The sequence below is a fragment of the uncultured Paracoccus sp. genome, from assembly GCF_947496875.1.
In the GTDB taxonomy this organism is placed as follows: domain Bacteria; phylum Pseudomonadota; class Alphaproteobacteria; order Rhodobacterales; family Rhodobacteraceae; genus Paracoccus.
Genome location: NZ_CANMEH010000009.1, coordinates 112,961 through 159,514 on the forward strand (window position 1 = coordinate 112,961; position 46,554 = coordinate 159,514).

Below are 46,554 nucleotides of genomic sequence, written 5' to 3' on the forward strand. Positions count from 1 at the left end.
TCGGCCGCGCAGATCCTGAGGCTCTCCGCCATGGCTTCGTCCTGGGACTCTCCGACGATCCGGACCTCGGCGCCTAGCGCGCGGACGCCCTCGACCTTGGCCTGCGGCACCAGCCGCGACATGCAGATCACGGCCCTGATCCCCCGCCGCGCAGCCGCGTAGGCGACGCCGCGACCGTGGTTTCCCGTCGAACAACAGGTGACGCCCGCGACGTCGCGGGGAAGGGCGGCCACCGCGTTGACCGCGCCGCGGAGCTTGAAGGCGCCGATCGGCTGCATCGTCTCCAGCTTCAGGAAGAACTCCTGCCCCGCCAGCGTCGACATGAAGGGCGAAGGCACGAAGGGCGTCCCATCGGCGATGCCCCGGATCACCGCCCGTGCCCCGAGGATATCGGCCAGCGTGACGCCCATTCAGCCGGCATCCTTCACCGCCGACAGGAATTGCTGCGTCCGCTCCTTCTGCGGCGCCTCGAACAGCTGGTCGGGCGGGCCCTGCTCTTCGATCCGCCCCTGGTAGAAAAAGCAGATGCGGTCCGAAATGTCGCGCGCGAAGCCCATCTGGTGGGTCACCATCAGCATGGTCAAGTTGTGCTTTTCCACCAGGCTGCGGATGACGTTCGTCACCTCTCCGATCACCTCGGGGTCGAGCGCCGAGGTCACCTCGTCGAAGAGCATCACCTTGGGCCGCATCGCAAGGGCCCGGGCAATGGCCACCCGCTGCTGCTGGCCGCCCGACAGGCGCGACGGATGCTGGTCCTTCTTCTCGATCATGCCGACCATCTCGAGCAGTTCCTCGGACCGGGCCCGCGCCGCCTGCTTCGACATTCCCAGGACCTGTACAGGCCCTTCCATGCAGTTCTGAAGCGCCGTCATGTGCGGGAACAGGTTGAAGTGCTGAAAGCACATGCCGATCGAGGACCTTGCCTTCCTGAGATACCGTTCGTCCGCCGGGACGAGCTTTCCGTTCCTTTCCATGTGGGTCAGCGGCTTGCCATCGACATAGATCACGCCGCCGTTGATCGTCTCGAGCGTCATCAGCATCCGCAGCACGGTGGTCTTGCCCGAGCCCGACGGGCCGATGACCGTCACCATCTCGCCCTCGGCCACGTCGAGGTTGAGGTTGTCCAGCACTGTCAGCGACCCGTAGCGCTTGGTCACGTTCATGAACCGCACCATCGGGCGGTCACCCTCGGGCAGTTCCAGCGGATAGGCGGAGAGGTCCATGCTCAAAGTCCCAGCTTTCGGCGCACCCGCGCCTCGAACAGCCGCACGAAGCCGGCCGCCGGCAGCGAGATGGCGAGGAAGATGACGCCCACGAGGGTGTAGGGTTCGAGAAAGCGGTAGTTCTCGGATCCTATCGCGTTGGCGGTGTGGAGCAGTTCGGCCACCCCGATCACGCTCAGCATCGGCGTGTCCTTGAAGATGCCGACCAGGTAGTTCCCCATCCCGGCGATCGACGGCGGCAGCGCCTGCGGAATGACGATCCGCACATAGGTGTCGCGGGTGGACATGTTGAGCGCGCGGCAGGCCTCCCACTGGCCCTTGGGCACGGATTCGATCCCGCCGCGGTACACCTCGGAGAGATAGGCCGAATAATGCAGTCCGATGGCGATCATCCCTGCGGTCCAGGGCGACAGGCGAATACCGAACTGCGGGCCCACGTAGAACACGAAGAAGATCTGCAGGACCAGCGGGGTAGACCGGATGAATTCGACGATTTCTCGCACCACGACGGTCAGCACTCTCCACGGCGTCCGCTGCGCAAGCGCGAAGACGAGGCCGAGAACCACGGCGATGGCATAGCCGGTGCCCGCGGCAAGGAGCGTGTTGCCTGTCGCCACCAGCAGGCGCGGCAGGATCTCGAGGGTGAAGTCCCAGTCCCACTCGAACCTCATGCGCGTCCGAGCCTCCGGGCCATGACCCGTTCCAGCCAGCGCATGACCGGCGTGATGATGAAGCGCGCGAGGATGTAATAGACGATCAGCGCCGTCCCGAAGGCCTGCGCGGACAGGAAGGTCGAGGCATTGATCTGCCTTGTCTGGAACATCAGGTCCGTCACCGAGATCAGCGCCACCAGCGCCGTCCCCTTCAACAGTTCGATCAGCAGGTTTCCCCAGGGCGGCAGCATCAGGACGAGCGCCTGCGGCAGGATGATCCGCCGCATCCGCTTGGCCGGCGACATGGAAAGGGCATAGGCGGCCTCCCACTGGCCCTTGGGCACCGCCTGGATTGCGCCGCGCACGATCTCGGCCCCGTAGGAACCGACATTGAGCCCGACCGAGACGAAGCCCGCCGTGAACTTGTCCAGCGAGATGCCGAAGAGCGGCAGCACGTAGAAGATCCAGAAGAGCTGAACGAGAAGCGACGTGCCCCGGAAGACCTCTATATAGACGACCGCGAGGCCGCGGATCAGGGGATTACGCGACCGCTTGCCCAGCCCCGCGGCCAGTGCGACCACCACGGCAACCGCGGCGGCCAGCAGGAACTGGACGATCGTGACATAGGTGCCGCTGGCAATCAGCGGCCCGTAGGTCTCAAGGAATTCCCAGAGGGACATAGGCTTCTACGCCGTCACGCCGCGGAAAGGGGGCGGACCGGCCGCCCCTGATCCGTCAGCGGTTGGCGCAGACCCATTCGGTCGTCACGTCGCCCGGCAGCGTGGCTTCGCCATAGCCGTACTCCGCGACCGCGGCCAGCATCTCCTCCGATCCCAGGTAGTCCGCCTGCGTCGCATTGAAGGCGTCGACGAAGTCCTGATCGTCCTTCCGGAAACCGATCCCGGCCCAGTTGAAGGACTCTTCGGGCATCGCGTCAGGATCCGACACCTCGAGTTCACCGTTGGCGCTGTCCGCCAGCTGGCGCATCGTGAAATAGGTCCCGGCACCCGCGTCGGCGCGGCCCGCGCGGACGGCTGCGAGGATCTCGGTCGGTCCCGGGACCTGCATGATGTTCCCGTCCTCGACCCCTGCATCGCGCGCCGCCTGGATGTTCGAATAACCCGCGCCCGTCACCATGACGGCGCCGGTCTCGCGGATGTCCTCGTAATTGCCGAGTCCCTTCGGATTGCCCTCGGGAACGAGAAACCCGTCGCCGATGCGGGCCATCGGCTCGGAAAAGGCAACGTTCTCGCATCGAGCGGCGAGGATGTTCATCCCGCCCGTGATGATGTCGAAACGCCCCGCCTGAAGCCCCGGGATCAGCCCGCCCCAATCGGTCTGCACGGGTTCGATGTTGGTGTGCCCCATCGATTCGAGCACACCCAGCGTATGGGCATTGACGAAGCCGCGCGGCTCGCCGTTCTCGCCGGGATAGGCGAAGGGAAGCTCGTTGGCAAAGCCGATGCGGATCGGATCCCCGGCCTCGATGCGCTCCGTCAGCGGTCCCGCTTCTGCCGCGACCGTCGCCGCGCCGACCGTGATCAGGGCTGCGAGCGTTGTCTTGAGAGATTTGTTCATGGGACCCTCCGTTGGTGAACGATGTACTGTCGTTGAAACCGATCTTTCGTGTGCCGCTCACATCATTAACCCCTGACCTCTGCTGTCAACAAAATATCCCTTTCAAGAATCCGACCTTCGGGACAATGATTTGTCGTGTGCCCATCCTTTTGGCGCATGTTCCGAAAAACCTTCTGCCCATTTCCACGTCAGGCATCTCATGGGAAACGCGAACCCCGCCTTCAGCACCGCCGAATACGAACGCCGCCTGAACAAGACGCGCCGCGAGATGGAGCGCAGGGGTGTCGATGTCATCTTCATCACCGACCCGTCCAACCAGGCCTGGCTGACCGGCTATGATGGCTGGTCGTTCTATGTCCACCAGGGGGTGATCGTCCCGGGCGATGCCGATCCGGTCTGGTGGGGCCGCATGCAGGACACCAATGGCGCGCGCCGGACCGTCTGGATGGAGAGCGACCGGATCGCCGGATATGCCGACATTTTCGTGCAGTCGACGACCTGCCACCCGATGGAAGACCTCGCCGCGCTGCTGCGGGCGATGGGGTTCGGGTCGGCCCGGATCGGGGTCGAGATGGAGAACTACTACTACTCGGCACGCGCGCACGCGGTGCTCGAGTCCGAACTCCCCCAAGCGACGTTCGTGGATGCAACCGCGCTGGTGAACTGGCAGCGGCTCGTGAAGTCCGGTGAAGAGATCGCCTTCATGCGCAAGGCAGCGGCCATTTCGGAGGCGATCATCCGGGTGGGGACCGAACTCGCCCGCCCGGGCCTCCGGAAGAACGAGCTCGTCGCCGAGATCAGCCGCGCCGCGATCATCGGGGTCGGCGACGACTGGGGCGATTACCCGGCCATCGTGCCGCTCACGCCGTCGGGGATGGACGCGACCGCACCCCATCTTACCTGGAACGGCGACGTGATGCGGGCGGGCGAGGCGACCTTCTTCGAACTCTCGGGATGCTATCGTCGCTACCACGCGCCGCTGTGCCGGACGGTCTTTCTGGGCACCCCGCCCGACGACATGCTCCGGGCCGCGGCCGCACTCACCGAGGGGCTGGAGGCCGGCCTTGAGGCCGCCCGCCCCGGGAACCGCGCGTGCGACGTCGCCAATGCGCTTGGTACGGCGCTCGCAAGGTCGGGGATCGAGCGTGCCAACCGCTGCGGCTATCCGATCGGGATCTCCTATCCGCCCGACTGGGGCGAGCGTACTGTCTCGCTTCGCCCGACGGACGATACCGTGCTGGAGGCGGGGATGACCTTCCATTTCATGCCCGGGCTCTGGCTCGACCAGTGGGGGCTCGAGACCACCGAGCCGATCCTGATCCGCGACGACGGACCGGCCGAGACCTTCTGCGGCATCGAACGCAAGCTCTTCGTGAAGAACTGATGACGACGCTGGACGAGACGAAGGCACTGCTCGCGGAACTTGTCGCCTTCCCGACGGTATCGTCGGACAGCAACCTGGCGATGATCGCACATCTCGCCGGGCGGCTTGAATCATCGGGGGCGCGCGTCGACATCCACCTCGATCCGTCGGGGCAGAAAGCGAACCTGTTCGCCACGCTGGGCCCCGACGCGAATGGCGGGATCGTCCTGTCGGGGCACACCGACGTGGTGCCGACGACGGACCAGAGCTGGACCAGCGACCCGTTCGAACTGCGCGAGGACGGCGGCCGACTCTACGGCCGCGGGACGTGCGACATGAAGGGATTCATCGCCGCCGCGGTCATCATGGCGCCGCGCCTTGCCGAGGCTGTCCGCGACCGGCCCCTGCACTTCGCCTTCACCTATGACGAGGAGACCGGGTGCATCGGCGCGCAGGCGCTTGCCGCCACGCTGCGCGACCGGGGGCTGTGCCCGTCCGTTGCCATCGTCGGGGAGCCGACCTCGATGCGGGTCGTCGAGGGTCACAAGGGATGCCACGAATACACCACGCATTTCACCGGCCTCGAAGGCCACGGCTCCGCCCCTGATCGGGGCGTGAACGCGGTGGAATACGCTGTCCGCTACGTCGGCCGGCTTCTCGAACTGCAGGAGGCGCTGAAGGATCGCGCCCCCGCCCGCACCCGGTTCCAGCCGCCGTGGACGACGATCAACACCGGCGCGCTCACCGGCGGCCACGCGCACAACGTCATCCCGGGCCTCGCACGGGTCGACTGGGAGATGCGGCCCGTTCAGGCGGGCGATGCGGACTTCGTCAAGGCCGACCTGACCCGCTATTGCGCCGAGAGGCTGCTGCCCGCCATGCGCGCGGTCTCGCCCGAGGCCGACATCGTGACCGAGACGGTCGGCGAGGTCGCGGGCCTCATGCCGGCAGACGAGAACGAGGCCAAGGCCATCGTCATGGAACTGACCGGGGCGAGCGCCGCTGATGTCGTCCCGTTCGGCACCGAAGCCGCAATCTTCCAGGCCCTGGGCCTGTCCGCGGTAATCTGCGGCCCCGGCTCGATCGAACAGGCGCACAAGCCCGACGAATTCGTGTCGCTCGCCCAACTCGCCGAGTGCCTCGGGATGCTGGAGCGGCTTGGGGGCAAGCTCGAAGGGTGAGGTCCACAGCGTCGCATCCGCTCTGACGGCGCTTGGAAGACTTCGCGTGTCAGGCCTCGGAACCCGCTCAGTCGATCCGGATCTCGGTGCGATCCTTGCGGCGAAGCCAGGCGAGGTAACCCGGCGCCACCCGCCGGGCGATGGCGCTGAAGGGCAGCGGCGCAGGGTCAGACAGCGGCAGGGCGAGCTGGCTTTCGGGCGTACCCGTCACGGCCCCGGCCATCTCGCGTCCGAGCGAGACGGCCAGTGCCACACCGCGGCCATTGCAGCCCGTCCAGGTCCAGCCATCGGGGCCCAGCTTGTGGATGCGCGGAAAGCGGTCCCACGTCATGCCGATGTAGCCGCTCCACACATGTGTCATCTCGGGCACCCCCATCTCCGGGAACGCCTCGGCCAGCCGTAGCGCGGCCTTTTCCCGCACCCGGTCCGCAGCGCGGCGGCTGCCGATCACGGCACCGCCGGTGATCATCCGGTTGCGCGCGTCGTAGCGGAAGAAGCGCAAATCGCCGCTGGTGTCCGACACCGCCTGCCGCCCCGGCAGGAGCCGGGCCCGCAAATTGTCGCCCATTGGCACGGTCGCCATCTGCCACGACAGGACCGGGACCACGCCGCGCGAGATGCGCGAGGCGAGCGACCGTTCGACGAGATCCGTATAGGCGTTCGTGGCGAGGATCAGCGCCCGCGCCCTGACCGAACCCTGCCTGGTGCGGACCCTCCAGCCGTCGCCTTCCCGCGTCCAGCTGGTCACCGGGCTGGCCTCGTGGATCACGGCGCCAAGGCGTTCTGCCGCTTGCGCCAACCCGCGGGCAAGCCCGAGCGGGTTCACGTGGCCGCCTGTCGGGTTGAACATGCCACCGTGCCAGAAGTCGGTGCCGAGCATCGCCTCGGAGGCAGCGCTGTCCAGCAGTTCCGCCGGAAAGCCGAAGCGCCGCCACGCTTCGACCCGCTTCTCGCTGATCCGCAGGCGCCCGGGCGAGTGTGCCGGCTGGAACCAGCCGGTCTGTTCGGCCTCTGCCGCGGCGGCGATGCCTTCCTGCCGGATCGTGTCGAAGAGATATGCCGCGCTGCCGCCGACGAGGCGGGCAAACCGCTCGCCCGCCTCGCCCCAGCGGGCGACCATCGCGTCAGGCTCGGCGGCCGTCAGCGTGGGGATGACCTGGCCGTTGTTGCGCCCCGACGCGCCCCATCCCACCGCGTTGGCCTCGATCACCCGCGATGCGATGCCCCGCCGCGCCAGGTGCAGCGCCGCGGAGAGTCCCGTGAACCCGGCCCCCACGATCACGACCTCGGCCTCGACATCACCCCCCAGTGGCGGGCCGGCCTGCCGCGGGACCGACACGCTTGCCCAGAGCGACGGCGGGAACGCCGCGGTCTTGTCCGGATCAGCCCCGCTCATGCGGCGTCCTCCCGAATCTGGGGCGGCGTCCAGTCCCGTCCGGGGACCGACGCGAGCAGCTTGCGCGTATAGGCGTGCTGGGGATTGGCAAACAGCTCCGCCGTCACGCCGGTCTCGACCACCCTGCCCTTTTCCATCACCGCCACGCGATCGCAGAGTTGCGCCGCAACCCGCAGGTCGTGGGTCACGAACAGCAGTGACAGTTCCAGCCGTTTTCGCAGATCCGCAAGCAACCGCAGCACCTGCGCCTGCACGCTGACGTCCAGCGCCGACACGGGCTCGTCCGCAACGATCACCTTCGGCTCGAGCGCCAGCGCCCGGGCGATGCCGATCCGTTGCCGCTGCCCGCCCGAGAACTCGTGCGGGTAGCGATCCGCGGCGGCGGGCGACAGCTCGACGAGCCGCAGCAGTTCACGCGCCTGCTCACGGGCCGCGCGCGGCGGGGTGCCGTGGACGATCGGGCCTTGCGCGATCAGGTCGACGACGCGCTTGCGCGGGTTGAGCGAGGCCATCGGATCCTGGAACACCATCTGGATATCGGCGCGCATCGCACGCAGATCACCACCCGACGCGCTCAGGATGTCACGCCCATCCAGCGTGACACGGCCCCCGTCCGCGTCGAGCAGCCGGGTGATGCAGCGGGCAACGGTGGTCTTGCCCGACCCGCTTTCCCCGACGATCCCGAGGGTTTCGCCGCGGCGCAGGTCGAACGACACCTGATCGACGGCTACCACGGCCTTGCGCCGGCCGCCGAAAATCCCGCCACGCGCCCTGAAGGTCTTGCGCATCCCTTCAGCCTTCAGGACCGTCGGTGCGCCGTCGAAACTGCGCGGCGCGGGCGGCGTCAGGTCGGGCACGGCCGCGATCAGCGCGCGGGTATAGGGGTGCTGCGGCCGGTTCAGGATCTCGTCCGCCGTGCCCTGTTCCACAAGCTCTCCCCGGCGCAGGACCGCGACCCGGTCGGCGATCTCGGCTACCACCCCGAAATCATGAGTGATGAAGAGCACGCCCGAGCCGTGACTTTCCTGCAACTCGCGGATCAGACGTAGGATCTGCAACTGGGTGGTCACGTCCAGCGCCGTCGTCGGCTCGTCCGCGATGATCAGGCGCGGGTCCATCGCCAGCGCCATCGCGATCATCACCCGCTGCCGCTGCCCGCCCGAGACCTGGTGCGGATAGGCGTTCATCGCCGAACGCGGGTCGGGGATATGCACCTGCTCGAGCATCTCCAGCGTCCTCGCCGCCCGCGCCTTGCGACCGAGACTGGTATGGAGCCTCAGCACCTCGTCGATCTGCCAGCCGACCGTCTTCTGCGGGTTCAGCGCCGTCATCGGCTCCTGGAAAATCATCGCCATGCGGTTGCCGCGCAACTGACGGATCTCGCGCTCGGACAGTGTTGCAAGGTCCTGCCCTTCCAGCCGGATCCGGCCATCGGTCATGCGCACCGACGGCTCGGGCAGCAGGCGCATCACGGCTCCGGCCGCCAGGCTCTTGCCGGACCCGCTCTCGCCCACAAGACACAGGATCTCCCCGCGGTTCACCGTCAGCGACAGCCCGTCCAGCGCCAGCGGCCGGTCCGACCCCTCGGGCAGCGCGACCCGCAGATCCTCGATCTCGAGTATAGGTGCCTCGCTCATGTCTTCTTCTGCCTCGGGTTCAGCACCTCGTTCAGCCCTTCGCCCAGAAGCGAGAAGGACAGGACCGTCAGCACGATGGCAAATCCCGGAATGGCGGACACAAACCATGCGGTGCGCAGCACGGCCCGGCCCTGGCCGATCATGTTGCCCCAACTCGCGTAATTCGGATCGCCGAGCCCGAGAAAGGCAAGGGCACTTTCAAGCAGGATCGCCAGCGCCATGATGACGGAGGCGTAAATGACGATCGGCGGCAGCGCGTTCGGCAGGATCTCGCGGAAGATGATGGCCGTGTGACCCACGCCGAGGTTTCGCACCGCCTCCACGAACTCGCGTCTGCGCAGCGACATGAACTCGGCCCGTGAGAGTCTGGCCGGGGCCGTCCACGAGACGATGCCGATGGCCAGCACGATGTTCTCGATCGAGGATCCGAGGATCGCGACCAGCGCCAGCAGCAGCACGAAGCTGGGGACCGTCTGGAATGCCTCGGTGACGCGCATCAGCACGTCGTCCACCCAGCCGCCAAAATAGCCGGCAAGCGCCCCGATGACGACGCCGATCGCGATCGAGATGACGGTTGCGACGACGCCGATCAGCAGCGAGATGCGCGCCCCGTGCAGGATGCCTGCAAGGATATCCCGGCCAAGCTGGTCCGTGCCGAGCGGGGTGTCCCAGGTCTGGAACGGCCATGTCAGCGGCGGCCCCGCGCGCCGCAGCGGATCGACGGGTTCGTAGAGTCCGGCCACCGCAGCCAGCAGAACCACGCAGCCGAGCAGGACCAGCCCCAGCACCGCCGCCTTGTTGCGCCGGTAGCGTCGCCAGAACACCCGCCAGCGCGGCTCCTCAGGGGGAAGATCGATCGGATCGGCGAGGCTCATGCCAGCTCGATCCGACTGTCGAGCCGGGCATAGAGGAGGTCGGTCAGGAAATTGACGACGATCACGACCACCGAGCTGAGAAAGATGATGCCCATCAAGGTGTTCATGTCGCGCTGGATGACGGACTGGTACGCAAGCTGGCCAAGCCCCGGCAGCGAGAAGATCGTCTCCACCACCACCGAGCCCCCGAGCAGCGTCGAGAACTGCAGGCCCAGCAGCGTGACCACCGGCAGCAGCGCGTTGCGCATGATGTGATGGACCATCAGCCGCGTCTCGCCTGCGCCCTTGGCGCGGGCGGTGCGGACATAGTCGAGCTCGGCCACCTCCAGCACGCTGGCGCGCATCAGCCGAAGGTAGAAGGCCAGATAGATCAGGGACAGCGCTGCGGTCGGCATGACGAGGTGCCTTGCGACGTCCAGCACGTGGTCCCACCCGGTATGGAACGCGGCGATGGTCCGGATTCCCCCGACTGGAAGCCAGCCGAGCTTGACCGAGAAGATGACGATCATCATCAGCGACAGGAAGAAGCTGGGCGTGGCGTAGAAGATCAGCCCGAGCGTCGAGATGACGTTGTCGGTTGCCGAATACGCTCGCCGAGCGGCGATTGCACCCAGCAGGATGCCGATCGTGAACGCGAAGAACAGCGAGGCGCACATCAGCATCAAGGTCGTGCCGAGCCGGTCGAGCAGCACGGTGGCGACCGGCTGCTCATAGACGTAGGACCAGCCGAAATCGAACTGCGCCATCTTGGCAAGATAGCGCCACAGCTGCACCCAGACGGGCTGATCCAGTCCGTACTCCGCGCGCAGGCGGGCGATGAACTGCGCGTCGGCGCCGCCCATGTCACCGACCAGCGCATCGACCGTGTCGCCCGGCGCAAGCTTCAGCAGCAGAAACGCCCCGACCATGATCATCAGGATCACCGGCACCGCCTGCAGCGCACGCCTGAGGGCATAGATCAGATACGCCATCGTCTACTCCATCGCGGGCGGCGCACCGCCCCGGTCCGCGCCCGCGTCAGATCACCCGCCAGCTCACTCGTCGAGCCAGAGATCGTACCAGCTGGAGGAGTTCCACCGGGGTGTGTTGTGGTGGTTGCGCAGCTTCTTCGACGTGACCGAGATGAACGGATGCTCGATCGCGAAGATGACCGGCAGCTCCTCCATCGCGCGGCGCTGGATCTGGTGGTACATCTCGGCCCGCGTGGCCGGGTCCAGCTCGCTTGCCGCCGCATCAATCAGCTGATCCATTTCGGGGGACTGCCACCCGAACTGATTGGTCCACGGCGTTCCCACTGGCGAACCCGAGCGCAGCCAGACCATCGTCGAGACCGCGGGGTCGGCGCGGAACTGGTGCCAGCCATTCGCGGTGTCGAAGTCGTGGTCGCGGTAGACGCCGCTCAGGAAACCCGGCGCGTCGTTCTGAACCAGCGTCACCTCGATCCCGATCTCGGCCATGGCCTGCGCGAAATACTCGGCCCACAGCTGCGTGTACTCACCCCATGGGGCCGGCCGGTGCCGCAGGCGCAGCCGAATGCCGTCGGCGTCCGGCGTGTAGCCGGCCTCGTCAAGCAGCGCCTTCGCCTTCTCCGGGTCGTAGGGATAGGTCGGCACGTCATCAGTGTAGTTCGCGCCGCCTGTGGAGGGGACCGGTCCGCGACCGGGCTTGGCATAGCCGCGCATGATGGTCTCGATCGCGTAGTCGATGTCCAGCCCGTGATAGATCGCCTGGCGCACGCGCAGATCGGCGAGTGCCTCGTTCCTGTGATTGAACTCGATGGTCGAGTGGGCGACGTTGTTCTCGTAGCCTTCGGGTCCGACGTCAAAGCGCGGATCATCGGCCAGCCGCTCGACATCGGCCATGGAAACGCCGATGAAGCCCGACTCGTGAATTTCGCCCGCCTCGAGTGCCGCCGCGGCGGCGGACCGGTCGGTGATGAAGCGCCAGACGACGCGGTCGAGATAGGGATACTCCTCGCCGCGCCAGTAATCGTCATTGCGCTCGGCGATCACGTACTGACCGCGCTGGTACTCGGCGAACTTGAACGGGCCCGTGCCGATGGGCGCGGTGTTGTATTCGTTCTGCAGCGGATCGGTGCCCTCGAAGATGTGCGCGGGGACCGGATGGCCGAGGTCCGGCATCGCCGCCAGCATCAGCTCCAGCGGCATCGGCTGGGAATACCGGAAGACCGCCGTGTGCGGGTCCGGGCAGTCCACCGCCTCCAGGTACTGCTGCAGCGTGGTGGAATAGTTCAGAAGTTCCTTCCACAGGTTCATCGCACTGTAGGAGACGTCCTCGCAGGTGAAATCCTCGCCGTCGTGCCAGCGTACGCCCTCGCGCAGCTTGAACGTGATCTCCAGCCCGTCCTCGGACGACGACCAGTCGGTTGCCAGGACCGGTTCATAGCCGTCGTAGCTCTTGTCGATGAGCGGCTCGACGATCTTGCCGGATATCTCGTAGACGCCGGTGGAGGCGCGCAGCGCCGGGTTCAGGATCCGCTGCTCCGACACCATGTGGATGATCGCGGTTCCGCCACGCTTCGGCTCGTCATCCTGCGCCGCGACAGGGGTGCCGGTCGCCATCAGCGCACCCGCCGCCACAGCTGCAAACATCATCCTGTCGATCATCGCGCCTTTCCCCCTGTTGCGCCCGGTGCACGTGCGACAAGCAGCCGCCGCGTCGGGACGATTGCGCGCCGCCCATCCGTGGTTGTCAACCCGCCACTTGGGTTGCTTCTGCGAAATTGCCGGGGCATCAATCGTGTATCGCCTCAACTTCAGAACATCTGTCCGGCGCGAGGATCAATTGCACAACGACATTTCCGGTTCAACCGTATGGATCACCGGCGCTGGCTCGGGGATCGGCGCCGCGATGGCCCGGGCCTTTGCCGCGGCGGGCGCCACCGTGGCCCTGACCGCGCGCAGCGACGGTCCCCTGCAGCAGATCGCGGACGAGCTTGTCGCCGACGGCTGCCGCGTGCTGGTGGCGCCCGGGGACGTCCTCAGTCGCACGGGGCTGGTCGCGATCGCCGAGCGGATCGTGGCCGAAACGGGGCGTCTGGACATCCTGTGCAACAACGCCGGCATGAACATCCCGCAGCGCCGGTGGGCCGACCTCGACTGGGGGGCGTGGGACCAGGTGCTGGATGTCAATATTAAGGGCGCGCTCAACGCCATCGCTGCGGTACTGCCGCAGATGCGCCGGCAGGGTGCGGGCATCGTGATCAACACCTCGTCCTGGGCAGGACGGTTCCATTCGCCCACCGCCGGCGTCGCCTACGGCGCGTCCAAGCACGCGCTGACCGACATCAGCGCCAGCATCAACTCCGAAGAAGGGGCGCACGGCATCCGCTCGACCGCGCTTTGCCCGGCAGAGGTCGCGACGCCGCTTCTTGCCCGGCGCCCCGGCTTCGAACACGCGACCATGGGGGCGATGATCCAGCCCGAAGACATGGCCGAGGCCGCCCTGTTTGTCGCCCGCATGAACCCCGGGGTTGCCGTGCACGAGATCACTCTCGCCCCGATCCACCGCTGAAAGGAGCACCGCATGTCCCATCCCGACTCGCATCCCGTCGAGGGCATCGACCACGTCTACCTGCTCGTCCGAGATCTGGACGCGGCGCGCGATGCCTACGCGCGGATGGGCTTCACGGTGTCGCCGCGCGGTCATCACAGCGCCCATATGGGCAGCGCCAACCACACGATGATGTTCGCCGACAACTACATAGAACTGCTGGGCCTGACGGCCGAGACCAAGGGGAACGCTGACCGTCGTGCGACGCTCGCCCGCGACGGCGAGGGGCTGCATGCCGTCGCCTGCCGGATCGGTGATGCGGACAGCGCGAAGGCCGCCCTCGACGCGCTTGGCATCGCGACGGGCGACGTGCGCGCATTCTCGCGGCCGGTGCCGTTACCGGGCGGCGGCGAGGGTGAGGCGAGTTTCCGCACGCTGGAATTCGCGGACAGCGAGGTCCCGCTGGGCACCTGCTTCATGTGCCAGCACCTGACCCGCGACACTGTCTGGATCCCCGAGCTGATGAACCATCCGAACGGCGCCGTAGCGCTGGCGGGCATCCTGGCGGCGACGGAGGATCCCGTTGTCACCGCCGATGGGTTTGCGCGGCTGTTCGCCGCCGGCGCGGCGCGCCAGATCGACGACGGCATCAGGGTCTCGACGGGCGCACACTCGGCGCCGATGACGTTCATAACGGCGAAGGCCCTGGCCGAGCGCTTTCCCGGGCTGGACATGGGCGCGACCCCGTCCGGTGCCTTTGCGGCGATGCAGGTCGTCGTCGCGGACCTCGCGAAGACCCGGTCGATCCTGGACGCGGCTGGATTCTCGGTGTGCGAGACTGCAACCGGCATCGCCGTCGGCCCCGCCGAGGCCGCGGGCTGCGCCGTCGAGTTCGTCGCCCGCTGATCGGGTCGCGGCCGGCCGCCGATCACGCCTCGACCAGGTGGCCGCCGCCCACGTCCCGGAGCCGCACCTGCGCGGGACCCGCGCCGAGCGGGTGGACAGGCGAAGGGATCTCGCCGGACAGCCGCGGCATCGCCGGACGGACATGCCCCGGCTCGGGCACAGGCACGGCCGCCATCAGCCGCTGCGTATAGGGGTGCTGCGGGTCGCCGAAGATCTGCGCGCGGGTTCCCATCTCCACGATCTGACCCAGATACATGACGGCGATCCGGTCCGAGATGTTCTCGACCACCGCCATGTCATGGCTGATGAACAGGTACGACACGCCCATGTCCTGCTTCAGCTCTGCCAGCAGGTTCAGCACCCGCGCCTGGACCGACACGTCCAGCGCCGACACGCTTTCGTCGGCGATGATCAGGCGGGGGCTCAGCGCCAACGCCCGGGCGATGCAGATGCGCTGACGCTGACCGCCTGAAAACTCGTGCGGGTGCCGGTCCAGATGGCTGCGGTCCAGCCCCACCCGCTCGAACAGCGCGGCGACGCGGTCGCGCCGTTCGCCGGGTGTGCCGACGCCGTGGATGACCAGCGGTTCGGCCACCAGCTGGCCGACCGTCATGCGCGGATTCAGCGCCGCCATCGGATCCTGGAAGATCATCTGCACATCGCGATGCAGCGCCATGCGCCCCGCGCCATCCAGCGATCCGACCCGGCGGCCGGCGATGCTGATCGTCCCGGCATGGGGCACCAGCCCCACCATCGCGCGGGCAATGGTGGACTTGCCGCAACCGGACTCGCCCACCAGCGCGAAGGTCTCGCCCTCCGCGATGTCGAAGCTGACATGTTCGACCGCATGGACCTGCTGGACCACACGCTGCAGCAACCCGCCATGAATATCGAAGCGCACCGAAAGGTCCTTCACCTGCACCAGTGGCGCCTGCGGTACGGCTGTCTGGCCGCTGCCATCGCCCATCCGCGGCACCGCGGCCAGCAGTGCCCGGGTGTAATCCTCCCGGGGATGCTCGAATATCTCGGCGGCGAGTCCCTCTTCGACCATTCGCCCGTTCTGCAGGATCAGCACCTGGTCGGCCATCTCCGCCACGACACCCATGTCGTGCGTGATCAGAACGATCGCGGTTCCCGTCTCGCGCTGCAGGTCCCGCAGCAGGTCGAGCACTTCGCGCTGCACGGTGACGTCCAGTGCCGTCGTGGGCTCGTCGGCGATCAGCACGTCGGGTCGCAGGGGCAGGGCCATCGCGATCATGACCCGCTGACGCATTCCCCCGGACAGCTCGTGCGGATACTGCCGCAGCCGCCGTTCCGGCTGGCTGATGCGGACCGCCTGCAGCGCGGCCAGGGCCTGGGCCCGGGCCGCGGCCGCGGTCAGTGGCGCATGGGCGCGCAAAGCCTCGGCCAGCTGGGTGCCGATCGTCATGACCGGGTTCAGCGACGTCATCGGTTCCTGGAAGATCATCGCGATGCGGTTGCCGCGGATGCGCCGCATCTGCCCCTCGGCCAGGGCGGACAGGTCCCGTCCGCCGAACAGGATCTGCCCGCCGGTCACGCGCACCGCGGGTTTCGGCAGCAGGCCCATGATCGCCAGCGAGGTGATCGACTTGCCCGACCCCGATTCACCCGCGATGCACAGGGTGCGGCCCCGGTGCAGGTCGAAACTGAGACCGTCCACCAGCGGGTGCAGCCCGCCCGGGGTGTTGACCGAAACCTGCAGGTTCCGGACCGACAGGACCGGCGGTCCGTCCGCTGAGGGCGGAGGGTGCGGGTCCGCCCGGTCCAATGCCAGGGACGAGGGGGCGGCGACCGCCCCCCCGACATCGTCGGCCTGGATCATTCAAAGACCGCGCGCGGGAAGTAGAAGCTGACGACCCAGTTCGGCATGTCCACGATCTCAGAGATCCGCAGGTCGCCGCAGGTCGACACGAGCATGTAGGCGTCGACGGCCGACATGCCCCGCTGCGCGCAGAGCAGATCGACCATGCCGGCGACCGCGTCACGCGCCCCGGTCATCAGATCGGGCCCGATTCCGGTCGTCACCTCGTACCCCTTGGTGTCCAGATGCCGGGTGACCGGCCCGCTCGTGGTAAAGCGCGGGAACCGCAGGTTGGCATCCTTGACCAGATCGACGGTGACGATCGCGTCCATCGGCGATTCGATGGCGGTGCCGCAGACCTCGCCGTCACCCTGCGCGGCGTGGGTGTCGCCGATCGACAGCAATCCGCCCTCGACCTCGACCGGGAGGTACAGCACCGAACCGGCGGCCAGATCGCGGATGTCCAGGTTGCCGCCGACCCGCCGGGGCGGCACGATGCTGTGGTCGCCCGGTTCGGCCGGCGCGCAGCCGACCGTGCCGGCGAACGGCTTCAGGGGCACCCGCCCCTCGGAGCCGAACATTGCGTGGTCGCAGCCTTCCGGATCGAAGCTCCACAAGGTGAGGGCCGGATCGGGGAACTGGTCGGCCAGCAGGCCGAAGCCGGGGATGTTGGCGGTCCACCCCCAGCCGCGCCCGCCCTGCGCCTGCGGACGAAAGCCCTCGATGGTGATCTTCAGCGCGTCGCCGGGCCGGGCACCCTCGACAAAGATCGGACCGTTGACCGGATTGATCTTGCCGAAATCCAGATCGACGACGTCCTGCAGGACGGAGTGTGGACCCAGCTGGCCGGCGGAGCTGTCCAGGCATTCCAGACAGACCGTCGCCCCGGGTGCGATCCGCAGCGCCGGCTCGCGCTGGTTGTTCCAGCCGAAATGGTGCTGCGCCCCATGGATCGTATAGTCGCAGTTACTGCACATCGGTCACATACACATAGTCATAGTTGACGGGAATCGAGACGGGGTCCGTATAAAGCGCGTCGGCGCCCCCCATCCGCGGCGACTTGATGGTAAAGCGCTGTTCGTTGAACACCGGCACCCACGGCGCCTGCTCCATCACCTGCATGTAGACGTCCGACCACGCCTCCAGCCGCGCCTCGGCCTCGTCGGGCCGGGCCATCGCGTCGGCCGCGGCGGCGGCCTGGTCCAGTTCCTCGTCGCAGAACTTGGCCCAGTTCCAGCCGCCCTCGCCTGCCCCGGCGCAACCGAGGATCGGACCGTAGAAGTTGGAGGGATCGGGGAAATCCGCGATCCACGCCATACCGCCGGACCACACCATCGGGGCATTCCCCGCGCCGCCGGCCTCGATGACGTTGGCCTGTGCCAGGCTCTGGATCTAGGCGTCGATTCCGATCGCCTTCAGATCCTGCTGGATGGCTTGGGCGATGCGCGGGTTCGGATCCGTGTTCATCACGTAAAGCTCGGTCTGGAATCCGTCGGCCAGACCGGCCTCGGCCAGCAGTTCCTTCGCGGCCTCCGGGTCGTACGCATACCCGTCGTAGTCCTCGGTATATCCGGGCATGCTGGGCGGCAGCGGCTGGTTGGCCGGAATCGCCCGGTTGTTGATCATCTGGACGATGCGATTCTTGTTGATCGCCATGTTCACGGCGCGGCGCACCTCGACATTGTCAAAGGGCGGCTGGGTGACATTCATCGTGATGTAGCCGGTCTGCAGCTGCCCGCCCTCGACCACCCGCGCCTTCTGCTCGGGGTCGTTCATCACCTCCTGGAACTTGGCCGGGGGGATGCCGTCGCCCGGCACGTCGACCTCGCCGTTCTGCAGGCGCAGCAGCGCCACGACCGGCTCCTGCCCGATCTCGAAGGTGATCTGGTCCAGATAGGGCAGCCCCTCGCGCCAGTAATCGGGGTTCCTGACCAGGGTCAGCTTCTGCCCGGTGACCCATTCGCCCAGCTTGAAGGCGCCGGTGCCGACCGGCTGATGGCCGAAATCGCCGTCCGCGGCCTCGACCGCCTCTTTCGGGACGACCGAGGCGAAGTTCAGCGCCAGCACGTGCAGGAAGGTCGCGTCCGGCCGGGACAGCTCGAACCTGACGGTTTGCGGATCCACGACCGTCAGCCCTTCCAGCGTGGTGGCCGAACCGTCAGCCATCTTGTCGGCACCCTTGATCGAACCGAAAAAGCCCGCGCCGGGCGACTGGGTCGCCGGGGTCAGCACCCGGTCGATCGAATACTTGACGTCATCCGCCGTCATCTCGCGGCCGTTGTGGAACTTGACCCCCGGACGCAACTTGAAGGTGTAGGTGAGCAGATCGTCGCTGATCTCGTAGCTTTCGGCCAGGCCGGGGCGCAGGTCGGTCGTGCCGGGCGCGTAGTCCATCAGCCCGTCGAACACCGACTTGATCATCGACCAGTTCTGCCAGTCATAGCCGATGGCAGGATCCAGCGTCGCCACGTCGTCCTTGTAGGTGATGACGATGGCCCCGCCCTGCCGCGCGTCGGGGTCCGGCGTCTCGTCCTGTGCCAGGGCTGGGCCAGCCAGCAGGGCTGTCATCGCGGTCGCGGCCAGAAGCTGCCTCAGGGTCATCTTTTCGCTCTCCTGTTGGTCATCTCAGTTTTATGCGGGGATCGATCAGCGGCGCGATCATGTCGGCGAGCAGGTTGCCCAGAACGATCGCGAAGGCCGAGACGAGTGTGACCCCCATGATGATGGGGATGTCCACGCGCTGGATTGCCTGCCACGCGAGCTGACCGATCCCCGGCCAGCCGAACACGCTCTCGACGATCACCGCGCCCCCCATGAAGATGCCGACATCGATCCCTATCATCGCGATGATCGGCAGGATTGCATTCGGCACGGCGTGGTTCAACAGGACGCGGCGGCGGGTCAGCCCCTTGGCACGGGCCGTGCGCACATAGTCGGTGTGCAGCACATCGATCATCGAGGACTGCATCATCCGCGCGTACCAGCCCGACCCGGTGATCGCCAGCGTCAGCGCCGGCAGCACCGCATGGGACAGCGTCCCGTAGCCGCTGATCGGAAACCAGCCCAGCTTGACCGCAAACAGGTACAGCAGCAGCGGACCGACGACGAACTGCGGCGCCGAGACGGCGGCAAAGCTGGTCATCATCAGCACGCTGTCCACGGCCCGGCCGCGATACAGCGCCGCGGCGATGCCCAGGGTGAGGCCGATCACCAGCTCGAAAACGATGGCCAGCCCCATCAGCTGCAGCGTGGCCGGCAGGCGCGCGGCGATCAGCGTCGCGACGTCGGCCCTTTGCAGATAGCTGCGGCCCATGTCGCCCTGCACCAGACCCGTCAGATAGGTCCAGTACTGCACCAGGAACGGCTGATCGAGGCCGAGTTCCCTGCGGATGCTTTCCACCACCTGCGGGGTGGCGGAACGTCCGGCGATCTGCCGCACCGGATCGGCGGGCAGCACATACAGCAGCACGAACGTGACCAGGCTGACTCCCAGCAGGATCAGCACGGACTGGATCAGGCGCCGGGCAACATAGGACCACATGGCTAGCCCCTGCCCTTCTGCGTCGGGTCCATCTCCTCACGCAGGGCGTCGCCGACCAGGTTGAAGGCCAGGGCCAGCAGCAGGATCGCGGCGCCCGGAATGAACACCAGCCAGGGCGCCGACTGGAAATAGGTCTGGTTCTCGAAGATGATGTTGCCCCAACTCGGCGTGGGCGGCTGCACCCCGACGCCCAGATAGCTGAGAGTCGCCTCCAGCAGCACGGTGATGGAGATGCCCAGCGTGCCCCAGACCAGCAGCGTCGGCACCAGGTGCGGCAGGATATGGTGCCACAGGATGCGGGCGTCGCTGGCGCCCAGGGTGCGCTCGGCGGCGACGAAGTCGCGCTCGGCCAGCGAGATCGTCTGGGTGTAGACGATCCGCGCGGTCTGCACCCAGTTCACCAGCGCGATGACCAGCGCGACGATCCACAGCGAGGGCTGGAAGATCGCGGCCAGGCAGATCGCCAGCAGCAGCGCGGGAAACGCCATCATCAGATCCGTCAGGCGCATCAGCAGACTGCCGATCCAGCCGCGCCACCAGCCGGCAACCAGTCCCACCGTTGTGCCGATCAGCAGTGCCATGCCGTTCGCGACGATGCCGATGATCAGTGACGTGCGGGCCCCATAGAGCAAGCGGGAGAAAAGGTCGCGGCCCAGCAGGTCGGTGCCGACCCAGTAGGTCGCGTTGGGGGGCATCGGCGCGCCCTCCAGCGTCAGCCCGTCGAAGTTCTGCTGATCGGGCGGGAAGGTCGCGATCTGCGGCGCGAAAATGGCCGCAGTGATGATGATGAGGATGACGGCGATGCCGAATGCCGCCATTGGCCGCCGCAGCAGCCGACCGGGAAGTCTGCGGGTCGGCAACTCGGCGACTGCAGCAGCGGGCTCGGTCCGGCTCACCACGTTGCGGGCACCGCCCGGGCGCGACGGGCGCCGGTCCTGACTGCCCTGGTGACGCGAGGCAGTCTTTCGATGCTGACCTCCCGCGGCCTCATCTTCATCGGACAACCTGCAGGTGGCTGCGCCGCGCGGCGGGACCGGGCGTCGGAGGGCGGCTCAGATACGGATCCGCCTCGATCATGGGCAGGCTCAGGATGGGGTTGAACCGCCCGCGTTGAACGCGCGCGATATGCACCGGGTGCGCCCTGTGATGCGTCGCCGGGTCCAGCGGTTCGTACCCGCCGGACAGGAGTTGCGGCAGGGTCATGTCGTCGGAAGACCCGGGCTGCCCGAGCAGGTCGACGAGTGTCATGACCGACAGAAAGGCGGCACGCTGGAAGCTGTTGGCAAAGATCGGCGCCGGGCCGACGCCGGCGAAATAGGGGCCGACCGAGATCAGGCCCTCGGCCGCGTCTCCGACGGCCAAGACCTCGGCTTCCGTGAAGTTGCAGGACAGCACCGGAATCCGGCATCCGTGCTGACGCAACGCCCGAAGGAACGCGTATTGCGACTCCCCCACCAACGAATTCAGCACGAAATCCGGCGCGGCATTCCGTACCTCATCCGCCAGCGCGGCGACATCAGTGTCGCCGAGCGCAACGGTCCGGTCGCCCAGGATCTCACCGCCTGCCGCGGTGACCTGCATGCGTGCGACGCGTGCGATCTCCCAACCCCAGACATAGTTCGAACCGGCCAGGAAAGCCCGGCGCCCCAGTGCGGGCAAGGCCCAGTCCAGCAGCGGAAGCACGTTCTGGTTCACCGTCGAGTGCATGTACGCAACCGAGTCAGCGGTTTCGAACCCCTCGCATGGGGCACCATACCAGAGTGTCGCGCCATGCCGTTCCAGGACGGGGATCACTTCCTTGCGGCTGGCCGAGGTGATCGCGCCAAACAGGTGTCGCAGCCCCGTCGTGCGGCACAGCCGGTCGACGCACGGCCCGTAGCAATCAGCGCGACCGGCAGGATCCGCCTCGTGGATGCGGATGGTCACCGGTGCATCGGGATCGGCGTTGATCAGCTGGACCGCTGCCCGCACCCCGGAGCGGGCGGTCTCGGCCAGCCACCGATAGCTGCCGGACCGCGACGAGATCAGCCCGATATCCAGTAGCCTGCGCCCCATCCCGCCCCCGCACAACGTTCAAGAAAACGCCCGCAGCCTGGATATGCCGGGCGTACGGGCCATGTAGCCATGCGATTGTCGCTATGCCGGGCGCTACCATAAAGGGCAGCGGAACCTGACGCAACAACCCTGCCGCAGATTTGCGCCTGCCGTCGGCTGCGATGACGTGACGGTAGAGTATGCCGGCCGCCGTTGCGGCCGTCATCTGTTCATGGACGAGCTTCCCGGTGCCCAAGAGCCAACGAGTGACCTGTGGCCAGACCGATCAGGTGCAGGCCAACAGCGGCGTGGAGCACGCCGGCACAGAGTCAGATCTACCCGTTCCGGCGGGATCAGGCCAGGGTCAGTCAACGCCCGGGGGCGTGCCGGGTTGGGGCTCAGGACCGGTGGTCCCCACCGGTTCACCGTCGGTGTTGGTCGCAGCGGGCGAGTCGGGCGTCGGCACCGGATCCTCGACGTCGACGCCCATGAAGAACCAGACGGCGAGCAGAATCACCACTGCAGCTGCAATCACAGTTGGCCACACCGCCATGTTGCGGGACCTGTTCGGGGCCATGATGTCCTCATCGATGTTCCGCGGCCGGGCTTGGTCGCTGCCGCCTGTCTGCGGTCGTTTCGCAAAGCCCGCCTTGACATTGGTCAGGCCGGAACCCATCCGTGGCGGGGTGCGTGACCATGATTTTCACCTTGCGGCCGCCCGGCGATCCGCCTTTCTCGCCCCGCTGCCGGCCGCGCTGCAGGATCTGGTTCTGGAACGGGCTGTCGTCCGGACCGTCGATCCGGGCGAGACCCTGTTCCTGCAGGGCGAGACCGCCGAGTCCGTTCACATCGTGCTGGATGGCTGGGTGAAGCTCTACCGCGTCGCCCCGTCCGGGGCCGAGGCGGTGGTCAGCGTCATGACCAAGGGCCGCAGCTTCGGTGAAGCCGTGGCGCTGCGGCAGGTCCCCTATCCGGTATCGGCGGAATCGATCACCGAAGCGACGCTGATCCAGATCAAGGGGGCGCAGCTGCGCTCTCAGATCCAGAACGATCCCAAGCTGGCGATCGCCGTGGTCTCGTCCACCTACATGCACCTGCAGTCGCTGATCACCCAGGTCGAACAACTCAAGGCCCGGTCCGGGGTCCAGCGGGTGGCAGAGTTCCTGGCCGATCTCGCCGATTGTGACGAGGGCGGGTGCAAGGTCACCCTGCCCTACAACAAGACTCTGATCGCGGGGCGGCTGGGGATGAAACCCGAAAGCCTGTCGCGCGCCTTTGCGCGCCTGCGCGATCACGGGGTCCGGATCGACGGCAACATCGTCAGGATCGAGGATCTGGGCGAACTGCGCAATCTTGCCGCGGACCTGCATGGAAAACCCTGACCGGTTCGGCGCATGCGGTGATCGGCCGTAAGGACCCGGCCGGTTACGCGACCAGGAACAGCACGGCCGCCAGCGACATCACCAGCGCGAGGACCAGGCCGAAACCGCGCCCGATCTGGGGAGCACGGTCCAGGTGCAGATACCGGCCTAAAATCACGCGCGCCTTGAGCCAGGCCAGCACCAGGATCAGGATCCCGGCGATCCGGACCCAGTCCGGGCCCAGCGTCGGCAATGCCAGCGCCACGGCCGTGGACACCGCACTGAACAGCAGCAGGGCCAGCCAAGCGCGGGTCAGGTGACGCGCCTCGGCGCGCTCCTGCGGTCCGCGGCCGGTCGTCGGCCCGGCGTGAGGCTGCGATCCCCCCGTCATCGCAGCAGATATATGATCGGGAACAGCACCACCCAGACCAGATCGACCATGTGCCAGAACTGCGCCCCTGCCTCGACATGATCAGGCCGCAACCGGACGGCAACCAGCCCCAGGATCAGCACGCCGGCGACCACATGCGCGGCGTGAAACCCCGTGAGCAGCCAGTAGAAGGTGAAAAACGCGTGCGCCTCGGTCCCCAGCCCCTTGCCGGCCGCGTCCATGTATTCCACGCCCTTGAGGATCGTGAACACCACTCCGAGCAGGGCCGCCGCAGCCAGCATCCAGCGTGCGGCGCTGCGGGAACCGGCATTCACAGCGGTCACCGCCCGCGCGGCGAACCAGCCCGAGGTGACCAGCACCGCCGTGTTGATCCCGGCGGAGGCGCGGTGCAGCTGGTCCTGCGCGTCGGCGAATCCTGCGGGATCGGTCAGGCGCACTGCCAGGAAGGCCAGCAGCCCGGCGGCGAACACGGCAAGTTCGCTGACGATCAGCACCCACATCATCAGGTCGCCGGGCAGATCGTCCAGCAGGGATGGAGCTGATGCGTCCGGGTTGCTGGCGTGGTCCGATCCGCTCACGACGCCACCAGCCGGCGATAGATCCCGGGCAGCGCGGCAGGCAGATGATCCGGGTGCGGCACCAGCGCGTAACCGCCGCGGCCGAACAGTCGCGGGAACCACGCCTTTCCATCGCGGTCGACAGTGATGCCGAAGACGGAATTGCCGGCGCGCTCGGCCTCGCGCACTGCCATGCGGCTGTCCTCGATTCCATGCCGCCCCTCGTAATGGTCCAGATCGTTGGGCTTGCCGTCGGTGATGACCAGCAGCAGCCGACGACGCCGGGCCTGCGCGGCAAGTCCCGCCGTGGCATGCCGGATCCCGGCGCCGAGGCGCGTGTAGAAATGCGGACGCAGGGCTGCAATCCTGGCCTCGATTGCAGGGCTCATTCGTTCGTCGAAGCGTTTGCAGGTGGTAACGAACACCCGGTCGCGCTTGAGCGAGCTGAACGCCTGGACCGATACCGCGTCGCCGAGCGCATCGATTCCCCAGGCCAGCGCCGCCAGCGCCTCGCGTTCGATGTCGATCACGCTGCGTCCCGCGACGGCGCTTTCCGTGGACCGCGACACGTCCAGCAGGATCGAGACCGCGAGGTCCCGGGTCTCGGTCCGGGTCTGCCGCCAGACCCGGTCGCTGCCTTCTCCGGACACGCGCAGACCGACCTGCGACCGCACCGTCGCCTCCAGGTCCAGTTCGTCCCCGTCACGATGCCCCGAGGTGGTGATCCGCCCTGGGCGCAGCGCCTCGAACCGGCGGCGGACGGCGTTGATGCGACGCCGCGCCGCTTGGTCGAACCCCGGCGCCGCGGCTTCGGTCGGCTGGGCCTCGCTGTCCAGCACCCGCACATGGGCCGGCAGATAGCAGCCACGACGGGCCTCCCACTCGGGATAGGTGAACACGCCCGACAGCGCCTCGCGGTCGACATCCTCGGGTGCCAGGTCCAGGTGCAGCTTGAGCCGGGTTGCGGGCGCCTTGCTGACCTGCCCCAGACCCAGCTCGTCCTGATCGTCGGCGGCCTTCTTGGCGCTGTCGTCGTCGTCGTCCTCGATCCGCCGGTTCAGGTTCAGGAACTCGGCCCAGCTCAGGATCGCCTCGAACTTGTGCAGGATCAGGCTGTCCTTGCGGTTGGCCTGGTCGGTACGCTGCCGGCGGGCGCGGATGGTGCGCTCTGCCGTGCTTTCTTCCGGCGTGCCGTCGGTGTCGCGCGTCTCGACCTCGCTCGGGGCGGACTGGCCGGGGGCCATCTTCCGCGGCCACATGGAAACTGGCCGCATCGGGCGGTAGCCGCGCGGTGCGGTGACCGGTCCATCCAGCAGCGCCCGGGCCGCATCGGGCAGCGGCGTCGGGTCGCCCAGCTCGGCCCGGATCAGCGCCTCGACCGCGGCTTCGACGGAGTGACGCGCTGGTGGCGGGCGGAATTGCAGCGTCAGCGCCGCGAGTTCGGCGTGCAGCGGCGCCAGCCCGGGTGCGTTGTCCAGCGTCGCGGCGACGGTCGCCCGCGCCGCGGCGATCACGGCCAGATCGTTCTGCAGCGGATCGGTCGCCGGCTCGGGTGGAACCGCCTGGGCTGCCGCGGCGACCAGCCACAGATACATGGCCGCGTTCGCCTCGATGCTCGGCATCAGGTCCAGCCGCACCGGCAGGCGCAGGATCTCGCCATCAAAGCTAGCCTGCGGCACGGCCTCGACTTCCGCCCCCAAGCGCCGGCGCAGGGACAGGCGGTGGTGGCTGATCCGGTCGGCATCGGCCCGGATGTCCACCGCCGGATCGCCGCCAAGCCCGCGGAACACCACCGCCAGCCGGTTGCGGAAATCGGCGAGATCGACGCTGGCGTCGTCATGGCGTGCGGGGCTGTCCAGCCGGCTGGCCCAGCCATGCCAGATCTTGCCGACGGTCTCTTCCGGCTCCCACGGCTCCAGCTCAAGCTCGCTCATCGACCTCTGCGCTCCGTGCTCAGCCGAAGACGGCGACGGTCAGATCCCGCAGCCCCTGCTTGACCTCGTCATCGTCACTCAGCGGCTCGATCATCGCGGACTCGACGGCACGGTTCAGGTCCATGCCGTTCGCCAGCAGCGTCGCGGCATAGACGACCAGCCGGGTCGACACGCCTTCTTCCAGGTCCTGTCCCTTGAGTCCGCGCAGCTTGCCGGCCAGCCGGACCAGGCCGGCCGCCCGGCGTTCGTCCAGGCCGCTTTCCCGCGCCACGATCGCGGTTTCCGCGGCAGGCTCGGGAAAGTCGAAGTCCAGCGCCAGGAACCGCTGCCGCGTGGAGGGCTTCAGCGTCTTGAGGATGTTCTGGTAGCCGGGGTTGTAGGACGCCACCAGCATGAAGCCCGGGGCGGCGTGCAGTTCCTCGCCGGTGCGGTCGATCGGCAGAACGCGCCGGTCATCCGTCAGCGGGTGCAGCACGACGGTCACGTCCTTGCGGGCCTCGACGACCTCGTCGAGATAGCAGATCGCCCCCTCGCGCACGGCCCGGGTCAGCGGCCCGTCCACCCAGACCGTCTCCCCGCCCTTGAGCAGGTAGCGCCCGATCAGGTCGGCAGCCGACAGGTCGTCGTGACAGGCGACCGTATAGAGATCGCGCCCGAGGCGCGCCGCCATGTGGGCGACGAACCGTGTCTTGCCACAGCCGGTCGGCCCCTTCAGCAGCAGCGGCAGGTCATGCGCCGCCGCTGCCTCGAACACCGCGATCTCGTCACCCTGCGGAAGGTAGAAGGGGGCCGGAGCCCCCTGCTGTGTTTGCGTCTGTGCGTTCATCGGGTTCACTCCGCCGGCGTGGTATAGGCGACCTGGTCCTTGGCGCGCTGCGCGGGCCCGGGCAACACGACCTCACGTCGCGGCATCATCACCGAGTAGATGAACAGCAGCGCCCCCAGAACAACCGCCACGCCGGATCCGAAGCGCATCCAGTAGAAGATGGCCAGTTGCGCCTGCACATCCATGTAGGCCTCGCCGTTCACGCGCTGCAGGTGGGTCTGCACGGTGCCGGCAAAGGTCAGGGTGAAGGTCATGAACAGCATCCCGCCCGACATCAGCCAGAAGGATCCCATGTTCAGCACCTGGTTGTAGGGCTCACGGTTGCGCAGAATCGGCATGGCATAGGTGATCATCGCCAGCACCAGGCAGACATACGCGCCATAGAAGGCCAGGTGGCCATGCGCCGCGGTGATCTGCGTGCCGTGGGTGTAATAGTTCACCCCGTGCAGCGTGTGCAGGAAGCCCCACACCCCGGCCCCGAAGAAGGCCAGCACCGAACAGCCCAGCGACCACAGCAGCGCCGCCTTGTTCGGATGGTCGCGGCGGCCCTTCCAGACCATCACGAAGGCAAAGGACATCATGGCGAAGAAGGGCACGATCTCGAGGCTCGAGAAGATCGAGCCGATCCACTGCCAGTAGGCCGGCAGGCCGATCCAGTAGTAGTGGTGCCCGGTTCCCAGGATGCCCGAGAACAGCGCCGTGGCGACGATGACGTACAGCCACTTCTCGACCACTTCACGGTCGACCCCGGTCAGCTTCAGCATCAGGAAGGCCAGGATCGAGGCCATGATCAGTTCCCAGACGCCTTCCACCCACAGGTGGATCACGTACCACCAGTACTGCTTGTCGAGCACCAGGTTCGCCGGGTTGTAGAAGGCGAACAGCCACAGCAGCACCAGCCCCCAGAGGCCGAGCAGCAGGACGTTGGTGATCGCGGTCTTGCGGCCCTTCAGCGACGTCATGGTCACGTTGTACATGAACAGCACGGCGGCGACGGCGATGCCGATCTTGACCCAGGTCGGCTGCTCCAGGAACTCGCGGCCCTGGGTGCCGAACAGATAGCTGCCGTGGGCGAAGTCGAAGATGTAGGTGACGACCGCGCCCAGCGTCCCGACCACCATGATGGCCAGCTGCAGCCAGGCAAGCAGCGGCGAATGGATCTCGCGCTCCGCCTCCTCGGGCAGCAGGAAGTAGGTGGTGCCGAAGAACCCGAGCAGTAGCCAGACGACCAGGCTGTTCGAATGCAGCATCCGAACCACGTTGAACGGCAGTGTCTCGCTGAGGAAGTTCGGATCGACGTAGATGTAGCCGATCGTCAGGCCAAAGATCACCTGCAGCGCGAACAGCGCCATGGCAACCGCGTAATAGGCGAACGCGATCCGTTGCGTTTCGTATTTCATTTCTGTGTCCCTCTCAGCCGGCGTCGTTCGGCGGCCAGTTCTGGGTGTTGATAAAGCTGGTCCAGCGCAGGAATTCCGACAGCTCGCGGTACTCGGCGTCGGTCAGGTCAAAATAGGGCATCTGGCGACGGCCCTCGATGCCGGTGGGCATCGCCTGCATCCAGCCCTTCAGCGCCTCGAAGGCGCCGTCCGGATCGTCCTGGACGCCCCAGCGGACCATCACGTTGCCCAACTCGGGGGCGAAGTAAGCCCCCTCGCCCAGCAGCGAGTGACAGTTCACGCAGGTGTTGCGTTCCCAGACGTGCTTGCCGGCCACGACCTCGGGGGTCAGTTCGGCCTGGGCCGTGGATACGTTCACGGCGTAGATGTGGCTGTGCACGGACAGCCCCAGGAAAATAGCAATAAAGAACAATGACCCGCCGTAGAACACGTTTCGGGCCATGCTCTTGGTCATGACGTCGCGCATGGCGGCTGTCCTTCCGAGCGGTTTCTCGATAGCCAACCCCATCGCCCGGGGCCGGCAGGACTACCTTAACGAAAGTCAAAGCCTCGTGAAAATCTCGGAGGCAGCGATGCGGGCGTCAGGGGTGCTGCCGGGCAACACAGGCCGCTCTGCCAAGACGCTGCCCTCTGGGTCCCTCAGGCCGCCTCGATCGCCTCGATCCGGGCATCGGGAAATGCCGCGAGGGCAGCATCCAGTTCGCCGCGGTCCATGACGCAGGCGGCCGTCGACAGCGCGTCGGCAACCGCCGCCGAATCGGCGCTGACCGAAACGAGCGACCAGCGTGCCTGACCGCCCCGCGGGTCTAGGATGTGGCTCGAATCGAACGCTGGCCCGATCCGCGTTCCCATCGGCGCAGAGGTTGCCAGCGCCCGGCCGTTCAGGCGGATCTGCCTGACCAGGCGGCCGTCCGCCGCCGCGATGCCCGCCTGCCAGTCGCGGCCGGTGCCGACGATCTCGCCCGTATCGATCAGCACCGATGTCAGGCCGTGGCCGGCCGCCACGTCCGCCAGCCGGTCCGCCGCCCAGCCCTGGGCAATCCCGTTCAGGGTCAGCGCCATCCCCGGGCGCGGCAGGCGGATCTCGTCGGGCGCGATCGTCATCTCAGCAAAGCCCAGCAGCGCGGGATCGGGGGGCAGCCCGGTCCGGACGGCCTGCCACAGCGGCTGCAGGCTGGGATCGAAGGCGCCGCCGGTCACGCCATGAACCCGCCGCGCCAGCGCCAGCAGCGCCTGCATGTCGTCGGACGGGTGGGCAAGCCGCCCCCGAGCATTCAGTTGGGTCAACTCGGACGGGCGGTACAGGGAATAGCGCTCCTCGATGCCCTTCAGCCCACGCTCCGCCGCGCGGAAGAAGTCGTGCGCCTGACCGTAGTCGGCACCGTCCACGCGCAGGGTGACGTCCGCACCCATTGCCGCGCCCCGCCAGTGCTGCGGCGGTGCCGATGCCGCGGATCGCGGTGCGCCGATGGCGCAGGCACTCAGGGCCAAGAACCGACGTCGGGGCATCCGCATGCCTGCTGGAGGAGACATCATGCCGCCCTTTCTGCCGATGGTCGCGGCCGCATCCAGACCGGCCACAGGGACACCAGATAGAACGTGAAGGCCAGCACCCACAGCAGCCCGGCGGCCAGCGAGCCGGCGACGTGAAAGCTGCCCGGCCATGTGGACGCGGTCCAGCGCAGCAGCACGGCCACCGGGATCAACGCATAGGCGACGGCCACCAGTCCGGGAGCGACCAGCGGGCGGCCCGAATGGCCCAGCGACGCACGGCTCATCACCGCCAGCGTCATGCCCCCGACCGCGCCGATGCCGAGGATGTGCAAGGCCCCGAATTCGGACCCGATCCCCAGCAGGGCCAGTCCCCAGGCAAACAGCCCCAGCGCCAGCATGGCATAGCCGGAATGCAGCGCCCACACGATCGGGTCGCCGAGCGTATGGCGGGTCTGCCATCCTGCCAGCCGCGCCGCGGCGACGATCCCCGCCGCCAGCGCCAGGGTCCCGACCACAGCCGCTGGCAGTTCCAGCAGGGCGGCGACCGCGGTGAGGATCGGCAGCGCGACACCGGCACGGTCCAGCGGCGCCCGCGATACCGGCATCGCCGCCGCCGGATCGGCGCGCAGCAACGCATTGCGGGTGAAGGACGGCGTGACCCGCCCCCCGAGCACCGCGATCATCGCACAGACGGACAGCAGCCCGCCGCGCAATCCCTGCGAACCGGTAGCAGCGACCCCCATCCAGTCCAGGTGCACCAGCAGGTTCCCGATCCACAGCAGGCTCAGCAGCAGCAGGAACATCATGTTCTGCGGCTTCGGCCGCTTCAGCAGCTGCGTCAGGATCTTGGCAGCCAGCACCGGCAGGAACGCCAGATCAACAAGTGCCACCAGCCCGGCGGGCAACGCACCCGAAAACCAGACCGCGATGCGGCCGGCCAGCCACAGCGCCGCGACGCCCGCTATGAACCGCTCGGGCGCGGCCTTGGCGCCCGTCCAGTTCGGCACGGCGGTCAGAAAGAACCCGCCCAAGGCCGCGGTGGCAAAGCCGAAGACCATCTCGTGCGCGTGCCAGGCGTTCGGCCCCGGCCCGAGTGGCAGCCCGACCAGGTCTGCAATCCAGAGCATCCAGACCGTGATCGCGGCGACGGCATAAAGGCCCGCTGCCACGAAGAACACGCGCCATCCGTCGCGGAAGAAAATCGGCAGGGACCGGGGCGTGCGCGAAGAAACGGTTGTGGTCATGGTGTCACCTGCTGGGACCGGAAGGCCGGCGGCTGCGCGTCCGAGGCGGCGCCGGCATGGGCGCCTGCGGGCACCTGCGTGGGGTGGAGTGGCGGCGGCACCGGTCCGCTTTCGGGTGCGGTCCGAACCGGCGGCGCGGCGTGGCCGCCGCCTGCGCCGCGGGCGCGGCGCTTGAGGACGGGGCACGTGTTCTCGTCGTCCATGATCACCTGGCAGCGCAGGCACATGACGCATTCATTCGGATTGATGCGCCCCAGCGGGTCGATGGCGCCCATCGGGCATTTCGTCTCGCACAGCCGGCACTCGCGCCCACATTGCGGCCGGCGCTTGAGCCAGTCGAAGATCTTCAGCTTGGCCGGGATCGCCAGCCCCGCGCCGAGCGGGCAGACATAGCGGCAGAAGAAGCGTTCGATGAACAATCCCGCCCCGAGCAGTGCAACGGCATAAAGCACGAAAGGCCACTGCCGCAGGAAATACATCGAGATCGCGGTCTTGAACGGCTCGACCTCGGCCAGGATCAGCGCCTGTTCCATGCTGTAGAAGGACAGCGCCACGATGGCCACGAACAGCGAATACTTGATGACCCACAGCCGTTCGTGCAGCGCCTGCGGCACCGCGATCTGGCGCACCCCCAGCTTTTGCGCCGCGGCATTCGTCAGTTCCTGCAGCGCCCCGAAGGGACACAGCCAGCCGCAGAACACGCCACGTCCCCAGAACAGCATGCCAAGCGCCACGGCGGACCAGAGCATGAAGATCAGCGGCGCAACCAGGAAGGTTTCCCAGCGAAAGCCCGACAGCAGCGCGTGAAGGAATGCGACCACCTGAACGATCGACAGCTGCGCGTTCAACCCCCAGCCAAGCACGACCAGCGTGGCGGCCAGATAGGTCAGCCGCAGCCGCCGCCACAGGACCGGGCGCCGCACCAGCCATTCCTGTCCGAACAGGACCAGCGCCAGAACCCCCAGCATGGCGGCAACGACGATCAGTTGCGGTTGCTTGCTGTACCAGGATTCGACCCACAGCGGCTCCTCGGGCGCCGGTGGCGCCAGCTGGAACTGTTCGGGCAGGCTGACGGTGGCGCTGATCGGCAGCGCGATCTCGTTGCCGTCCGGGTCGGGACGCGATGTGGTGACCGTCACGGTGAATGGCTGGCGCGGGTCGATGCCGCCCTGTTCCGGATCGGCGTTGATTCGAAAGACGCTGCGCTCCTTCAGTTCCGGGTCGCCTTCGATCGGCAGGCCGGAGATGGCGGTATAGCCGTCGGCCTCGGGAACGAGGGTCACGTCGCCCTGCGTCACCGCGATTCGATCGAAGACCCCCGATGACCGCCAGCCGGTGCCCCGGTGCGAGGCCAGCCCCCGCGACAGGACGGCCAGCAGGGCCTCGTTCGGGCCAAGGGCGCCCGCCACCGTGTTCATCTCCTGCTGCCCCAGCAGATTGCGCCCCACCGTGGGGGTGTCGATCAGCCCCGTCCACATCTCCAGATAGGGCTGGTCCGAGGGCGTCGGCACGCGGCTGGCACCCGCCAGCGCCTCGGCCGCCTCGGCCATTGTCACGCGCACATGGCTCAGCGCGCCCATCTCGACCAGCGCGGTCCAGTCCGCCGGCTGATAGGCCACCCGGTCGATTGCCCCGCCGCCAAGCCCCTGCGCCCCGGCAAGGATGCGCGCGGTGCGCAGGATCCCGTCCCGGATCACCCCGGTGGACACGGTCGCCCGCGAGATGACGTCGGGCAGCCCCTCGGTATGTTCCAGCGTGCCGGTCCGCGCCGCGGTGATATCGTAGCCCGCGTAGGCATCCACATAGGCGGCGATGTCGGCGTCGGAGATGCCGAGCGTCAGCACCGGCTCTGCGTGCCGCATCAACTGCGCGCCCGCGATTCGCCCGTCGGGTGTGACGGCGACCAGGACATCCAATGGCCGGCCGGAGTAACCCGTCGATCCGGCCAGCTCCCAGGTGGATCCGATCAGCCCGACCGCGTCCGCCTCGCCCCCGGCGCGGACCCGCCAGCCCGGCACCGGCTCCTCCAGCCGCTCCAGCCGGGGGGCTGCGCCCAGCCCGAACAGGTCGGCGGCAATCGCGGGTGTCGGCGAGGCCGGCGCGACCTGTTCACCGGTGCCGCCGGCGTCACCGCCGCGCGGTGCCGCCGAGACGGCGGACGAGAACGCGGCGAACGCAACCAGTGCGACAGCCACGAGGCGCCGGCATGCTGCGCGCCGGTCCGAGCCTCTGGCGCGGTCAGCCGCTGTCCGGCCCAACCCGACCATGGCTGCCCCGAGTGACGCGACAGCCCAGCGGGAATCACGAAGACGATTGCGGGCAGATGTCGCGGGTAATGCCAAGGGAAAGCCGTCCATCACCGTTCGAGACGTCGCAGCGGGGAAGGCCGCCGCCACGAGGATCCGCAAGCCGCCCGTGTGCGACCGCTCGTTCCGTCCTCCATCCTTTTCTTGTCGTGCGCGCCGCACCTTAACCGAAGTCAAGGAAGCGTGACGGCCAACCGATCACGATCCCGGCAGACCTTGTAGCGAACGGAGACAAGTCGCAATGAAACTCCCAGCCCAAAGAGCCAGGACGACGCTGCTCGCGTCGGCGGCACTGGCACTGGTATTCGGCACCGGCACGGCCTGGGCCCAGGCCGCTGCCACGCCAGCCGACCAAGGCGCCGCTGCAGAGGCACAGACCGCGCCCGCACCCGCGGCGGACGCCGCAACTTCGGCAAACACCAACGCCGCCCCCGCCGACGCACCGGCTGCGGATGCTGCCGCCACCGATGCAGCCGCCGGCGCGGCGACCGACACCCCCGCTGCCGAACCCGCCGCGGCCGACGCTGCGGACGCAGGGGCAGCGGACGCCACTGTCCCCGAGGGTGCGGGCGAGATTTCCGACACGACCACCACAGCGGGTGATCCCGACCCGAACGCCGTCTCCGGCCCCAAGGCCGGCCCGGAAACCCCGGTCGAGATCGCACCCCGCTCGGAGGGCGCATCGCTGACGACGGAAGAGCAGAAAGCGATGGAGTCCGAGGTCGTCGATCACACCTCGAAGCCGCAGGACCAGTACGAGCCTTCGCTGAACGTGCTGGCGCAGGAACAGCTGCAGGCGCCGGGCGCGGTCGAAGGGGTCGAGGCGCTTAGCCAGGCCGAGTTCGACGAGGCGAACAAGATCTATTTCGAACGCTGCGCCGGTTGCCACGGCGTGCTGCGCAAGGGCGCGACGGGCAAGCCGCTGACCCCGGACATCACCCGGGAACTGGGCTACGACTATCTGCACAGCTTTATTACCTACGGCTCCCCCGCGGGGATGCCGAACTGGGGCACCTCGGGCGACCTGACCGAAGAGCAGGTGGCCCTGATGACCAAGTACATCCTGCTCGACCCGGCCAGCCCGCCCGAGTTCGGGATGCCCGAGATGCGCGAGACCTGGCAGGTCTTGGTTCCGCCGGAGGACCGGCCGACTGAGAAGATGAACGACTGGGACATCGAGAACCTGTTCAGCGTCACGTTGCGCGACGCCGGGCAGATCGCGCTGATCGACGGCGCGACCTACGAGATCAAGTCCGTCATCGACACCGGCTACGCCGTCCACATCAGCCGCATGTCCGCCTCGGGCCGCTATCTGCTGGTCATCGGGCGGGACGCCAAGATCGATATGATCGACCTGTGGATGGAGGAACCGGCGGTCGTTGCCACCATCAAGATCGGCGCCGAGGCCCGCTCGGTCGAGACCTCGAAGATGGAAGGCTGGGAGGACAAGTACGCCATCGCCGGCGCCTACTGGCCGCCGCAATACGTCATCATGGACGGGGCCACGCTCGAGCCGCTGAAGATCGTCTCGACCCGCGGCAACATCTATGACGAGCAGACCTACCACCCCGAACCCCGCGTGGCCGCGATCCTGTCGTCGCACTACCGCCCGGAATTCCTGGTCAACATCAAGGAAACCGGGAAGATCCACCTGGTCGACTATACCGACCTGAAGAACCTGAAGATCACCGAGATCGAGGCCGAGCGCTTCCTGCATGACGGCGGGCTGGACTCGACCAAGCGGTACTTCATCACGGCGGCGAACGCCCGTGGCAAGCTGGTGGTCATCGACACCAAGGACGGCGAACTGGAGGCGATCACCGACACCGGGGGCGAGACCCCGCATCCGGGTCGCGGCGCGAACTTCACCCACCCGACCTACGGGCCGGTCTGGGCGACCTCGCACCTCGGCGACGAATCGGTGGCGCTGATCGGGACCGACCCGGAAGAAAACGCCGACAACGCGTGGAAGATCGTCGACAGCTTCCCGGCGCTTGGCGGCGGCTCGCTGTTCGTCAAGACCTATCCGGGCTCGAACCACCTCTACGTGGACGCGACGCTGAACCCCGATCCGGAAATCGCGGGCTCGGTCGCCGTGTTCAAGATCGACGAGATGGGCGGAGACGACGACGACAACGGAGAGAACGGCGAGAACGGGGATGACGACAACGGGTCCGATCCCGAGTTCACGACCCTGCCGATCACCGAATGGGCCGAGATCACCGACGGCCAGCCCCGCGTTGTCCAGGGCGAATTCAACAAGGACGGAACCGAAGTGTGGTTCTCCGTCTGGAACGCCAAGGACAAGGAATCGGCCATCGTCGTGGTCGATGACGCCACGCTGGAGCTGAAGCACGTGATCAAGGACCCGCGCCTGATCACCCCCACCGGCAAGTTCAACGTCACGAACACCCAGAACGACGTCTACTGATCACCGGATCAGCCAAGCATCGGGGGCGCGGCATCGCGCCCCCTCACCTACCCTCCCGGCAGGCAAGGATTTCCGACATGGCTGGTAAAGTCTTCCTCATCGGCGCAGGCCCGGGCGACCCCGACCTGCTGACCGTCAGGGCGCTGAACGTGATCCAGAGCGCTGATGTGGTGGTCTTTGACAGGCTGGTCAGCCCCGAGATCATGGCCCTGATCCCCGCCGCAACCCGCCGCATCTCGGTGGGCAAGTCGGCGGGGTTCCACTCCGTACCGCAGGACCGGATCAACGTGCTGCTGGTCGAACTGGCGCAGGCCGGGCTGACGGTCGCCCGGCTGAAGGGCGGCGACCCGCTGATCTTCGGCCGGGGCAGCGAAGAGGCGGAAGAGCTAGCAGCGGCCGGCGTCGCCTACAGCTACGTGCCGGGGATCACGGCCGCGCAGGGCGCGGCCTCGTCCACCGGGGTTCCCCTGACCCATCGGGGCCTCGCGACCGGGGTCCGCTATGTCACCGGGCACCGGGCCAGCGACGGGGTTCTGGACCTCGACTGGGCCTCGCTGGCTGATCCCGACACCACGCTGGTCGTCTATATGGGCGCGGGGAACATGGCCGATATCGCCGCGCAGCTGATCGCCCACGGCCTGCCTGTCGATCTGCCGGTGCTGGCCGTCGGCCATGCGACCACGCCGCGCGAAGTGCGGCTGGCGTCGAGCCTGGCGCGGATCGGCGCGGATCTTGCCGGCCACCCCATCGATGCCCCGGTCCTGTTCATCATCGGCCGCGTCGCGGGGCTTTATGCTACCGCGCAACTGCCCGTGCCTGGGACCCAGCGCCACCCGCAGTTGCGGGTGGTGGGTACAGGCTGAGGAAACGACCCTTGAGTAAGGCAGGAACAGGGAAGAGGACCCGGACGGCGGCGGCGATCTGCGCAGCGTTGATGCTGACGGCCGCCGGCGTCTGGGTTGCCCCGGTCGCCCACGGCACCGAACGGTGGGTCGAGCCCGCCACAAGCCGGGCGGACCAGCCGACCGCTGCGCGCCTGACGGCTCCGGCGGCGCCATCCCCTTCTGCCTCTGCCGTGCTGCAATCTGACCCGCCTGGATCCCAGATATCGGAACGTCGGGCAGCCGAGCTGGAACATATGGTCGTGCAGGACTGCGGATCCTGTCACGGGCTGACCATGAAGGGCGGGCTGGGCGCGCCCATAACCCCGGCCGCACTGGCGGGCCGCGACCCCGAAGGGCTCGCCGCCATCATTCTGGATGGCATTCCGGGCACGGCGATGCCACCGTGGCGCCCGCTGATTTCCGAGGACGAAGCGCTGTGGATTGCCGAATACCTGTTGAAGGAAAAGACCGAATGATCCGAACGGGCCTGCTGGCGATCCTTGCGGCGCCCCTGCTTGCGGGGGTCGCGCTGGCCCAGCCGGCGCAGCAGGCTGCACCGGACCGCCCGGCGGCGGCGGCGGACGCGCCCCCGGTCGATGCAGCAACGGACGGCGATCCTGCCCCTACCCTGCGCGGCACCGGCGATCTGGGGGTCGTCATCGAACGCGCCAGCGGATCGGTGCTGGTCGTCGATCAGTCCGACCGCGCCGCAGTCTGCCGGGTCGAGGGCCTGGGCGACCTGTCCCACGCCAGCGTGGTGTTTTCGCCCGATGCCCGGTTCGCTTTCGTGTTCGGTCGCGACGGCGGGCTCAGCAAGGTCGACATCCTCGGCTGTGCGCTGGACAGCCGCATCATCCAGGGCGGCAATTCCATCGGCGGCGCCATCTCCGACGACGGCAGGCTGGTCGCGATGTCGAACTACGAGCCCGGCGGGGTAAAGGTATTCGATGCAGAGACGCTGGCCCTGGTTGCCGACGTGCCGATGGGATCCAAGACCGTTGGCCTGGCTGATGCCCCGGGATCGCGCTTCGTGGTCGCCACCTGGGACAGTGGCGAGGTTTGGGTGCTGGATCATTCGGCCGACCCCGCGGATCCGGATATCCACAGGATCGAGAACGTCGGAGCCAATCCCTATGACGCGCTGATTACCGGCGACGGCCGCACCTATGTGGTCGGGCTGTTCGGCGAGAAGGGGCTGACCACGATCGACTTGTGGCAGGACCCGCCCCAGCCGCGCCGCATCCTGCCGGACTATGGCCGGAACGAGCCCGACCTGCCGGTCTACAAGATGCCGCATCTGCAGGGCTGGACGCTGGCTGGCCAGACCTACGCGCTGCCTGCCGTCGGGCTGCACCAGGTGCTGTGGGCCGACGCCGCCACGGGCGACGAACTCGGCCGGACGGAGGTCGCGGGGCAGCCGGTGTTCGTGACCGCCCGCCCCGACGGACGCGAGTTGTGGGTGAACTTTGCCCCGCCCGACAACGGCACCGTGCAGGTGATCGACAGCATGACCCATGAGGTCAAGCAGACCCTGCAGCCCGGCAATGGCATCCTGCACATGGAATTCACGCCGCGCGGCCGCGAGGTCTGGCTGTCGGCGCGCGACGATGATCGCGTCGTCATCTACGACACCCGGACTTACCAGAAGATCGCGGAACTGCCGGCGCGCGCGCCCTCCGGCATCTTCTTCACCGACCGTGCGCATCGGACCGGCCTATGACGATGCTGTCGCCGCATTGCCCCGACACCCGCCTGCTGGACGAATTCCAGCGCGACCTGCCGCTGCTGCCGCGGCCCTTTGCGGCGATGGGCGAGCGGATCGGCATCGACGAGAACCAGGTGATCGCCCGCCTGACCCGGCTGCGCGACCAGGGCCGGATCACCCGGGTCGGCGCCACCTGCCGACCCAACACCGCGGGGGCCTCGACGCTGGCGGCACTGGCGATCCCCACGGCGCGGATCGACGAGGTCGCGGCGCTGGTGGGGGCCGAGCCGGGGGTGAACCACAGCTATCTGCGCGAGGATGAGTGGAACCTGTGGTTTGTCGCGACCGCCCCCACGCCCGACGATCTGGCGGCGACGCTGGCGCGGATCGAGGCGGCGACCGGCCTGCAGGTGCTATCGCTGCCGCTGGTGCGGCCCTTCAACATCGACCTGGGCTTTCGCCTGAACGGCCCACGGCAGGCTCTGGGGCTGGACCGCCCGGCCGACCTGTCGGTGCTCCGCGACGACGACCGCCCGCTGCTGCAGGCGCTGTCCTCCGGGCTGGAACTGGTTCCGCGCCCCTATGCAGCGCTGGCCCGGCAGCTTGGCCGCGACGAGTCCGAGGTGATCGCCCGGATCGGCGTTCTGGCGCGGGCGCGGATCCTGACCCGGGTCGGCGTGATCGTGCGCCACCGGGCGCTGGGATGGGCTGCGAACGCCATGGTGGTGTGGCGCGTGGCGGATCCATCCGTCGAATCCGCCGGTCGGGCCCTGGCGCAGGTGCCGGGGGTGACTCTGTGCTATCAGCGCCGCATCGTGCCCGGTCTATGGGACTGGCCGCTGTTCTGCATGATCCACGGGCGCAGCCGAGCCGAGGCGCTCGCGGTGCTTGACCGGGCCCGGGACTTGCCCGACCTTGCCGAGGTCCAGCACAAGATTTTGTTCTCCACCCGCTGCTTCAAGCAGCGCGGTGCCCTGATCGAGGCAGCAGCATGAGCCGGCCGATGCGCAATGTGCTGCCCGGCGACGCGCTGGACGCGACGGATCGCGCCATCCTGAACGCGCTGCAGGACGGATTTCCCCTGACCCCCGCCCCGTTCGACGAAGCCGGCGCCCAGTTGGGGATCGACGCGGATGATCTGATCCATCGACTGATCCGGCTGCGGGAACTGGGTGCGATCACGCGATTCGGCCCGTTCTTCGACGCGGCGGCCATGGGCGGTGCCTTCTGCCTGTGCGCGATGGCCGTGCCTGCCGATCGCTTTGACGAGGTCCTGACAAAGGTCAATGCGCACCCCGAGGTCGCGCATAATTATGAACGCACCCACAAGCTGAACATGTGGTTCGTTCTGGCTACCGACGATCCGGACGGGATCGAGCGGACGGCACGGGCGATCGAGGATGAAACGGGACTGAAGGTGATGCTGTTTCCCAAGCTCGAGGAATATTTCATCGGCTTCCGGGTTCAGGCGTGACCGCCCCCGACCCCGGGCTCGATCCGGTTGACCGGTCGATCGTGCGCGCCACGCAGGCCGGTCTGCCGCTGACCCGCGCGCCCTACGCGGCCATCGCCCAGCAGCTGGAGCGGTCCGAGGACGAGGTGATCGCCCGCATGCAGGCGATGCTGGATCGCGGCATCATCCGGCGAATCGCGATCGCGCCGAACCATTACGCTCTCGGCATGACCGCCAACGGGATGAGCGTCTGGGACGTGGATGACGGCCGCATCTCGGAACTCGGGGCGCAGATCGGAGCGCTGCCCTTCGTCACCCATTGCTACCAGCGTCCGCGCGCGCTGCCCGACTGGCCATACAACCTGTTCGCGATGCTGCACGGTTCGGACCGGACCCAGGTCGAGGAGAAGCGCCGCCAGGTCGAGGCACTGCTGGGCGACGCCTGCCACGGCCAGGACATCCTGTATTCCACCCGAATCCTGAAAAAGACCGGCCTGCGCCTGCGCGACGCCGACTGAGGGAGAGCCATGTTCCGACTGACCCAGTACATGCACCAGCTGGTGCACCCTACCCCGGTTCGCCGGCGCGGCACGCCGGGCAAGGTCCGGCCAGTGGTGATCTGGAACCTGACCCGCACCTGCAACCTGCGCTGCCGGCACTGCTACACGGTCTCGTCCGACAACGTGTTCCCCGGCGAACTGACCCATGAACAGGCGCTTGGCGTTCTGGACGACCTGTCGGCGTTCCGGATTCCGGCCCTGATCCTGTCGGGCGGCGAGCCGCTGAGCCGGTTCGATTTCTGGGACCTGGCCGAACGTGCCCGCGAACTGGATTTCCGGCATCTGTCGCTTTCCACGAACGGGACCAAGCTGGGCGACCCCGGCGTCGCCGACCGGGTGGCCGCCCTGGGGTTCGACTATGTCGGGATCAGCCTAGACGGGATCGGCGCCACCAACGACTGGTTCCGCGGCGTGGACGGGGCGTTCGCCAACGCGCTGGCCGGGGTGCGGGCCTGCAAGGCGCGGGGCGTGAAGGTCGGGCTGCGGTTCACCATCACCCGCGACAATGGCGACCAGCTGCCGCAGATGCTCGACCTGTGCGACAGCGAAGGGGTGGACAAGTTCTACCTGTCGCACCTCGTCTACGCGGGCCGAGGTGACAAGCACCGGGGCGAGGATCAGGAACACGCGCATACCCGCACCGCGATGGACCTGCTGATTGAGCGGGCGTGGGACGCCGTGTCCGGCGGCCGGCCGCTGGAGATTGTTACCGGCAACAACGACGCCGACGCGGTCTATTTCATGCGGTGGGCCGAACGGCATTTCGCACCCGAGGCGGTGGCGCACATGCGCGACCACCTTGTGGCTTGGGGCGGCAATTCGTCGGGACTGGGCGTCGCCAATATCGACCCGCAGGGCAAGGTCCATCCCGACACCTACTGGTCCGACTACACGATCGGTTCGGTCAAGGAAAAGCCGTTCAGCGCCTGGTGGACCGGTGATGATCCCATGCTGGCCACCCTACGGACACGACCGCGCCCGCTGAAGGGGCGCTGCGGCGCCTGCGGGTTCCGGGATGTCTGCGGGGGCAACACCCGCATCCGCGCCCTGCAGTTGACCGGTGATCCCTGGGCCGAGGACCCGGCCTGCTACATGTCCAATGCCGAAATCGGGGTCGAGGACGATCTCGACCGCCTGACCGTCACGCCGTTTCGCGGGAAAAGCCATGATCCGGCGCACCGCTTCTTCTGACCCGGTGACAGTTGGCGGCCATATGCGCGGACGGAAGTTGAACGAAAACCTTCGGGGCGGATCTGCATTGATTGCAGGACACCCGCTCGCCGTACGCGGGCTGCGCAGGCTATCGGCTGCGGTGGCGCTGGTGCTGGCAATGCCCGTCAGCGGCCAGGCAGACGCAGCGGCGGATTACGCCGAACATTGCGCCAGTTGCCACGCCGAGAACCGGCTGGGCGGCACCGGCCCGGCGCTGATCCCGGACACGCTGCGCCGTGCCAAGGGGCTGGACGAGGTCATCGCGCATGGCAGGGCCGCGACCCAGATGCCAGGCTTTGCCGACCAGCTCAGCGGCGAGCAGATCGCCGCGCTGGTCGACTACATCACCGCACCCGTCGAGAACGTGCCGGACTGGACCGAAGCCGAGATCGCCGCCAGCCGTGAATTGGCCGATGACTATGCGCCGGCGGAAAAGCCGGTGTTCGATGCCGATCCGATGAACATCACCCTGGTGGTGGAAACCGGTGATCATCACGTCAGCGTCCTCGATGGCGACACGTTCGACGTGCTTGACCGCTTTGCCACGCCCTATGCCGTGCATGGCGGTCCCAAGTTCAGCCCCGACGGACGATACGTGTTCATCATGTCGCGCGACGGCTGGGTGCAGAAATACGACATCTGGTCGCTGGCAGAGGTCGGCCGCGTCCGCGCCGGCCTGAACAGCCGCAACATCGCGATGAGCCATGACGGCAAGTGGCTGGCGGTGGCGAACTATCTGCCGCAGACCCTGACCATCCTGTCGACGTCCGACCTGTCGCCGGTAAAGGTCCTCGAGGTGACGGCCCGCGACGGCACGCCCAGCCGCGTGTCGGCCGTCTATCAGGCGCCGCAGCGGCAAAGCTTCATCCTGGCCCTGAAGGATGCGCCGGAGATCTGGGAGGTCGGGACCGATCCCGGCGCAGGCCCGTATTACGACGGCTATGTCCACACCTTCGAAAAGGGAATGGAGGAAGCCTATGGCGCGCAGGAAGGGCTGTTCGCCCGGCGGCGCATGCCGATCGAGGAGCCGCTGGACGATTTCTTCTTCGACCCTGACTACAAGAACCTGATCGGCACCAATCGCGAAGGCACCAAGGGTGTGGTCATCAACCTGACCACCGGGTCCAAAGTCGCCGAGTTGCCCTTGCCCGGCATGCCGCATCTCGGATCGGGCATCACCTGGGACCGCGACGGCCGCAAGGTCATGGCCACGCCGCACCTGAACGAAGGCGTGCTGTCGGTCATCGACATGACGGACTGGAGCCTGGTCAGGCAGATCGGGACGGACGGGCCCGGTTTCTTCCTGCGCAGCCACGAGACGTCGCCCTATGTCTGGGCGGACGTGTTCTTTGGTCCCCACAAGGACAAGATGCACATCATCGACAAGCAGTCGCTGGACATCGTCCGGACGCTGGACCCCGCCCCCGGCAAGACGGTCGCGCATACCGAGTTTACCCGCGACGGCAGCCATGCGCTGGTGTCGATCTGGGAAGACGACGGCGCCGTGATCGTCTATGACGCCAACACGCTGGAAGAAGTCCGGCGCCTGCCGATGCGCAAACCCTCGGGCAAGTACAATGTCTGGAACAAGATCACGTTTTCCGATGGCACCAGTCACTGAAGCGGCAATCATCGCGCACGGGCAGCCGGGCGATCCCGCGCCGCTGCAGGCGCAGATCGACGAACTGGCGGTGCGCGTCGCGGCCGAACTGGGCGGCGGCTGGGTCGTCCACGGTGCCACGCTTGCCTGCGGCTGTTCGGTTCGCCGGGCGGCGCGGGCACAGCTGGTCTACCCCGTGTTCATGGCCGAGGGATGGTTCACGCGGTCCGAACTGCCGCGGCGGCTCGGCATGGCCGGCGCCGCGGATTACACGGTTCTGCAGCCGCTGGGGCTGGACCCGGCGATGCCGCAGATCGGATTGGACCTGGCGCTGGACAGTGCCGCATCTGCCGGGATCGACCCAGCGACCGCGGAGCTGGTGGTGGTCGGGCATGGCTCGCAGAAGTCGCGCGGATCGGCGACGGCCACGCGCGCCTTCGCCGATGCACTTGCCGCGTCGGGGCGATTCAGGGGCGTGACCTGCGGCTTCATCGAGGAAGAGCCGTTCTTTGCCCGGTTGCAGATCACCGGCCCGGCGATCTGCCTGCCATTCTTCGCCACCACCGCCGGACACGTGTCCGAGGATGTGCCGCAGGGCTGGGAAGCCATCGGAAACCCCGGACCGATCGCCCCGGCCATCGGCACCGCAGCGGCAATCCCGGCCTGCATCGCGGCCGCGTTGACCGCTGCACGCCGGCAGAACGCGGCATGACCCCGGAACGCGCCCGGATGTGGCGGCTCGGGCTGCTGCTCTATCCGTTCACGGCGGCGGCCGTGGCGATCAACCTGTTCATGCTGTCGTTGATGGGTAATGCGGTGGGCATCGGCTCGCTGTCGCCGGTCACCTCGGTGGTGGTGTCGGTGATCCTGGGCATTCCCGCAACCTGGCTGGCTGCCCGCTGGGTCCGCAGCCTGATCGACGAGGCCGAGGGGCGCGGCCCGGTGCATCGCGACTGAGCGGGCCGGAAATCCTTCGCCGGGTTGAGCCTGGACGTGCGGGTGCCTATCTTGCAGGGACGCGCGAAAGGACGGCCCATGTTCTCGATCCCCGGCAAATCCCCCGTTACCATCACCCCCGCCGCCGAGGCGCAGATTGCCCGGCTGATATCCGGCAAGGACGCCGCCGGGCTGCGCATCGGCCTGAAGAAGGGCGGATGCGCCGGCATGGAATACACGATGGAGCTGGCGGACGCCCCCTCCCCGGGCGACGAGGTGGTGGAACAGGGTGCCGCCCGGATCCTCATCGCGCCCACCGCCCAGATGTTCCTATTCGGGACCGAGATCGACTATGCGACCGGCCTGCTGGACAGCGGCTTCAGGTTCCGAAATCCGAATGTCACCGACAGCTGCGGCTGCGGAGAATCGGTCAGCTTTTCGATCGCGCGCGACGGAGAGGCCGCCGCAGAGGCGCGGTCGGGCACCTGATCATCCCGCTGGACGAGGGTTGATCCCGTCCGCCCTCCTCGCCTAAGCCCTTGGCAACTTCGGTCAAGGGAAAGGGATGGACATGGCCCCGCGCAAGCTCGCCGCCGGCAATTGGAAGATGAACGGATCGCTGGCCGCGCTGGCCGAAATCGACAGCCTGCTGGGCGGTGACGAACCCGATTGCGAAGTGCTGATCTGCCCGCCCGCGACGCTGATCCACCCGATGGTCGCGCGGATCGCAGGCGGCTGGATCGCCGTGGGTGGCCAGGACTGCCATGCCAGGGACAGCGGCGCCCATACCGGCGACGTCTCGGCCCCACAGTTGGTCGATGTCGGCGCCGATTACGTCATCGTCGGCCATTCCGAGCGCCGCACCGATCACGCCGAGGATGATGCAAGCGTCGCGGCCAAGGCCGTCGCGGCTCACGAGGCCGGCCTGACCAGCGTGATCTGCGTCGGCGAGACCGAGGCGCAGCGCGACGGCGACCAGACGCTGAAGGTCATCGCACGCCAACTCGCCGGATCCGTTCCGGACTGCGCCACGGCCGACAATACCGTGATCGCCTATGAGCCGGTGTGGGCGATCGGCACCGGTCGAACCCCGACTACCGAGCAGATCGCCGAGGTCCACGCCGCCATGCGCCAGGCGCTGGTCACCCGCTTTGGCGACGGGGACGCCTTCCGACTGCTCTACGGGGGAAGCGTCAAGCCGGGCAATGCGGCCGAGATCTTTGCGATCCCGCATGTCGACGGGGCGCTGGTCGGCGGCGCAAGCCTGATGGCTGCGGATTTCGGTCCGATCATCTCGGCCCTGAACGCCGCCGACTGACGCCGGACCGGACCGGCGATCTAGGTCCTCGTCCGCCGGCCTGCGTGACGGTTGTCTTGTTGCAGCGCGCCGGCCGTGGCACGGTCCGGCCGACGCAAGCGGGGGCCACAGTGGCAGATACCGACGGCAAACAGATCATTTGCATCAAGTGGGGCACGCAATACGGGCCGCACTATGCCAACCGGTTGCGGGCCATGGTGGCGCGCAACATCACGCCCCCGTTTCGCCTGATCTGCTTTACCGACGACGCAACGGGGCTGCACCCCGACATCGTGGTCCGCCCCCTGCCCGAATTCAGCTACGAGGCCCCGGTCAACACCAAGGGCAAGTGGCCCAAGTCGCGCCTGTGGGGTGATCTGGGCGACATCACCGGAACCGTGCTGTTCCTGGATCTGGACGTCGTCATCACCGGCAGCCTTGACGATTTCTTTACCTTCGGCGAGCCCGACGACACCGTTCTGGCCACCAATCCGAACACCTGGTTCGAGCCGCGGGTCGGCCAGACCTCGGTCTACCGGATGCAGGTCGGGCGGCTGGCGCCGCTGCAGCAGATGTTCCGCGCGGACCCGCAGGGCATCGCCGATCGCTATCGCTACGAACAGCGCTTCGTCACCCGCAACGCGCCGGGCGGCGTCAAGTTCTGGCCGCGCGGCTGGGTCGCTCATTTCCGCCGCCACTGCGTGCCCCCGATGCCGTTGCGCTACTGGGTGGAACCCCGCATCCCGCGCGGCGCCCGCGTGGTGATCTTTCCCGGCGGGCTGAACCCGCCCGACGCCATCGCCGGACGGTGGAGCGATCAGGTCCCGGTGCGGGACCTGCGCGGGCATTTCCGGGCCGCCTTCGACGGCAGCCGTCAGGAGAGCCTGCCCCGGCATCTTCGGCATTTCGTCCGGCCGGCAAGCTGGGTCGAGGCGCTGTGGCGCGACTGACCGGCGCACCGGCAAGCTGGCACCGGCTGCCGGATCCGATGGCAGTTGAACTGGGGCACGCGGTCGCAGGCTTCGGCTATCTGGAGGACATGCTGAAGCGCACGATCTTCGCGCTGGAACGGGACAGCCTGCCCGGCGCGATCCGCCCGCGGGATTTCCGCGCTTGGCTGGGCCGGATGGACGACGTGGCGGTCGACACGCTGGGCGCGCTGATTGGGTAGTGTCCGAGCACGTGGTGTAATTTCAGCGCCGTCGACGGTGTGATCCCGGGTGGTCACCGAGGTGTATGGT

Annotated in this window: 45 protein-coding genes and 1 pseudogene (1 of these 46 running past the window's edge); 20 read left to right on the plus strand and 26 right to left on the minus strand. The window is 67.6% G+C overall.

From position 1 onward, the window contains the following. The 5 genes in view from eutB to ehuB are tightly spaced (at most 55 nt apart) and all read right to left on the minus strand, a layout consistent with a single transcriptional unit that may run on beyond the window. Positions 1–410, minus strand: partial view of a hydroxyectoine utilization dehydratase EutB gene (eutB, locus tag Q0938_RS12420; protein WP_299362739.1) — the 5' portion only. Its footprint begins 598 nt before the window's first position; 410 of the gene's 1,008 nt are visible here — the first part of the coding sequence; it begins with the start codon at positions 408–410; the stop codon falls past the left edge of the window. Further along, positions 411–1,223: an ectoine/hydroxyectoine ABC transporter ATP-binding protein EhuA gene (gene ehuA, locus Q0938_RS12425; protein ID WP_299362740.1), complete on the minus strand. Its 813-nt coding sequence runs from the start codon at positions 1,221–1,223 to the stop codon at positions 411–413. Positions 1,224–1,225: 2 nt separating this feature from the next. Beyond that, positions 1,226–1,894 carry an ectoine/hydroxyectoine ABC transporter permease subunit EhuD gene (gene ehuD / locus Q0938_RS12430; RefSeq protein WP_299362742.1) on the minus strand — a complete coding sequence of 223 codons (669 nt, stop codon included), beginning with the start codon at positions 1,892–1,894 and terminating at the stop codon, positions 1,226–1,228. Then, a complete protein-coding gene (ehuC, locus tag Q0938_RS12435) occupies positions 1,891–2,556 on the minus strand; it encodes an ectoine/hydroxyectoine ABC transporter permease subunit EhuC (RefSeq protein WP_299362744.1) in 666 nt (221 codons plus the stop codon). The genes ehuD and ehuC overlap by 4 nt, the downstream gene beginning before the upstream one ends. 55 nt (positions 2,557–2,611) lie before the next feature. Continuing rightward, positions 2,612–3,454 (minus strand): ectoine/hydroxyectoine ABC transporter substrate-binding protein EhuB, encoded by an 843-nt coding sequence (gene ehuB, locus Q0938_RS12440; RefSeq protein ID WP_299362746.1) that lies wholly within the window; start codon positions 3,452–3,454, stop codon positions 2,612–2,614. A gap of 199 nt (positions 3,455–3,653) precedes the next feature. Here ehuB and Q0938_RS12445 point away from each other — a divergent pair, with 199 nt between their 5' ends. Together Q0938_RS12445 and argE are read left to right on the plus strand one after the other, a co-directional pair. Next, positions 3,654–4,838, plus strand: coding sequence for a M24 family metallopeptidase (locus tag Q0938_RS12445; RefSeq protein ID WP_299362749.1), 1,185 nt, complete (start codon positions 3,654–3,656; stop codon positions 4,836–4,838). Next, entirely contained in the window at positions 4,838–5,998 is a 1,161-nt protein-coding gene (gene argE / locus Q0938_RS12450; protein ID WP_299362752.1) for an acetylornithine deacetylase, read from the plus strand. The genes Q0938_RS12445 and argE overlap by 1 nt, the downstream gene beginning before the upstream one ends. Positions 5,999–6,065: 67 nt before the next feature. On the opposite strand, the gene Q0938_RS12455 is transcribed toward argE, so the two are convergent. The 5 genes from Q0938_RS12455 to Q0938_RS12475 form a co-directional block, all read right to left on the minus strand. Next, positions 6,066–7,394 (minus strand): FAD-dependent oxidoreductase, encoded by a 1,329-nt coding sequence (locus Q0938_RS12455; protein WP_299362754.1) that lies wholly within the window; start codon positions 7,392–7,394, stop codon positions 6,066–6,068. After that, positions 7,391–9,031 carry an ABC transporter ATP-binding protein gene (locus Q0938_RS12460; RefSeq protein WP_299362756.1) on the minus strand — a complete coding sequence of 547 codons (1,641 nt, stop codon included), beginning with the start codon at positions 9,029–9,031 and terminating at the stop codon, positions 7,391–7,393. The genes Q0938_RS12455 and Q0938_RS12460 overlap by 4 nt, the downstream gene beginning before the upstream one ends. Next, positions 9,028–9,906, minus strand: coding sequence for an ABC transporter permease (locus Q0938_RS12465; protein ID WP_299362758.1), 879 nt, complete (start codon positions 9,904–9,906; stop codon positions 9,028–9,030). Before Q0938_RS12465 ends, Q0938_RS12460 begins: the two co-directional genes overlap by 4 nt. Next, positions 9,903–10,877 carry an ABC transporter permease gene (locus Q0938_RS12470; RefSeq protein ID WP_299362760.1) on the minus strand — a complete coding sequence of 325 codons (975 nt, stop codon included), beginning with the start codon at positions 10,875–10,877 and terminating at the stop codon, positions 9,903–9,905. Before Q0938_RS12470 ends, Q0938_RS12465 begins: the two co-directional genes overlap by 4 nt. Before the next feature lie 63 nt (positions 10,878–10,940). Then, complete coding sequence (locus Q0938_RS12475; protein ID WP_299362764.1) at positions 10,941–12,533, minus strand: ABC transporter substrate-binding protein; 1,593 nt, start codon at positions 12,531–12,533, stop codon at positions 10,941–10,943. A gap of 178 nt (positions 12,534–12,711) precedes the next feature. Here Q0938_RS12475 and Q0938_RS12480 point away from each other — a divergent pair, with 178 nt between their 5' ends. Then, positions 12,712–13,440 (plus strand): SDR family NAD(P)-dependent oxidoreductase, encoded by a 729-nt coding sequence (locus Q0938_RS12480; protein ID WP_299362766.1) that lies wholly within the window; start codon positions 12,712–12,714, stop codon positions 13,438–13,440. A gap of 12 nt (positions 13,441–13,452) precedes the next feature. Then, positions 13,453–14,325 carry a VOC family protein gene (locus Q0938_RS12485; protein ID WP_299362769.1) on the plus strand — a complete coding sequence of 291 codons (873 nt, stop codon included), beginning with the start codon at positions 13,453–13,455 and terminating at the stop codon, positions 14,323–14,325. 22 nt (positions 14,326–14,347) lie between these two features. On the opposite strand, the gene Q0938_RS12490 is transcribed toward Q0938_RS12485, so the two are convergent. From Q0938_RS12490 to Q0938_RS12525, 7 genes and pseudogenes are all read right to left on the minus strand, one after another. Next, a complete protein-coding gene (locus Q0938_RS12490) occupies positions 14,348–16,168 on the minus strand; it encodes an ABC transporter ATP-binding protein (protein WP_299362772.1) in 1,821 nt (606 codons plus the stop codon). Continuing rightward, the gene (locus Q0938_RS12495) at positions 16,165–17,124 is read right to left on the minus strand and encodes an acetamidase/formamidase family protein (RefSeq protein WP_299362774.1); all 960 of its coding nucleotides are present in this window, start codon (positions 17,122–17,124) and stop codon (positions 16,165–16,167) included. The genes Q0938_RS12490 and Q0938_RS12495 overlap by 4 nt, the downstream gene beginning before the upstream one ends. After that, positions 17,114–18,742, minus strand: a pseudogene (locus tag Q0938_RS12505) (ABC transporter substrate-binding protein). Before Q0938_RS12505 ends, Q0938_RS12495 begins: the two are co-directional and overlap by 11 nt. Positions 18,743–18,767: 25 nt before the next feature. After that, positions 18,768–19,688, minus strand: a complete 921-nt coding sequence (locus Q0938_RS12510; protein ID WP_299362780.1) for an ABC transporter permease — start codon at positions 19,686–19,688, stop codon at positions 18,768–18,770. 2 nt (positions 19,689–19,690) lie between these two features. Further along, complete coding sequence (locus Q0938_RS12515; protein WP_366942754.1) at positions 19,691–20,584, minus strand: ABC transporter permease; 894 nt, start codon at positions 20,582–20,584, stop codon at positions 19,691–19,693. Between the two features lie 97 nt (positions 20,585–20,681). Then, positions 20,682–21,743 (minus strand): transporter substrate-binding protein, encoded by a 1,062-nt coding sequence (locus tag Q0938_RS12520; protein WP_299362783.1) that lies wholly within the window; start codon positions 21,741–21,743, stop codon positions 20,682–20,684. Positions 21,744–22,086: 343 nt separating this feature from the next. Continuing rightward, on the minus strand, positions 22,087–22,299 hold the full coding sequence (locus tag Q0938_RS12525) for a hypothetical protein (RefSeq protein WP_299362786.1): 213 nt from the start codon (positions 22,297–22,299) through the stop codon (positions 22,087–22,089). A 73-nt stretch (positions 22,300–22,372) separates the two neighbouring features. Between Q0938_RS12525 and Q0938_RS12530 the strand changes: the two genes are divergently transcribed. Continuing rightward, complete coding sequence (locus Q0938_RS12530) at positions 22,373–23,104, plus strand: cyclic nucleotide-binding domain-containing protein (RefSeq protein ID WP_299362788.1); 732 nt, start codon at positions 22,373–22,375, stop codon at positions 23,102–23,104. Positions 23,105–23,147: 43 nt separating this feature from the next. Here the strand turns inward: Q0938_RS12530 and Q0938_RS12535 are convergent, their stop codons facing one another. From Q0938_RS12535 to Q0938_RS12575, 9 genes are all read right to left on the minus strand, one after another. Further along, positions 23,148–23,474 (minus strand): cytochrome C oxidase subunit IV family protein, encoded by a 327-nt coding sequence (locus Q0938_RS12535; RefSeq protein ID WP_299362790.1) that lies wholly within the window; start codon positions 23,472–23,474, stop codon positions 23,148–23,150. Further along, positions 23,471–23,977 carry a cytochrome c oxidase subunit 3 gene (locus Q0938_RS12540; protein ID WP_299362856.1) on the minus strand — a complete coding sequence of 169 codons (507 nt, stop codon included), beginning with the start codon at positions 23,975–23,977 and terminating at the stop codon, positions 23,471–23,473. Before Q0938_RS12540 ends, Q0938_RS12535 begins: the two co-directional genes overlap by 4 nt. Before the next feature lie 71 nt (positions 23,978–24,048). After that, positions 24,049–25,965 carry a nitric oxide reductase D protein gene (locus Q0938_RS12545; protein ID WP_299362792.1) on the minus strand — a complete coding sequence of 639 codons (1,917 nt, stop codon included), beginning with the start codon at positions 25,963–25,965 and terminating at the stop codon, positions 24,049–24,051. 19 nt (positions 25,966–25,984) lie between these two features. Continuing rightward, positions 25,985–26,791, minus strand: a complete 807-nt coding sequence (locus tag Q0938_RS12550; protein WP_299362795.1) for a CbbQ/NirQ/NorQ/GpvN family protein — start codon at positions 26,789–26,791, stop codon at positions 25,985–25,987. Between the two features lie 5 nt (positions 26,792–26,796). Further along, positions 26,797–28,191 carry a cbb3-type cytochrome c oxidase subunit I gene (locus Q0938_RS12555; protein WP_299362798.1) on the minus strand — a complete coding sequence of 465 codons (1,395 nt, stop codon included), beginning with the start codon at positions 28,189–28,191 and terminating at the stop codon, positions 26,797–26,799. Between the two features lie 13 nt (positions 28,192–28,204). Beyond that, positions 28,205–28,657: a cytochrome c gene (locus Q0938_RS12560; RefSeq protein WP_299362801.1), complete on the minus strand. Its 453-nt coding sequence runs from the start codon at positions 28,655–28,657 to the stop codon at positions 28,205–28,207. Between the two features lie 173 nt (positions 28,658–28,830). After that, positions 28,831–29,604 (minus strand): FAD:protein FMN transferase, encoded by a 774-nt coding sequence (locus Q0938_RS12565; protein ID WP_299362803.1) that lies wholly within the window; start codon positions 29,602–29,604, stop codon positions 28,831–28,833. Between the two features lie 119 nt (positions 29,605–29,723). Further along, positions 29,724–30,929, minus strand: coding sequence for an NnrS family protein (locus Q0938_RS12570; RefSeq protein WP_299362806.1), 1,206 nt, complete (start codon positions 30,927–30,929; stop codon positions 29,724–29,726). Continuing rightward, on the minus strand, positions 30,926–33,124 hold the full coding sequence (locus Q0938_RS12575; RefSeq protein ID WP_299362808.1) for a NosR/NirI family protein: 2,199 nt from the start codon (positions 33,122–33,124) through the stop codon (positions 30,926–30,928). Before Q0938_RS12575 ends, Q0938_RS12570 begins: the two co-directional genes overlap by 4 nt. An 820-nt stretch (positions 33,125–33,944) precedes the next feature. Between Q0938_RS12575 and Q0938_RS12580 the strand changes: the two genes are divergently transcribed. The 15 genes from Q0938_RS12580 (at position 33,945) to Q0938_RS12650 (ending at position 46,484) form a co-directional block, all read left to right on the plus strand. Then, entirely contained in the window at positions 33,945–35,666 is a 1,722-nt protein-coding gene (locus Q0938_RS12580; protein WP_299362859.1) for a nitrite reductase, read from the plus strand. A 77-nt stretch (positions 35,667–35,743) separates the two neighbouring features. Continuing rightward, on the plus strand, positions 35,744–36,529 hold the full coding sequence (cobA, locus tag Q0938_RS12585; protein WP_299362811.1) for a uroporphyrinogen-III C-methyltransferase: 786 nt from the start codon (positions 35,744–35,746) through the stop codon (positions 36,527–36,529). Between the two features lie 215 nt (positions 36,530–36,744). Further along, positions 36,745–37,026 carry a cytochrome c gene (locus tag Q0938_RS12590; RefSeq protein ID WP_299362862.1) on the plus strand — a complete coding sequence of 94 codons (282 nt, stop codon included), beginning with the start codon at positions 36,745–36,747 and terminating at the stop codon, positions 37,024–37,026. Further along, positions 37,023–38,270: a cytochrome D1 domain-containing protein gene (locus Q0938_RS12595; RefSeq protein ID WP_299362813.1), complete on the plus strand. Its 1,248-nt coding sequence runs from the start codon at positions 37,023–37,025 to the stop codon at positions 38,268–38,270. The genes Q0938_RS12590 and Q0938_RS12595 overlap by 4 nt, the downstream gene beginning before the upstream one ends. Continuing rightward, positions 38,267–39,250: an Lrp/AsnC family transcriptional regulator gene (locus Q0938_RS12600; RefSeq protein ID WP_299362816.1), complete on the plus strand. Its 984-nt coding sequence runs from the start codon at positions 38,267–38,269 to the stop codon at positions 39,248–39,250. The genes Q0938_RS12595 and Q0938_RS12600 overlap by 4 nt, the downstream gene beginning before the upstream one ends. After that, complete coding sequence (locus Q0938_RS12605) at positions 39,247–39,729, plus strand: AsnC family transcriptional regulator (RefSeq protein WP_299362819.1); 483 nt, start codon at positions 39,247–39,249, stop codon at positions 39,727–39,729. Before Q0938_RS12600 ends, Q0938_RS12605 begins: the two co-directional genes overlap by 4 nt. Beyond that, positions 39,726–40,226 carry an AsnC family transcriptional regulator gene (locus tag Q0938_RS12610; protein WP_299362822.1) on the plus strand — a complete coding sequence of 167 codons (501 nt, stop codon included), beginning with the start codon at positions 39,726–39,728 and terminating at the stop codon, positions 40,224–40,226. The genes Q0938_RS12605 and Q0938_RS12610 overlap by 4 nt, the downstream gene beginning before the upstream one ends. A gap of 9 nt (positions 40,227–40,235) precedes the next feature. Continuing rightward, the gene (gene nirJ, locus Q0938_RS12615; protein WP_299362825.1) at positions 40,236–41,459 is read left to right on the plus strand and encodes a heme d1 biosynthesis radical SAM protein NirJ; all 1,224 of its coding nucleotides are present in this window, start codon (positions 40,236–40,238) and stop codon (positions 41,457–41,459) included. Positions 41,460–41,598: 139 nt separating this feature from the next. Then, the gene (locus Q0938_RS12620; protein ID WP_299362865.1) at positions 41,599–43,101 is read left to right on the plus strand and encodes a nitrite reductase; all 1,503 of its coding nucleotides are present in this window, start codon (positions 41,599–41,601) and stop codon (positions 43,099–43,101) included. Further along, positions 43,085–43,792 (plus strand): cobalamin biosynthesis protein CbiX, encoded by a 708-nt coding sequence (locus Q0938_RS12625; protein WP_299362828.1) that lies wholly within the window; start codon positions 43,085–43,087, stop codon positions 43,790–43,792. The genes Q0938_RS12620 and Q0938_RS12625 overlap by 17 nt, the downstream gene beginning before the upstream one ends. Beyond that, positions 43,789–44,037 (plus strand): hypothetical protein, encoded by a 249-nt coding sequence (locus tag Q0938_RS12630; RefSeq protein ID WP_299362831.1) that lies wholly within the window; start codon positions 43,789–43,791, stop codon positions 44,035–44,037. Before Q0938_RS12625 ends, Q0938_RS12630 begins: the two co-directional genes overlap by 4 nt. A gap of 78 nt (positions 44,038–44,115) precedes the next feature. Then, on the plus strand, positions 44,116–44,505 hold the full coding sequence (locus Q0938_RS12635) for an iron-sulfur cluster assembly accessory protein (protein WP_299362834.1): 390 nt from the start codon (positions 44,116–44,118) through the stop codon (positions 44,503–44,505). An 82-nt stretch (positions 44,506–44,587) separates the two neighbouring features. Next, entirely contained in the window at positions 44,588–45,334 is a 747-nt protein-coding gene (tpiA, locus tag Q0938_RS12640; RefSeq protein ID WP_299362867.1) for a triose-phosphate isomerase, read from the plus strand. A 110-nt stretch (positions 45,335–45,444) separates the two neighbouring features. Next, positions 45,445–46,263: a glycosyl transferase gene (locus Q0938_RS12645; RefSeq protein ID WP_299362836.1), complete on the plus strand. Its 819-nt coding sequence runs from the start codon at positions 45,445–45,447 to the stop codon at positions 46,261–46,263. A gap of 38 nt (positions 46,264–46,301) precedes the next feature. After that, positions 46,302–46,484 carry a hypothetical protein gene (locus tag Q0938_RS12650; RefSeq protein ID WP_299362838.1) on the plus strand — a complete coding sequence of 61 codons (183 nt, stop codon included), beginning with the start codon at positions 46,302–46,304 and terminating at the stop codon, positions 46,482–46,484. Positions 46,485–46,554 lie beyond the last annotated feature (70 nt).

What these genes read in the sequence shown, in the direction of transcription:
- ehuA (WP_299362740.1), bottom strand. Translation starts at nt 1,223, where the DNA reads ATGGACCTCTCCGCCTATCCGCTGGAACTGCCCGAGGGTGACCGCCCG.
- ehuD (WP_299362742.1), bottom strand. Translation starts at nt 1,894, where the DNA reads ATGAGGTTCGAGTGGGACTGGGACTTCACCCTCGAGATCCTGCCGCGC.
- ehuC (WP_299362744.1), bottom strand. Translation starts at nt 2,556, where the DNA reads ATGTCCCTCTGGGAATTCCTTGAGACCTACGGGCCGCTGATTGCCAGC.
- ehuB (WP_299362746.1), bottom strand. Translation starts at nt 3,454, where the DNA reads ATGAACAAATCTCTCAAGACAACGCTCGCAGCCCTGATCACGGTCGGC.
- Q0938_RS12445 (WP_299362749.1), top strand. Translation starts at nt 3,654, where the DNA reads ATGGGAAACGCGAACCCCGCCTTCAGCACCGCCGAATACGAACGCCGC.
- argE (WP_299362752.1), top strand. Translation starts at nt 4,838, where the DNA reads ATGACGACGCTGGACGAGACGAAGGCACTGCTCGCGGAACTTGTCGCC.
- Q0938_RS12455 (WP_299362754.1), bottom strand. Translation starts at nt 7,394, where the DNA reads ATGAGCGGGGCTGATCCGGACAAGACCGCGGCGTTCCCGCCGTCGCTC.
- Q0938_RS12460 (WP_299362756.1), bottom strand. Translation starts at nt 9,031, where the DNA reads ATGAGCGAGGCACCTATACTCGAGATCGAGGATCTGCGGGTCGCGCTG.
- Q0938_RS12465 (WP_299362758.1), bottom strand. Translation starts at nt 9,906, where the DNA reads ATGAGCCTCGCCGATCCGATCGATCTTCCCCCTGAGGAGCCGCGCTGG.
- Q0938_RS12470 (WP_299362760.1), bottom strand. Translation starts at nt 10,877, where the DNA reads ATGGCGTATCTGATCTATGCCCTCAGGCGTGCGCTGCAGGCGGTGCCG.
- Q0938_RS12475 (WP_299362764.1), bottom strand. Translation starts at nt 12,533, where the DNA reads ATGATCGACAGGATGATGTTTGCAGCTGTGGCGGCGGGTGCGCTGATG.
- Q0938_RS12485 (WP_299362769.1), top strand. Translation starts at nt 13,453, where the DNA reads ATGTCCCATCCCGACTCGCATCCCGTCGAGGGCATCGACCACGTCTAC.
- Q0938_RS12490 (WP_299362772.1), bottom strand. Translation starts at nt 16,168, where the DNA reads ATGATCCAGGCCGACGATGTCGGGGGGGCGGTCGCCGCCCCCTCGTCC.
- Q0938_RS12495 (WP_299362774.1), bottom strand. Translation starts at nt 17,124, where the DNA reads ATGTGCAGTAACTGCGACTATACGATCCATGGGGCGCAGCACCATTTC.
- Q0938_RS12510 (WP_299362780.1), bottom strand. Translation starts at nt 19,688, where the DNA reads ATGTGGTCCTATGTTGCCCGGCGCCTGATCCAGTCCGTGCTGATCCTG.
- Q0938_RS12520 (WP_299362783.1), bottom strand. Translation starts at nt 21,743, where the DNA reads ATGGGGCGCAGGCTACTGGATATCGGGCTGATCTCGTCGCGGTCCGGC.
- Q0938_RS12525 (WP_299362786.1), bottom strand. Translation starts at nt 22,299, where the DNA reads ATGGCCCCGAACAGGTCCCGCAACATGGCGGTGTGGCCAACTGTGATT.
- Q0938_RS12535 (WP_299362790.1), bottom strand. Translation starts at nt 23,474, where the DNA reads ATGACGGGGGGATCGCAGCCTCACGCCGGGCCGACGACCGGCCGCGGA.
- Q0938_RS12540 (WP_299362856.1), bottom strand. Translation starts at nt 23,977, where the DNA reads ATGATGTGGGTGCTGATCGTCAGCGAACTTGCCGTGTTCGCCGCCGGG.
- Q0938_RS12545 (WP_299362792.1), bottom strand. Translation starts at nt 25,965, where the DNA reads ATGAGCGAGCTTGAGCTGGAGCCGTGGGAGCCGGAAGAGACCGTCGGC.
- Q0938_RS12550 (WP_299362795.1), bottom strand. Translation starts at nt 26,791, where the DNA reads ATGAACGCACAGACGCAAACACAGCAGGGGGCTCCGGCCCCCTTCTAC.
- Q0938_RS12555 (WP_299362798.1), bottom strand. Translation starts at nt 28,191, where the DNA reads ATGAAATACGAAACGCAACGGATCGCGTTCGCCTATTACGCGGTTGCC.
- Q0938_RS12560 (WP_299362801.1), bottom strand. Translation starts at nt 28,657, where the DNA reads ATGCGCGACGTCATGACCAAGAGCATGGCCCGAAACGTGTTCTACGGC.
- Q0938_RS12565 (WP_299362803.1), bottom strand. Translation starts at nt 29,604, where the DNA reads ATGGGTGCGGACGTCACCCTGCGCGTGGACGGTGCCGACTACGGTCAG.
- Q0938_RS12570 (WP_299362806.1), bottom strand. Translation starts at nt 30,929, where the DNA reads ATGACCACAACCGTTTCTTCGCGCACGCCCCGGTCCCTGCCGATTTTC.
- Q0938_RS12580 (WP_299362859.1), top strand. Translation starts at nt 33,945, where the DNA reads ATGGAGTCCGAGGTCGTCGATCACACCTCGAAGCCGCAGGACCAGTAC.
- cobA (WP_299362811.1), top strand. Translation starts at nt 35,744, where the DNA reads ATGGCTGGTAAAGTCTTCCTCATCGGCGCAGGCCCGGGCGACCCCGAC.
- Q0938_RS12595 (WP_299362813.1), top strand. Translation starts at nt 37,023, where the DNA reads ATGATCCGAACGGGCCTGCTGGCGATCCTTGCGGCGCCCCTGCTTGCG.
- Q0938_RS12600 (WP_299362816.1), top strand. Translation starts at nt 38,267, where the DNA reads ATGACGATGCTGTCGCCGCATTGCCCCGACACCCGCCTGCTGGACGAA.
- Q0938_RS12605 (WP_299362819.1), top strand. Translation starts at nt 39,247, where the DNA reads ATGAGCCGGCCGATGCGCAATGTGCTGCCCGGCGACGCGCTGGACGCG.
- nirJ (WP_299362825.1), top strand. Translation starts at nt 40,236, where the DNA reads ATGTTCCGACTGACCCAGTACATGCACCAGCTGGTGCACCCTACCCCG.
- Q0938_RS12620 (WP_299362865.1), top strand. Translation starts at nt 41,599, where the DNA reads ATGCCCGTCAGCGGCCAGGCAGACGCAGCGGCGGATTACGCCGAACAT.
- Q0938_RS12625 (WP_299362828.1), top strand. Translation starts at nt 43,085, where the DNA reads ATGGCACCAGTCACTGAAGCGGCAATCATCGCGCACGGGCAGCCGGGC.
- Q0938_RS12630 (WP_299362831.1), top strand. Translation starts at nt 43,789, where the DNA reads ATGACCCCGGAACGCGCCCGGATGTGGCGGCTCGGGCTGCTGCTCTAT.
- Q0938_RS12635 (WP_299362834.1), top strand. Translation starts at nt 44,116, where the DNA reads ATGTTCTCGATCCCCGGCAAATCCCCCGTTACCATCACCCCCGCCGCC.
- tpiA (WP_299362867.1), top strand. Translation starts at nt 44,588, where the DNA reads ATGGCCCCGCGCAAGCTCGCCGCCGGCAATTGGAAGATGAACGGATCG.
- Q0938_RS12650 (WP_299362838.1), top strand. Translation starts at nt 46,302, where the DNA reads ATGGCAGTTGAACTGGGGCACGCGGTCGCAGGCTTCGGCTATCTGGAG.